Origin of the sequence: Nocardioides sediminis, assembly GCF_003047295.1 — a bacterium.
In the GTDB taxonomy this organism is placed as follows: Bacteria; Actinomycetota; Actinomycetes; order Propionibacteriales; family Nocardioidaceae; genus Nocardioides; species Nocardioides sediminis.
Map to the genome: position 1 here is coordinate 168,333 of NZ_PZYZ01000004.1, position 57,671 is coordinate 226,003.

Here is a 57,671-nt window from a genome sequence, read left to right on the forward strand (position 1 = left end):
CCACCGGCGGCACCCTCGCCGCCGCGATCCGCTTCCTCACCGACCGCGGCGCCGACGACATCACCTGCATCTGCCTGCTCGTGGCCCCCGAGGGCGTCGCCGCGCTCGAGCGCGACCTCGAGGGCCTCGACGTCCCCGTCGCCGTGGTCACCGCGGCGCTGGACGAGCGGCTCAACGAGAAGGGCTACATCGTCCCCGGACTCGGGGACGCGGGCGACCGGTTGTACGGTGTCGCGCACTGACGTGGGCGTCCTGCGGCCCAGCCGCCGCGACCGCCTCGAGCGCGCCGTCAACCGGGCGGCCTCCGCCAGCCCGCGCCGGCTCCAGGCGCTGCTCGCCGGTCGCGGCGTCACCAGCGAGGGACAGCGGCTCAGTCCCCAGTTCGCCCTGGCCCTCCGCGCGCTGGCGCTGTCCGGCAAGACCTCCTACGACCAGCTCCCCGTCGCCGCCGCCCGCGAGCTGCTGGAGAAGGAGTCGTGGACCTTCTCCGGCCCCCGGGTCGAGGTCGGCGCGGTCCACGACCTGACCCTCGACGAGGACGGCGAGGTGCCCGTCGCGGCACGGCTCTACCTCCCGGCGCCCGAGCCGGGCGGCTTCGCCGGTCCGCCGCCGGTGGTCGTCTTCTTCCACGGCGGCGGCTGGGTGCTGGGCAGCGTGGACAGCCACGACGCCGTGACCCGCTTCCTGTGCCGCCACGCCCGCGTGGCGGTGCTCTCCGTCGACTACCGCCTCGCGCCGGAGAACCGCTTCCCGGCCGCAGTGGAGGACGCCGTGCACGCCGTGCGCTGGGCCCGTCGCCACGGCGAGGAATGGGGGTACGACGGCTCGCGCCTCGCCGTTGCCGGCGACTCGGCCGGCGGCAACCTCTCCGCCGTGGTCTGCCAGCAGCTGCGCGGCACGGACGCGATGCCCGACCTCCAGGTGCTGGTCGTGCCGGGCGTCGACCTCGCGGAGCACGCGCCGTCGCGGGCGACGTACGGCGACGGCTTCTTCCTCACCGGCGGCGAGCTGGACTGGTACGAGGACCACTACCTCGGGCCGGACACCGACCGCAGCGACCCGCGGGCCTCGCCGCTGCGGGCCGACGACCTGTCCGGGCTGCCGCCGGCGTACGTCGTGGTGGCCGGCTTCGACCCGCTGCGCGACGAGGGCGAGGCCTACGCCCGGGCCCTGCGCGACGCCGGCGTGCCGGTCACGCTGCGCCGCCACACGGCAATGGTGCACCCCTTCATCAACGGGGTCTCGCTGAGCAGCGAGGCCCGCGACGCCGGCTTCGAGATCGTCGGGGCGCTGCGGCTCGGGCTGCGCGCCTGACCCCTCACGCCTGCTCGTCGGCCACGAGATAGCCGTCCTCGAGGTGCACCGGGATCGGGTCCACGATCTCCATCGCGTCGACGCCCTCCGCCTCGCGGTTGAGGAAGCCGATGAGGCACCACGAGCCGTCGCGGCGCTGCACGAGCGGCGCGGCGAAGAGCGCGGGCGCCGCGGTGAAGGGCCGCGCCCGCTCCACGTGCCACGGTCCCAGCGCCGAGTCCCCGGGGACCGACCAGGTGCAGAACTCGCCGAAGCGTGCCCGCTGCTCGGGCGTCTGCTCGTCGGGGTGGCAGGTGAAGACGAGCACCCACTGGCCGTCGACCTGCCGGACCTGCGGCACCTCGAGCTGGCCGAAGCCGCTGCCCGGCGCGCTCAGCGGGGAGCACACCTCCCACGTCACGAGGTCGCGGCTGCGGGCGTGCCCGATCACCCCGTCGTCGTTGCGGCCGCCGCCGACCGCGCGCGCGGTGACCAGCATGTGCCAGCCGTCTCCGTCGGGGTCGCGGACCAGGAACGGGTCGCGCCAGGTCTCGCTGGCCGCGACGTCCGCCGGGTGCGTCTTGTACCACCGGGGGTCGATCGCGAGCAGGGGCGCGTCGCCCACGCGCTGCCAGGACATCAGGTTGTCGGAGACCGCCACGCCCAGCCGCTGGTCGGTCAGCCCGCCCCGCTCGGAGATCGCCGTGTAGTGCAGCCGCCACACGCCCTCGTCGTCGCGCACCACCGACCCGGTCCAGATCGCCAGGTCGTCCCACCCACCCGGCAGGGGACCCAGCGCGTCCGGGCACTCGTTCCAGGCCACCAGGTCGGTTGAGACCGCGTGGCCCACTCGCGCCCGCGTGTGCCGCGACCCCGGCCCCTCCTCCGAGCGCGGGGCCTTGAGGAAGAACAGGTGGTAGGCCTCTCCGTCGTCGGCGACCCAGCTGTCCCAGACCCAGTGATCGGGCAGCCTCAGCACGGGGCACCCCGTCCGGCGGGGCTCCCGTGGTGCTCCGCCGCCATCAGTCGCGGATCGCCAGCCCGGTCTCGGGGTCGAAGAAGTGCAGGCGCTCCTGGTCGATCGCGATCTCGACCTGGTCGCCGTGGCGGACCCGGGAGCGGGGGCTGAAGGAGGCCACCCAGATGTTGCCGTGGTGGGAGACCGGGGCGTCCCCGGTGTGGGCGTCCTCCTCGAGGGCCTTGGTGTCCTCGGTGACGACACGGGGTGCGTCGACCGGGAAGTGCACCACGATCTCCGAGCCCAGCGCCTCGGTCAGCGCGACCGAGGTGGTGAGCCGGGCCCGCGAGGCGGCGTCGCGCGCCAGGCTCGCGTCCTCCATGTCCTCGCTGCGGATGCCCACGGCGATCTCACGACCGGCGTACGACGCGAGCGCGGGGCGGGCGGCCGTCACGGACGCGGGCACCTGCACCGTCGCCCCGCCGAGGCTGACCGTGATCCCGCCGTCGCTCCGCTCGACGCGGCCGAGCGCCATGTTCATCGGCGGGGACCCGATGAAACCGGCGACGAAGATGTTGTCGGGGTGGTCGTAGAGGTGCTGGGGCGCGCCGAGCTGCTGGAGAACGCCGGCCTTCATCAGCGCGACCCGGTCGCCCATGGTCATGGCCTCGGTCTGGTCGTGCGTGACGTAGATCGTGGTGGTCTCGAGGTCGCGCTGCACCTGGGCGATCTCGGCGCGCATCTGCACCCGCAGCTTGGCGTCGAGGTTGGACAGCGGCTCGTCCATCAGGAAGACCTGCGGCTCGCGCACGATCGCGCGCCCCATCGCGACCCGCTGGCGCTGGCCTCCGGAGAGCTGCTTGGGCTTGCGGTCCAGCAGGGGCCCGAGCTCCAGCATGTCCGCGGCGCGCTTGACCCGCGTCTCGATCTCGGACTTGTCCATCCGGCGGAGCTTGAGGCCGTAGGCGATGTTGTCGGCGACCGACATGTGTGGGTAGAGCGCGTAGGACTGGAAGACCATCGCGATGTCCCGGTCGCGGGACGCCAGCGTGTTGACGACCCGATCGCCGATGGTCAGCGTCCCGCTGGTGATGTCCTCCAGGCCCGCGATCATGCGCAGTGCCGTGGACTTGCCGCAGCCGGACGGCCCGACCAGCACGATGAACTCGCCGTCGGCGATCTCGATGTCGAGGTCCTTGACGGCGTGGAAGCCGTTCTCGTACTGCTTGTTGACCTTGTCGAGGACTACTTCGGCCACGATCCACTCATCCCTTCACGGCGCCGGCGGTCAGTCCGCCGACGATGTAGCGCTGGAGGTACATGAACAGGGCGACGGTCGGCACCGCCAGGATCACCGCGCCCGCCGAGAACTCGCCGAAGTTGGCGTTCTTGGTGAGCGGGTCGGCGATCAGTCCGTAGAGGCCGACGGCCGCGGTCTTGGACTCGTCCTCGCGGAGGAAGATGATGGCGATCAGGAACTCGTTGATCGCCCCGATGAAGCCGAGCAGGCCGGTGATGGCCAGGATCGGCGCCACGAGCGGGAGGATGATCCCGGAGAAGACCTGGAAGTGCGTGGCCCCGTCCATCTTGGCCGACTCGTCGAGGTCCTTGGGGATGGTGTCGAAGAAGCCCTTCATCAGCCAGGTGTTCACCCCGAGTGCGCCGCCGAGGTAGAGCAGGATGAGTCCCGCGGAGGTGTTGAAGCCGACCGCCGGCCACAGCTCGGTGATCTCGGCGAAGATCAGGTAGATCGCCACGATGGCCAGGAACTGGGGAAACATCTGCACCAGCAGCAGGCTCATGAGACCGGTACGGCGTCCGCGGAACCGGAAGCGCGAGAACGAGTACGCCGCGCAGGCGGAGATCAGCATCGAGATCCCCGCGGCCAGCGACGCGATGATGAGGCTGTTGAGGAACCAGCGCGGGAACGACCCGTCGAAGAGTGTCTGGTAGTTGGCCAGGCTCACCTCCCGCGGGAGCAGCGTCGACGAGCTCAGGGTTCCGACCGGGTTGAGCGAGGCCGAGACCACGAAGAGGATCGGGAAGATCGAGAAGGCCAGGGCCAGGATGCCGACGAGGTGGCTGAAGCCGGTGCGCCGGAACCAGCCACCCTTGGCCGACCCGTGCCGGACCAGTTCGGGGGGTTGCGAGCCCGTGGCTGCCTGCACGGCACTCTCCGATGTCGTGTGTGCCATCAGTTGATCTCCTCCAGGACCTGGGTGCGACGGAAGCTCACGATCGAGACGGTGGCCACGATCAGGAAGATGAGCACGGACACGGCGGCGGCAAAGCCGTAGTCGGCACCGGAGCCGCCGAACGCGATCCGGTAGGTGTAGGTGATGAGGATGTCGGTGCCGCCGGCGTCGGGGTTGTCCGGCGGGAAGGGTCCGCCGCGGCTGGTCAGGAAGATGGCCGCGAAGTTGTTGAAGTTGAAGGCGAACGACGTGATCAGCAGCGGGGCGAGCGCCACCAGCAGCAGCGGGAAGGTGATGGTGCGGAAGGCGTAGAACGGCTTGGCGCCGTCCACGCCGGCGGCCTCGACGAGGTCGGAGGGGATCGACTGCAGGGCGCCGGTGATCACCAGGAACATGTAGTTGTAGCCGAGCCAGAGCTGGATGAGCAGGATCGCGAACATCGAGCTGGGGGTGGTGCCGAACCAGTTGATGTCGGTCCCCAGGATCCGGTTGACCAGGCCGAAGTCCTGGTTGAACATCTCGCGCCAGACGAGGTACATCGCGACGGCCGGCATGGCGTAGGGAAGGATGATGAAGGACCGGTAGAGGGTGCGACCGCGCATCAGCGGGTTGTTGAGCGCGATCGCCACCAGCAGGCCGAGCGCGAAGGTGATGACCACCGTGAGGATCGCGAAGGCGAAGTTCCACGCCACGATGCGCAGCAACGAGTCGCGGATGGTGTCGTCGGTGAAGATCCGGGTGAAGTTGTCGAACCCGACGTTGACCTTCCAGCCCTGCGCGAGGTTGCGCTGCGAGCCGTCCTCGCTGACGAACGAGCCCTCCTCGTCGTCGGCGACCCACACGTTGCCGGTCGTCGCGTCGGTGACGCAGTCGCACTCCTCGTCGTAGGACTGCTGCGGCGCACCCTCGAACGCCGCGGAGAGGCCCTGGCTCTTGATCGCCCCGTCGTCGGTGGGGACGCTGAAGGCGGTGATGTCGTCCTGGCGCGCGTTGACCTCCTCCACCGTGAGCACCGTGTAGTCGTCGGCGGCGGTGATCTTGCCGCCGGGGGTAGCGGCCTCGAAGCTGCCCTCCTCGAGCGGCTCGAGCCCGTCCGCGGTGCCGACGTAGCTGTCGCCCGTCGACGGCTCCCCGAGCAGGAAGACGATGTCTCCCGTGGCGGCGTCGCCGTCGGTGGCCAGGGTCAGGGTGTAGATCTCCGAGTCGGGCACCTGCTTGACCGAGGCGCCCTCGATGGCCGTGATGGCCTGCTCCTTGGTGCCGCGGTGGCCGTCACCGAAGTTCGTGAACGCGGTCGAGACCGTGTAGACGACCGGGACGACCTGGAAGGCGATGAGGAAGAGCGTGCCCGGCAGCAAGTACTTCATCGGCACCGTGCGCGGGGAGAGGTAGACGTAGAACGCCAGGGCGGTCACGCCCACGAGGATGGCCAGTCCCCACCAGTTGTCCGTGCGGATGAGCGGGAGAGCCGCCCAGACGGCGACGGCCGCCACGAGCGAGAGGCCGACGATCTTGACCATCAGCATCAGGGGGCTGCTGGTCCCGTCGGCGCCGAGGCCGAACCGGGGCGTCTTGCGGCCCGGGGGTGATGTGGTGCTGCCTGCCACGTGACTCTCCTCGCCGGGGTCGTGTGCGGTCGACCGGTTCCGGGGCGGGCCGATCGCCCGCCCCGGAACCCAGGAGGACTACTCCTGGATGGCCTTCTCGATCGTCTGGCCGGCCTTCTTGATCGTCGACGCCGGGTCGGCGCCACCGATGACGGCCGCCTCGGCCTTGCCCAGCGGGTCCCAGACCGCCGCCATCTCCGGGATGCTCGGCATGATCTGGCCGTTCTCGGCGCCCGCCGCCGCCACTGCGGCCACGGCCGGGTTGTCGGCCTCGATCTGGCTGAGCGTGTCGACGTTGGCCGGCACGTTCTTGGTGGCCTCGAACAGCGTCGCGCCGACGTCGGCACGCGACCAGTAGTTGGTGACGAACTCCTGCGCGATGGTCTTGTTCTCGCTGCCGCTGGCGACGTACGCGGCGTCGACGGTGATGAACGGGGACGCCGGGTCCATGCCCTCGAAGCCGGGGACGGCAGAGACCTCGTAGTTGACCTTGCTGTCGTCGATCGTGGTCAGCTGCCACGGGCCCTCGATGAGGAACGGCGTCTCGCCCGCGGTGAAGAGGGCGATCGCGTTGTCGGTGTTGACCGAGCGCTTGAGGATGCCCTCGCCCTTCTCGCCCAGCGCGCCGATCTTCTCGTAGGCCTCGATCGAGCCGGGCTTGCCGACGCCGAGGTCGCTCGGGTCGAAGCTGCCGTCGTCGGTCTGGCCGAACATGTAGCCGCCGCCGGAGGTGTAGAGCGGGTTGATGAAGTAGGGGTTGCCCGTGTCGCTGACCGGCCAGGCCAGTGGCTGCTTGGCGTCGCCCGACTGCACCGCCTTCTTCCCGGCCGCGACCATCTCCTCCACCGTCGCGGGCGCTTCGGGGGCGAGGTCGGTGTTCCGGATGAGCACGATGTTGTTCATCGTGTAGGGCATGCCGTAGGTCTGTCCGTCGAAGGTGACCGCGTCGATGGCCAGCGGCTGGAGCGTGGAGGAGACCGACTCGGGGATCTGGATCGGGTCGATGGTGCCGTTCTGCACCAGGTTGCCGATCCAGTCGTGGGCGCCCATGACGACGTCCGGCGCGTCGCCGGCCTGGGCGGCGGTCACGAAGTTGGCCTGCAGCTGGTCCCCAGGGAGGACCTCGACGGTGACGTCGACGCCGTTCTCCTCACCGAATGCCTCGCCGAGGTCGGTGATCGGCTGCTCGCCGGGGCCGGTGCCGATCCAGATCAGCAGCTCGCCGCCGCTCGCCGCCGGCGAGTCGCCGCCGCTGTCCTCGGACTCACCCTCGCTGTCGGACCCGCCTCCGCAGGCACTGAGGACGAGACCGGCGGCCAGCAGGCCCGCCGCGGCCCTGATCGTGCGGACTCTTGTGTGCATGGGTGGAGCTCCTTCGCGCATGTCGCGGATGAGGGGTGGAATCGCCTTGCGCCAGGGCCTCGGACCCTGCTAAAACGATTTGGCAGGAGTTAACCGTGTGACCTACATCACGTCAAGAGGGACGAGGTGTCAACTCGGACACGACGCGGAGAGGACGGTCGATGAGGGGAGCCGGGAGGCAGCGTGTGCGACTGCGCGACGTCGCCGACAAGGCCGGCGTCTCCCCCACCACGGCCTCCTTCGTGCTCAGCGGCAGGGACATGCGGGTCTCGGAGGAGACCCGCCAGCGCGTGCTGCGCACGGCCCGCGAGCTGGACTACCGCCCCAACCTCGCGGCCCGCAGCCTGCGCACCCGCGACAGCCGCACCATCGGGCTGGTCGCCGACACCATCGCCACCGGCCACTACGGCGGGGAGCTCATCCGCGGCAGCCTGAGGGCGGCCCTGCGGAGCGGGCACCGGCTGCTGGTCTGCGAGTCCGAGGGCGACCCTGGCCTGCAGACCGCCCTGATCGAGGACCTCGTCGCGCGCCAGGTCGCGGGCCTGGTCGTCGCGACCAGCTCCCACGACCGGGTGGCGACCCCACGGGGCGTCGGGGGGCAGCCCGTCGTGCTGCTCAACTGCCGCAGCGACGCGTCGTACCCCTCGATCGTGCCCGACGAGGTGGCCGGCGGCCGTGCGGCAGCCGGGCTGATCGTCGCGGCGGAGCACCGGGAGGGGATCTGGCTGGTGGGGGAGACCCCCACCCGGTCGCTGCCGGGCACCGCACGCCTGGCCGGCATCGAGGCCACGCTCGCCGACGCCGGCCTCGTGATCGAGGAGCAGCTGTCGTGCCCCTGGTGGCCCGAGGGCGCGTACGACGTGATGGCCGATGCCCTTGCCCGCGGGGGCCGCCCGCGCGCCGTCCTGTGCCTCAACGACCGGATCGCCTTCGGCGTCTACCAGGCCCTCGGCGAGGCCGGGCTGGAGGTGCCCCGTGACGTCTCGGTGGTGTCCTTCGACGACTCCGAGCTCGCCAGCTGGCTGCGGCCGCGCCTGACGAGCATCGCCCTGCCGGAGTTCGAGATGGGTCGGCTCGCCGTGGAGTCGCTGCTCGGCACCGAGCCACCCCCCGCCGAGCAGCTCGTCCCCATGCCGGTGCGCGTCCGGGACTCGGTCGCTCCACCGGTGGCGTGACACCTCGGGGCGGGACGGTGTGACCCAGACCACGTGAGACTCCGGTGCCGGAGGGTGCTCCGCGTGTACGTTGACGCCGTCGACCCGACAGGAGGCATCACGTGCGCATCGGCATTCCCCGGGAGTCCCGCGAGGGCGAGACGTTGGTCGCCGCCACGCCGACCACGGCCGGACAGCTGCAGGCCCTCGGTTACGAGGTGGTGGTCGAGCGTGGCGCCGGCACCGCGGCGGACCAGCCCGACGCCGCGTTCGAGGCCGCCGGGATCCGGGTCACCGACGCCGACGAGGTCTGGTCGAGCGACGTCGTGGTCAAGGTCAACGCCCCGAACCCCGACGAGATCTGGCGCCTGCGCGCGGGTACCACCGTCGTCTCCCTGATGGCTCCGGCGCGCAGCCCCAAGCTCATCGAGCAGCTCCAGGCCCAGAAGGTCACCGGGTTGGCGATGGACGCCGTCCCCCGCATCTCGCGCGCCCAGGCGATGGACGTGCTGTCCTCGATGGCCAACGTGGCCGGCTACCGCGCGGTGATCGAGGCCGCGCACGCGTTCGGCCGCCAGTTCACCGGCCAGGTGACCGCCGCCGGCAAGGTGCCGCCCGCCCGGGTCTTCGTGGTCGGCGCCGGCGTCGCCGGCCTGGCCGCGATCGGGGCCGCCGGGTCGATGGGCGCGGTCGTCCGTGCCTTCGACGTCCGTCCCGAGGTGGCCGAGCAGGTCGAGTCGATGGGCGCCGAGTTCGTCACCGTCGACATGGAGCAGGAGGTCTCCTCCGACGGCTACGCCAAGGAGATGACCGCCGAGCAGGAGGCGGCCACCGCCGCGATGTACGACGAGGAGGCGCGCAACGCCGACATCGTCATCACCACCGCCCTCATCCCCGGCCGCCCCGCGCCTCGGCTGATCACCGCGGAGACCGTGGCCGGGATGCGCACCGGCTCGGTGATCGTCGACATGGCCGCGGCCAACGGCGGCAACGTCGAGCTCACCCGGGCCGACGAGGAGGTCGTCACCGACAACCTCGTCACGATCCTGGGCTACACCGACCTCGCCGGCCGGCTCGCCGCGCAGACCAGCCAGCTCTACGGCACCAACGTCGTCAACCTCTTCAAGCTCCTCACCCCCGGCAAGGACGGCGAGCTCGTCCTCGACCTCGATGACGTCGTGGTCCGCGGCATCACCGTCGCCCGGGACGGCGAGTCGATGTGGCCGCCTCCGCCGGTGCAGGTCAGCGCCGCGCCAGCGGCCCCTGCCGTCGCGCCACCTGCCCCGGTCGACGGGAAGGAGGTGGTGGCCAAGCCGCCGCCCGACCCGCGCCGCAAGTGGTACGCCGCCGGCCTCGCGGCCGTGCTGTTCGCCCTCGTCGCGGCGTACTCACCGCCCGACTTCCTCGGCCACTTCACGGTCTTCGCGCTGGCGGTGTTCGTGGGCTACTACGTCATCTCCAACGTGGCCCACGCGCTGCACACGCCACTCATGAGCGAGACCAACGCCATCTCCGGGATCATCATCGTCGGCGGCATCCTGCAGGTCGGCAGCGACAACCTCGCCGTCACCGTGCTGGCCCTGGTGGCCGTGCTCGTGGCCAGCATCAACATCTTCGGTGGCTTCCTGGTGACGCTGCGCATGCTCGAGATGTTCAGGAAGGACTGACCGTGACCGACCTCCTGACCTCCGACCGGCTGCCCGGCCTCATCCAGGCGGCGTACATCATCGCCGGCATCTGCTTCATCGGCGCGCTGGCCGGGCTGTCCAAGCACGAGACGGCCAAGCGCGGCAACCTGCTCGGCATGGCCGGCATGGGCCTGGCCCTGCTCGCCACCCTCGTCCTGGCGGCGCGCAACAGCCAGTACGGCGACCAGCGCCCCCTCGGCGTGACGCTCGGCCTGATCCTGGTGGCGATGGCCGTCGGCGGGGCCATCGGCGCGTGGCGGGCCCGGACCGTCGAGATGACCGGCATGCCCGAGCTGGTCGCGATGCTGCACAGCTTCGTGGGCGTCGCCGCCGTGCTCGTCGGCTACAACTCCTGGATCGAGCTGCACACCGACGGCGGGTCCGACGCCGTCCACGACGTCGAGGTCTTCGTGGGCGTCTTCATCGGCGCGGTGACCTTCACCGGCTCGATCGTGGCATGGGCCAAGCTGAGCGCGCGGATGAGCTCGAGCCCGCTCATGCTGCCGGGCCGCCACCTGCTCAACCTGGCGATCCTCGTCGTCTCCACCGCGCTGGCGGTGTGGTTCGTGGTCGACGACGGCGACACGGCGCTGGTGCCGCTGCTCGTGATGACCGTGCTCGCGCTGGTGCTGGGCTTCCACCTCGTCGCCGCCATCGGCGGGGGCGACATGCCGGTGGTGGTGTCGATGCTCAACTCCTACTCGGGGTGGGCCGCGGCCGCGGCCGGCTTCATGCTGAGCAACGACCTGCTGATCATCACCGGCTCCCTGGTGGGCTCCTCCGGTGCCATCCTCAGCTACATCATGTGCAAGGCCATGAACCGCTCGTTCGTCAGCGTCATCGCGGGAGGTTTCGGCTCCGACGGCGGCGTCAGCGGCGAGGAGCGCGACTACGGGGAGCACCGCGAGATCACCGCCGAGGAGACCGCCGAGCTGCTGTCCTCCGCGCGGTCGGTGGTCATCACGCCGGGATACGGCATGGCCGTGGCCCAGGCGCAGTACCCGGTGGCGGAGATGACCAAGCGGCTCCGGGAGAAGGGCGTGGACGTCCGCTTCGGCATCCACCCGGTGGCGGGCCGGCTTCCCGGCCACATGAACGTGCTGCTCGCGGAGGCGCGGGTGCCCTACGACATCGTGCTCGAGATGGACGAGATCAACGGCGACTTCCCCGAGACCGACGTGGTCCTCGTGATCGGCGCCAACGACACCGTCAACCCGGCCGCCGAGGAGCCCGGCTCGCCCATCGCGGGCATGCCCGTCCTGGAGGTCTGGAACGCCAAGGACGTCGTGGTCTTCAAGCGGTCGATGGCCACCGGCTACGCCGGCGTGCAGAACCCGCTGTTCTTCCGGGACAACTCGCGGATGCTCTTCGGCGACGCCAAGGAGCGGGTCGACGACATCGTGCGGGCGCTCGACCGCGTCTCCTCGCACGCCTGAGGGTGCCGGGCACTCCGACGACGCGGGCGACCGGTGAGTCGACGTTTGCGCGCCGCCACCTCAGGGGACCATCGCGCCATGACGTCGATCCCCTCCGACCCCCGGGCCGGTCATGACGCCGGAGAACAGCGCGAGCCGGCAGGCCCTGCGCCGACCGAGCGCGTGACCCGGCCGATCCCCCCGCCCCCCTCGCCGCTGGACCAGCCCAGCCGCCATCGCGCCCTCCTCGAGGAGATCACCGAGACCGTCCGCCGCCGCCTCGAGGAGGCGGCAGGCGCCGACGCGTCGGCCCGTGCCGACCTGGCTGCCCGAGCGCCGGGAGCCACCGGCGAGAGCGGCGACGGCGCGGTGCGTGTGACGGTCGACCGCAAGGGGCTCATCGAGCGGGTCGACTACGCGTCGGCGGCGTCCGGCATGACCCCCGACGAGCTGCGCGGAGCCACGTTCGAGGCCCTCGACGAGGCCAAGGCACGCCTCGGAGGTCGCCGGGTCTCGGCCGGCGCCGTCGCTGCGCTCCACGACCGCACCGTTCCCCAGACCATCCTCCACGTCGCCCAGGGAGGCACCCCGTGAACCAGATGAGCGTCCAGTCCAGCGAGCTCTCCACCTGCGCGTCCTCCGTGCAGGACGTGATCGGCACGGTCAGCGCGCTGCAGGCCAACGCCTCGCAGCTGACGGCCATGTCGCCGACCGCGTTCGGCCTGCTGTGCTCCTTCTTCACCCCGCCCAGCGTCATGGTCGGCACGGTCTGCCAGTCGTCGATGCAGCAGGTCGCCGCCGCGCTGGCCCACCACGTCGCCGGCCTCCAGGAGACCGCCAAGGACTTCGAGGAGTCCGACGCCCGGGTCGCCGAGCGGCACAACTCGCTCAAGGGACGCCTCGCATGACCGACGTGGACGTGCCCACCGCCGGCGACGTGCTGGTGCCGACGACCTATCGCAAGGTGGCCGAGGAGGACTACTCCGGCCTCTTCCAGTGGAACCCCGGCTTCGACGAAGGGGTCAAGGCCGGCCAGCAGTTCGCCGCCGGCGACTGGGCCGCCGGGATCATCTCGCTGGCCGGTTCCGGGGCCGAGCTCGCCTCGCTCGCGCTCGACCCGTTCGGGACGCTCGCCTCCAGCGTCGCCGGCTTCCTCCTCGACTACATGCCGCCCCTGCCGTCCATGCTCGACGCGCTGGCCGGCAACCCCCACCTGGTGGAGTCCATCGGGACCGCCTGGAAGCAGGTGGCCGACGAGATGGAGGACGCCGCCGCGGACCTCAACGCGGCTGTCGAGCGGGTCCTCCAGTCGTGGACCGGCAAGGCGGCCGAGGCCTACCGGGTCGTCGCCACGGGCATGGTCGACCTGATGTACAAGGCGGCCTACGTCTACCGGTGCACCGGCGACGGCATGTACCTCGCGAGCGGTGTCGTCGAGGCCGTGCGAGGACTGACCAAGGAGATCATCGCCGACCTGGTCGGTCGTCTGATCGTGTACGCCGCCGAGGTCACCGGAACGCTGGGGCTGGCCGCGCCGGCGGTCATCCCGCAGGCGTGCGGAGCCATCGCCGACGTGGTGACCGATGCGTCCAAGCTGGCGCGCGTCCTGAAGGAGGCGATGACGCTCGGCGTAGGGTCCATCGACGAGATCGTGGACGCGGTCAACAAGCTGTTGGTGCTGCTCGGGCAGGTCGCCGAGGGCATCATCCAGGGTCGCGACGCAGGGAAGGACTGATCACGGTGGAGCAGCCCCTCATCACCCACGTCACCGCCGACAACCTCGATGAGGTCATCGCACAGAACGAACGGCGCGCCGCCGAGTCCAAGGCCGCCGCAAGGGCGGTGCTGGACATCCGGGCCGTGGGTCGTTCGGACCGAGGGCTCGTGACGGTCGTGGTCGACGGATCTGCGCTGGTCGTCGACCTCGAGTTCGCGCAAGGAGCCGGCGCTGTTCCCTCGGCACTCGGTGGCGCGGTCAAGCAGGCTCATGACCGGGCCGTGCTCGAGTGGCGCCGCCAGGTGCACCAGGTGGCCCACGACCACCTGCCGCACCAGGCGGACATCGCCGCCGACATGGCGCGGGCCGCCGACGCCGAGGTGCCCGGCCGCGTCGAGCACGACGAGGACGACACTCGCTGATGGCAGCAACCCCCCTCAACGTCATCGCCTTCGTGGTGGCCCTGGTGCTCGTCGTCGCCGGTGGTGTCTGGTTCCTGCGCCGGACCGACGACAGCGATTCCGACCGGCAGGTCGCACGGTCGGGGGCTGAGGTCGAAGCGGCTCGCGACGACGTCGAGACGGCGGCCGGTGCCCGCGGGTGGACCGCCACCCGCCACCCGTCGTCCGAACCGTTGCCGCAGGACAGGGCGCCGCGTCGGGCCGAGCCCCAGGAGTGCGAGTTCCTCGTGGTGGGCTCGCGCCCGCGACCCTTCCGGGCCGCCACCTGGCGCATGGCGCACCGCAACGCCGGCGCGGTCGCCACGTCACCGTTCCTGCAGCACCGGGTGAGCGTCGACCTGGCTCGGGACCTTCCCGACTTCGCCGTCTCAGGCGTGGAGAACTGGCGGCTGATGCTCGCCAGCATCCCCGACTCGTTGGTCGGGCACCCGCGGGTCGTCGCCGGACTGGACGTCTATGGCGACGACCGAGGAGCGGCCGCTGCGCTGGCCACGTTGGCCGAGGAGGTCCGGGCGGCGCAGGTGTGGATCGTGGTGTCCGGTCACACCCTCGTCCTCGTGCGCGAGGGGGAGCTGGACGCGACCGGACTGGCGGCGCGCCTCGAGCTGGCCGATCGCGCCGCCAGCCTCCTGGAGGGCTGAGGTCCGGACTCAGTCGGTCGGCAGCGCGTCGCCGGTCTCGACGTCGAACGCGTGCAGGCGACCGGGCTCGATGCTGAACCAGACCTTGGTGCCCTTGGCCGGGACCGAGCGCGGCGCGACGCGCGCGACGACGTGGTCGGCACGCAGGTCGTCACCGATGAGGTTGCCGTAGAGGAAGGCGTCCGAGCCGAGCTCCTCGATGACGAGGGCCTCGACCGGGAAGGACGCGGCGTCCTCGGCGGACGAGGGCACGAGCGCCTCGGGGCGGAAGCCGAGCTGCACCCGGTCGGTGGTGAGCGCGCCCACCGTGGAGCGGGGGAGGGGCACCCGGGCCTCGCCGATGAGGGCCTGCCCGTCCTCGACGCGGAACGTGCCCAGGTTCATCGCCGGCGAGCCGATGAAGCCAGCGACGAACGCGTTCTTCGGCTTGTCGTAGAGGCCCAGCGGGGTGTCGACCTGCTGCAGCAGGCCGTCCTTGAGGACGGCGACCCGGTCTCCCATGGTCATCGCCTCGACCTGGTCGTGGGTGACGTAGACGGTGGTGATGTCGAGCCGGCGCTGCAGCGAGGCGATCTGCGTGCGGGTGGAGACCCGCAGCTTGGCGTCGAGGTTGGACAGCGGCTCGTCCATGCAGAAGACCTGCGGCTGCCGGACGATTGCGCGACCCATGGCGACCCGCTGGCGCTGGCCACCGGAGAGCGCCTTGGGCTTGCGCCCGAGGTAGGGCTCGAGGTCGAGGATCCTGGCGGCCTCCAGCACGCGGGCGTCGATGTCGGACTTGCTGACGCCCGCGATCTTGAGTGCGAACCCCATGTTCTCCGCGACGCTCATGTGCGGGTAGAGCGCGTAGTTCTGGAACACCATCGCGATGTCGCGGTCCTTGGGACGCAGGTGCGTGATGTCGCGGTCGCCGATGAGGATGCGGCCGCTGGTGACGTCCTCGAGGCCCGCGAGCATGCGCAGGCTCGTGGACTTGCCGCAACCCGAGGGGCCGACGAGGACGAGGAACTCGCCCTCGGCGATCTCGAGCTCGAGGGCGTCCACGGCGGGGGAGTCGCTGCCGGGGTAGATGCGGGTGGCCCGGTCGAAGGTGACGCTGGTCGACATGCTGGTTCCTTATCCCTTGGTACCACCGGCGGTCAGGCCGGCGACGAGGTGCTTCTGCGCGAAGAAGAAGACGATGGCGGCCGGGATCAGGATGAGCACCGATCCGGCGGTGAGCAGGTGCCACTGGGGGTTGAACTGCGGGACGAACTGCTGCAGGCCCGCGCCCAGGGTGAGGTTGTCCCGGGTCTGCATGAAGGCGATCGCGTAGGCGACCTCCCCCCAGGCGGTGAGGAAGGTGTAGAAGGCGGTCACGGCCAGCCCCGGTCGGGCGAGGGGCAGGATCACCCGGTAGAAGGTGCCGAACGGACCCAGTCCGTCCAGTGCCGCCGCCTCGTCGAGCTCCTGGGGGATGGTGTCGAAGTAGCCGCGCAGCATCCAGGCGCAGAAGGGCACTGCGACCGTGCAGTAGGCGATGATCAGCGAGGCCTTGGTGTTGATGAGGCCGGCGTTGGCCATGATCGTGTAGATCGGCACGATGAGGATCGCCACCGGAAACATCTGGGTGATGAGGAAGACCCACATCAGCCCCCGCTTGCCGGCGAAGTTGAAGCGGCTCAGCGCGTAGCCGGCCGTCGCCGACATCGTGATGCCGATGACCATCGTGAAGGCCGCGACGACGACCGAGTTGAGGAACCACGTCGGGAACGGGGTGTCGAAGAGCACGGCGCGGTAGTTGTCCAGCGTCGGGCTGTCGATCAGCGTGATCTCGCTGGTCTGGATGCGGTTGGCCGGCTTGAACGAGCTGAGCAGGATCCACAGCACCGGGAACAGCGCGACGAGCGTGGCGAGCACCAGCGTGCCGTGCAGCGCGATGCTGGCGAGCCGGGACCGGTCCTCGCGTCCGCGGACCCTGCCGGGACGGACGTCGGAGGCGGTGGCGCCGGTGGTGTCGGCGGGGTCGAGGGCCCCTGCGGGAAGCAGCCGGGTCATCAGAACACCTCTCCCTGGGCCTTGAGCGTGCGCCGGTAGACGGAGGCGAAGACCATCAGCAGCGACAGGATGAGGACGCCGTACGTCGCGGCGAGGGAGTAGTTGCGGACCCCCTCGAACGCAGCGCGGTAGGCGCCGGTCACCAGGATCTCGCTCTGGCCCGCGGGCTCGCCGCCGGTGACGAAGTAGATGATCGGGAACATGTTGAAGGTCCAGATGGTGCCGAGCAGGATCACCGTCGAGCTGACCGGGCGCAGCCCCGGGAGGGTGACGTTGCGGAAGCGCTGCCAGGGGGTGGCGCCGTCCATCTCGGCCGCCTCGTGGAGGTCGGCGGGGATCGACTGCAGCCCGCCGAGGATGGCGACCATCATGAAGGGCACGCCCAGCCACACGTTGGTGCAGATGGCCGCGAACAGCGCGGTCCAGCGGTGGTTGAACCACTCGACGGGATCGACACCCAGGTTGACGAGGGCTTGGTTGATGAGGCCGAAGCGGGGGTTGAAGAGGAACTTCCACCCGAAGGCGGCCACGAAGGCCGGCACGGCCCACGGCACGATGAGCAGGACGCGGTAGAGGCTCCGACCGCGCATCTTGCGGTTGAGCATCACCGCGAGACCGAGCCCGAGGCCGTAGTGCAGCGAGACGCACGCCAGCGTCCAGGCCAGCGTGTTGGTGAACTGGAGCCAGAAGCTGCCCCGTGCGCCGGTGAGCAGGTCGACGTAGTTGTCCAGCCCGACGAACTCGGCGCTGTCGGGGTTGTCCCTGCACTCCTCACCGCCGCCGAGGGTCTTGGTGCAGATGACGTCCTGGGCGTTGGACTCGGTGAGGTCGGTGAAGGACTGGAAGATGCCCTGGACGAGCGGGTACATCACCAGCACGCCCAGCACGAGGACGGTCGGCAGGACCATCGCCCACGCGTACCAGTTGCGGTCGAAGGACCGCCGCAGCCGTCCGTCCTGCTTGCCGGGCGGTTGTTCCACGGGCGCCTCGGCCACGGCCAACGCTTGGCTCATCTCGCGAGCTCCTGATCTCTGGGTCCTGCTGGTACGTGCTGCCGGGGCGGGCGCCGGGCGACTGCCCGGCGCCCACCCCGGCGTATCTCACTGCGCGGCGTAGTCGGGGACGACGTCGCTCTTGAACTTGGCCGCGGCCTCGTCCATCGACTTCTGCACGTCGGCGCCCTGGATGAGCACCTTCGTCGCCATCTCGTCGAGCGGCGCGAAGAACAGGCCACCCTCGGGGATCCACGGACGCGCCTTGCTCACGTCGAGCGCGGGCTTCCAGGCGGCCACCCGCTCGTTGTCGCCGAGCTGGTCGTAGGCGTCGGCGTTGGCCGGGAGGACACCGAGCTCCTCGGCGGCGAAGGCCTGGGACTCGGCCGAGGCCATGAAGTTGACGAACGCGATGGCCGCGTCGGCCTTGGCCTCGTCCATGCCGCTGTAGATCACGTAGTTGTGACCGCCGACCGGAGCGCCGGCGCCGTCGGAGCCGGCCGGGACCGGGGCGACGCCGAGGTTCTCGAAGCCACCGAAGTTGGGGTCGTCGGAGATGGCAGCGGTCTCCCACGGGCCGTTGACGATCATGCCGACCTTGCCCTCCTTGAAGAGGGTCATCATCGTGCCGTAGGAGTCGTTGGCGTCCGGCTTGACCGCGGCACCCGACTTCACCAGGTCCTGGGCGGTCTTGATGCCCGCGACGGACTCGGGGGAGCCGACCTCGATGGTCTCGGCCTCGGTGTCGAGCAGGTCACCGCCCTCGCCGTAGATGAAGGGCAGCAGGAAGTAGCCGCCGTTGTTGATGTACAGACCGTCGACGTCGGCCTTGGTCTTGAGCGCCTCGGCCGCCTCGCCGACCTCTTCCCAGGTGGTCGGCGCCTCGTCGATGCCGGCCTTCTCGAAGAGCTCCTTGTTGTACATCAGGCCCAGCGTGTCGGTGACCTGCGGGACGCCGTAGGTCTTGCCGTCGTACACGTTGGAGGACAGCGGGGTCTCGAGGAAGTTGTTGTCCTCGAGCAGGGCCGTGCCGTCCAGGGCGTAGAGGTGGCCAGCCGCCGCGAACTCCGGCACCCAGGCGACCTCGGCGCGCATGATGTCGGGTGCGCCGGAGCCGGCCTCGGCCGCGGTCTTGAACTTGTTCTGCGCGTCGCCGAAGGGGACCGACTCGTAGTTGATCGTGACGTTCGGGTACTCCTCGTTGAACTTCTCGATGAGTGCCTCGTAGGTCGGGCCTTCGTTGGTGGGGTCGGAGGTGTCCCACCAGGTCAGCTCGGCCTCGAGCGACGATGCGTCGGTCTCGCCGGAGGTGGTCGAGTCGGTGGTGCTGTCGCTCTCCGAGCCGCCGCCACAGGCGGCGAGGACGAGAGCGAGCGCGGCGGTGCCGGCGAGGCCGGGCAGCGTGCGGCGCATGTGTGCTCCTTGCGGTCATGTCACGAAGATTTCAGCTTCTGTGACGAGGGTCACCGGAAGATAGCAAGAAACTTGCAAATCGTGAAAGCAGTTGCAGAAGTGTTGCAAACCGGCATGATGTGACCATGCCCACCCTCGCCGAGATCGCTGCGGAGGCCGGTGTCAGCGAGGCGACGGTCTCTCGCGTGCTCAACTCCAAGCCCGGGGTGAGCGACTCCGCCCGCCAGTCCGTTGTGGTCGCGCTCGACGTCCTCGGCTACGAGCGGCCCCAGCAGCTGCGCCAGCGCAGCGCGGGGCTGGTCGGCCTGGTCGTGCCCGAGCTGGAGAACCCGATCTTCCCGGCCTTCGCCCAGGTCATCGGCGACGGCCTGGCGCGGCGCCGCTTCACGCCGGTCCTGTGCACGCAGTCCCCCGGCGGCATCTCCGAGGACGAGTACGTCGAGGGGCTCCTGGACCACGGTGTGGCGGGCATCGTCTTCGTCTCGGGCAAGCACGCCGACCGGGGCGCCGACCACGACCGCTACCGCTCCCTGATCGAGCGCGGCATGCCGGTCGTCTTCCTCAACGGGTACGTCGAGGGGCTGGCCGCCCCGTTCTTCTCCACCGACGACCGGGCCGCCATCCGGATCGCGGTGTCCCACCTGGTCCAGCTCGGCCACCGCACCATCGGCCTGGCCATCGGCCCCGCGCGCTTCGTGCCGTCGCACAACAAGCGCGAGGGTTTCGTCCAGGCGCTGGGCGACGAGCTCGGGCTGGCCGACGCCGACGCGCGCGGCTGGATCGCCGAGGGGCTCTTCACCGTCGAGGGCGGGGCCGCCGCCGCCCGCGCGCTGATCGACCGGGGCGCGACGGCGATCGTGTGCGGCTCCGACATGATGGCGATGGGCGCCGTGCGGGCCGCGCGGGACGCCGGCCTCTCGGTGCCCGGCGACGTGTCCGTGGTCGGCTTCGACGACTCCCGCCTGCTGCCGTTCCTCGACCCGCCGCTGACGACCCTGCGGCAGCCGGTGGCCGAGATGGCCATGCAGGCGGTCGACACGCTGTGCTCGGCGATCGCCGGGCAGCCCCTGCCCAGCCACGACTACCTCTTCAAGCCGGAGCTGGTGCTTCGTGCCTCCACCGGGCCGGCACCTGCCTGAGACCCCGGCCGATCAGTTGATCTGGGTGTCGAAGAGCCCCCCGATGAGGTAGGTGATCGCCATGGCCAGGATCCCGCCGAGCACGAGCCGGGTCACGGCACGAGCCGGCGAGCTGCCCCCGAGGCGCGCGCTGACGTAGCCGGTGAGCGCCAACGCCGCCACCACGGCGCCACCCATCACCCAGACACGGATGTCGCCGGGAGCGAGCACGATGGTCAGCAGCGGCAGCAGGGCGCCCAGGGAGAAGGCGACCATCGAGGCCCAGGCGGCGTGCCACGGGTTGGTGAACTCGTCGTGCTTGATCCCCAGCTCGGCCTCGGCGTGTGCGGCGAGCGCGTCGTGGGCGGTCAGCTCGACTGCGACCTTGAGGGCGAGGTCCTCGCTGAGACCCTTCTGCCGGTAGAGGTCGGCGAGCTCGGCCAGCTCCTCCTCCGGCTCCTCCGCCAGCTCGCGGGTCTCCTTGGCGATGAGCGCCTTCTCGGAGTCGCGCTGGGTGCTGACCGAGACGTACTCACCGGCCGCCATGCTGATCGCGCCGGCGACCAGGCCTGCCACGCCGGCCACCAGGATCGCGCCGGAGTCGTCGGTGGCACCTGCGACACCCGCGACCAGGCCGGCCGTGGAGACGATCCCGTCGTTGGCGCCCAGCACCCCGGCCCGCAGCCAGTTGAGGCGGGTGGCGAAGCTCCCGGCGTGGGGCTCGTCGTCGTGGGGTCCGATCTCGAGGTCGCTGGCGTCGGGGCGCATGCGCCCATCGTCCGCGCTCGGCTGCCCGCGCCGCAACGAAGGTGAGGCTGCATTGCCTAGCCGAGCGGGAAGGTCGCGACCACCTCGTGCCGCGGTCGGCGTCGCGGGCCCTCGCCGAGGTACGACGCCACGAGCGCGACCTCGTCCACGGTCCAGGTCGGTCCGACGTAGGCGTCCAGGAGCCGGACCCAGCGGCTGACGTTGGCCGGCCGGCCGAGGCGGGCGAGGGTGAGGTGCGCCCGGAAGCGCTGGCCGTCGACCACGGCCCCCGCGGTGCTCGCTGCCGCCCGCGCGCCCCGGGACAGGGCGTCGAAGTCCCCCTCCAGCCCTGCCCACAGCACCTTGGCCCGGTCCGGGTGCGGGAAGGCGCCGCCGCCGACGACCCGGCTGGTGAAGGCCCGCTGCCGTCCGGCGGTCGCCTCGAGCCGCTCGGCCAGCTCGTCGAGCGACCGGTCGGGCACGTCCTCCAGGAAGGCCAGCGTCACGTGCCACTGGTCGGCGGACGCCCACCGGAAGGGAGCGGCCTCACGGCGTACGGACAGGAAGTCGTCGAGGTCCTCCACCGCGGCCGGTGGAGGGACCACCGCGACGAACATCCGGGTCATCTCAGAAGCCGAGGTCGCGCCCGATCAGCATCTTCATGATCTCGTTGGAGCCGGCCCAGATCTTGCTGACGCGTGCGTCGCGCCAGGCGCGGGCGACGCGGTACTCGTTCATGTAGCCGTAGCCGCCGTGCAGCTGGACGCAGTGGTCGAGGACCTCGTTCTGCACCTGGGAGGTCCACCACTTGGCCTTCGCCGCGTCGACGGCGGTCAGCTCGCCGCGGGTGTGCTTGAGCACGCACTGGTCGACGTACGCCTGCGTCACCTCGACCTGGGTGACCAGCTCGGCCATCAGGAACGCGTTGTGCTGGAAGCTGCCGATCGGCTGGCCGAACGCCTGGCGGTCCTTGGCGTACTGGATGGTCTCCTCGAGGATCTGCGCCGCGTGGGCGAGGTTGGTGACCGCCGAGCCGAGCCGCTCCTGCGGGAGGAACTGCATCATCGAGATGAAGCCGGTGTCCAGGGGGCCGATGAGGTCGTCGTTGCTGACCCGGACGTTCTCGAAGGCGAGCTCGGCGGTGTCGGACTCGTCCTGGCCGACCTTGTCGAGCACCCGGCCGACGGAGAAGCCCTCGAGCGAGGTGTCGACGCCGAACAGGCTGATGCCCTTGGCCTTCTTCTCCGGGCTGGTGCGGGCCGCCACCACGACCAGGTCGGCGCTGCCGCCGTTGGTGATGAAGGTCTTGGACCCGTTGATGATCCAGTCGTCGCCGTCCCGGACCGCGGTGGTCTTGAGGTTGGCGAGGTCGGAGCCGCCACCGGGCTCGGTCATGCCGATGGCGGTGAGCAGCTCACCGGAGCAGAACCTCGGCAGCCAGCGCTCCTTCTGCTCCTCGGTGGTGAGGTGCACGAGGTACGGCGCCACGATGTCGGCGTGGATGCCCACGCACGAGGGCAGGGTCATGTTGACCTTGGCGAGCTCCTCGGTGAGGACGGCGTTGAAGCGGTAGTCGCCCGCCTCGGAGCCGCCGTACTGCTCGGGGATCTCGAGGCCGAGGAAGCCCTGCTTGCCGGCGGCCAGCCAGAACTCGCGGCTCAGGCCGTGGCCCTCGGCGTACTCGTCGAGGTGGGGCACCACCTCGCGGTCCAGGAACTCCTTGACCGAGGCGCGGAAGGCCTCGTGGTCCTCGTCGTAGATGTCGCGCGTCATGACCACATGTTACCCGCGGGTCACTACGCCCGGATGGGGACGAAGGTCACAGCCGGTCGAGGTCGACGACCTGGTCGCGCGGGGGAGCGGTGAGCGTGACGTCCTCGTCGTGGTCGGACATCCGGAAGCTGCCCGGCGCCTCCCCGCCGGCCGACTCGACGCGCAGCACCACGTGCGGGGACTCCAGGGCCACCCACGTCACGGTGGTCTCCTGGCGCTTCTTCGTGATCACCTCGACGGCGTCGACGCCCTCGACCTCGCCGACCTCCCCCACGGTCGTGACCTCCTTGTCCGCACCGGTCGCACGGCGGTCGCTGCGGAACTCGCGCATGAAGTCGTCGATGTCGCACAACGTGCCGAACCCCGGGGCGGACCGGGGGAGCACCGCCCACTTGTCGCCGATGGTGGAGACGACCTGCTGGGCCGCCTGCGCCGACCCGGCGTTGTCCTGCCAGAACGCGCGGTCACCCCGGACGTACGTCGTGCCGTCGACCGTGCGGTAGCTGAACGTGGCCCGGCTCATCGTGATCTCGCCCGAGCAGTCGCCGCGCGACGTCAGGATCAGGTCCATCGAGAGCTTGTCCCTGCCGCGGGTGGACGCGCCGGTGAGGCGGACGGACTCCAGCGCCTTCATGTCGCGCACGACGACGCGCTCCATCTCGCGCTCGCCCAGGTCGGCGAAACCGTCGCCGGGCTCGGAGCAGCCCGCCACGAGGACGACAGGCATCGTGACGAGTGCCGCGACCACGGCGCGGCGTGTGCGTGCTACCACTGGAGATCCCCCTGATCGGACGCGGCGGCCAGCATCAGACCATGCACCCGCAGGGGTGCGCAGGAGAACGGGCAGAACGGCCGCCGGGCCACAATGACACCGCGGACCCTCGGAGCGGCTACGCTTTGAACGATCCAACTACCTCAGGAGCACCGTGCAGATCTGGCCAGGAACGCCCTACCCGCTCGGTGCCACCTTCGACGGCAGCGGCACCAACTTCGCCCTCTTCAGCGAGGCCGCCGAGCGCGTCGAGCTCTGCCTCTTCGAGGTGGGCCCCCGCGGCAAGGTGACCGAGACCCGTGTCGAGGTCACCGAGGTGGACGCCTACGTGTGGCACTGCTACCTCCCGACCGTGCAGCCGGGACAGCGCTACGGCTACCGCGTCCACGGTCCGTGGGACCCGGCCAACGGTCTGCGCTGCAACCCCAACAAGCTGCTCCTCGACCCCTACGCCAAGGCGACCAGCGGCGAGATCGACTGGGACCAGTCGCTGTTCGGCTACGACTTCGGCGACCCCGACTCGCGCAACGACGACGACTCCGCCGCGCACATGACGCACGGCGTCGTCATCAACCCGTTCTTCGACTGGGAGGGCGACCGCCGCCTCAACATCCCCTACAACGAGTCCTTCATCTACGAGGCGCACGTCAAGGGGCTCACCCAGCTGCACCCCGACGTGCCCGAGGACCAGCGCGGCACCTACGCCGGCCTCGCCCACCCGGCGATCACCGACCACCTCACCAAGCTCGGCGTGACCGCCATCGAGCTCATGCCGGTGCACCAGTTCGTCCAGGACTCCACGCTGCTCGACCAGGGCCTGCGCAACTACTGGGGCTACAACACCCTCGGCTTCTTCGCGCCGCACGCCGACTACGCCTCGAGCGTGGAGGGCCAGCAGGTCCAGGAGTTCAAGTCGATGGTCAAGGCGATGCACGCCGCGGGCATCGAGGTCATCCTCGACGTGGTCTACAACCACACCGCCGAGGGCAACCACCTCGGCCCGACGCTCAGCTTCAAGGGCATCGACAACCCGGCCTACTACCGGCTCGTCGAGGACGACCAGCGCTACTACATGGACTACACGGGCACCGGCAACAGCCTCAACGTGCGCCACCCGCACTCGGTCCAGCTGATCATGGACTCGCTGCGCTACTGGGTCACCGAGATGCACGTCGACGGGTTCCGGTTCGACCTCGCAGCCACCCTGGCCCGCGAGTTCTACGACGTGGACAAGCTCTCCACCTTCTTCGAGATGGTGCAGCAGGACCCGGTGGTGAGCCAGGTCAAGCTGATCGCCGAGCCCTGGGACATCGGGCCCGGTGGCTACCAGGTCGGTGGCTTCCCGCCCCAGTGGACCGAGTGGAACGGCGCCTATCGCGACACCGTGCGGGACTTCTGGCGCGGCGAGCCGTCGCTGGGCGAGTTCGCCTCGCGGCTCTCCGGCTCGTCCGACCTCTACGAGCACTCGGGTCGGCGTCCCTTCGCCAGCATCAACTTCGTCACCGCCCACGACGGCTTCACCCTGCGCGACCTCGTCTCCTACAACGAGAAGCACAACGAGGCCAACGGCGAGGACAACAACGACGGCGAGAGCCACAACCGGTCGTGGAACCACGGCGTCGAGGGCCCGACCGACGACCCGGAGATCCTCGAGGCCCGCGCCCGCGAGCAGCGCAACTTCATCGCCACGCTGCTGCTCAGCCAGGGCGTGCCGATGCTGCTCCACGGCGACGAGCTCAGCCGCACCCAGGACGGCAACAACAACACCTACGCCCAGGACAGCGAGATCAGCTGGGTCCACTGGGACCGCGCCGACAAGCCGCTGATCGAGTTCACCGCAGCCGTCGCCAAGCTGCGCGCCAGCCACCCGACGTTCCGGCGCAAGCGGTTCTTCACCGGCAACACCGTGCGCACTGGTGACGGCCAGCGCCTCAACGACATCGTCTGGCTCTCCCTGGACGGCAGCCCGATGGAGGACGACGGCTGGGAGGGCGGCGCGCAGGCCATCGGCATGTACCTCAACGGCGACGGCATCGCCGGCAAGGACGCCCGCGGCGGCACGATCACCGACGACCACTTCCTGCTCTACTTCAACGCCGACGGGCCGGCCGACGTGACGCTCCCGTCGGACGAGTACGCCGGCGCGTGGGACGTGGTCATCGACACCGGCGGCACGGCCGACACCTCGAAGCCGTTGTTCGCGGGATCGACCTTCCACCTCGAGACCCACAGCCTCGTGGTGCTGCGCGAGCACGCCGAGGTCGAGGCGGAGCCGGACCACTCGGTCGCCGCGTCGCTGGCCTCGCTGGTCGAGGCGAGCAGCGTGGAGAGCACGCCCGCCGCCGACCAGCGGCACCAGCACGACCAGGACTGACCAGCAGCCACCGAGGGGGACCATGCGCACGCCCGTCAGCACCTACCGGCTCCAGATCACCGAGGACTTCGACCTCCACGAGGCGGCGCACGTGCTGCCCTACCTGCACGAGCTGGGCGTGGACTGGGTCTACCTCTCGCCGCTGCTGGCCGCCGAGGCGCACAGCAACCACGGGTACGACGTCTCCGACCACGGCCGCATCGACGCGGCCCGTGGCGGGGTGGCCGGGCTCTCGGCGGTGTCGGCCGAGGCCCACCGGCTGGGGATGGGCGTGCTGGTCGACATCGTGCCCAACCACGTGGGCGTCGCGAGCGCGAGCGACAACGCGTGGTGGTGGTCGGTGCTGACCCACGGGCAGGCCTCCGACTACGCCGAGGCGTTCGACATCGACTGGGCGGCCGGCGGCGGCCGGCTGCGCATCCCGGTCGTCGGCGACGACGACCTGCGCGAGGACCCTTCGACGGGCTCAGGACAGCGCGTGACCATCGACCACCTCGTGGTGGAGGCCGGCCAGCTGCGCTACCACGACCACGCGTTCCCGCTGGCCCCCGGCAGCGCGGACGACATGGAGGAGCTCGGACTCACCGCGCAGGACGTCCACGCCCGCCAGCACTACGAGCTCGTGTCCTGGCGGACGGCCGACGCCGGACTCAACTACCGCCGCTTCTTCGCCGTCAACAGCCTGGCCGCGATCCGCGTCGAGGACCGCGAGTGGTTCGACCGCTCGCACGACGAGATCGCCCGCTGGTTCAGCGAGGGCCTCGTGGACGGCCTGCGCGTCGACCACCCCGACGGCCTGCGCGACCCCGAGGGCTACCTCCGCGACCTCGCCGAGCTCACCGGCGACGCCTACGTCCTGGTCGAGAAGATCCTCGAGCCCGGCGAGGTGCTGCCCACCGAGTGGCCCACCGCCGGCACGACGGGGTACGACGCGATGGCCCTGGTCGACCGGGTGCTCACCGACCCGGTGGCGGCCGAGGCCCTCGGCGCGCTCGACGAGCGGCTGCGCGGCGGACCCGTCGACTGGGCGCAGATGGTGCACGACAACAAGCGGGCCGTCGCCGACGGGATCCTGCGGTCCGAGGTGCTGCGCATCGGCCGCGAGCTGCGGGTGGCCCTGAGCCGTTCCGTGACCGACGTGCCGGTCGACGTCGACGACGCCGTCGCCGAGCTGCTGGCGTGCTTCCCGGTCTACCGCTCCTACCTGCCCGGGGGGCGCGAGCACCTCGACGAGGCGTTCGCCCTCGCGCGCACGCACCGCCCCGACCTCGCAGCCACCCTGGACCTGCTGCTCCCGGTGCTGTCCGACCCGGCCCAGCCGCCGGCGCTGCGCTTCCAGCAGACCTCCGGGATGGTGATGGCCAAGGGGGTCGAGGACTGCTCCTTCTACCGCTGGTCGCGGCTCACCTCGCTCAACGAGGTCGGCGCCGACCCGTCGGTCTTCTCGATCACCGCCGACCAGTGGCACGAGGCGATGGCCGCCCGCCAGCGCGAGTGGCCGCACGCCATGACCTCGCTCTCCACCCACGACACCAAGCGGGGCGAGGACGTGCGCGCCCGCATCACCGCGCTCGCCGAGGTCCCCGAGCTCTGGGAGCGCGCGCTGGACCGCCTGCTCGAGCTCGTCCCGCTGCCCGACCCGGGGTTCGGCAACCTGCTGTGGCAGGCCGTCGTCGGCGCGTGGCCGGCGCGCGGGCTCGACGCCGACTGGCGCGAGCGCCTGCACGGGTACGCCGAGAAGGCGATGCGCGAGGCCGGCGACCGCACGCAGTGGACCGCGCCCGACGAGGCCTACGAGGCCGCCGTGCACGCGGCGGTCGACGCGGCCTTCGACCGGCCCGAGGTCCGGGCCGTGGTCGACGAGGTGCTCGCCGCGGTCGCGGACGCCGGCTGGGGCAACGCGCTGGCCGCCAAGCTCGTCGCCCTCACCATGCCGGGCGTCCCGGACGTCTACCAGGGCAGCGAGCTGTGGGAGCAGTCCCTCGTCGACCCCGACAACCGGCGACCCGTCGACTACGACGTACGCCGCGAGCTCCTCGACGCGGTGCAGCACGGCGACCGCCCGTCCCTGACCGGGGGCGTGGACGACCCCGGCGCGGCCAAGCTGCTGGTCACCCGGGCCGGCCTGCTGGCCCGGCGCGACCAGTCAGGCCTCTTCGACTCCTACGCGCCGCTGGCCGCGGAGGGGGAGGCCGCCGGGCACGTCCTCGCCTTCGACCGGGGCGGGGCGATCACGGTGGTGACCCGGCTCCCGCTCGGCCTCGCCGCCCGCGGCGGCTGGGGCGCGACGACGCTCGCGCTCCCCGCCGGCGAGTGGACCGACGCGATCTCCGGCCACGTCTTCACCGGCGACGTGCCGCTCGCCGACCTGCTCGGCGACCTCCCGGTCGCCCTGCTCACCCGCAGCGTCGCGCCGCTCGACCCCGTCCACGGCCGCTTCGACGTCTGGGCCCCCCGGGCGAGGTCGCTGACCCTCCAGGTCGGGGACGACCGCGTGCCGATGACCCGGCGCACCGACGACTGGTGGACCCCCGCGGGTCCCGTGCCGAGCGGCGAGGTCGACTACGGCTACCTCGTCGACGGCTCCGACACGGCCCTGCCCGACCCGCGCTCGCGCCGCCAGCCCCACGGCGTGCACGGGCTCTCGCGGACCTTCGACCCGGACGCCCACCAGTGGGGCGACGAGGCGTGGACCGGCCGCCAGCTCGCCGGCTCGGTGATCTACGAGATGCACGTCGGCACGTTCACGCCCGAGGGCACCTTCGACGCCGCGCTGGGCCGGCTCCACCACCTGCGCTCCATCGGCGTCGACCTCGTCGAGCTGCTGCCGGTCAACGCCTTCAACGGCACCCACAACTGGGGCTACGACGGGGTGCTGTGGTCGGCCGTCCACGAGCAGTACGGCGGCCCCGCGGCCTACCAGCGCTTCGTCGACGGCTGCCACGCCGCCGGCATCGGCGTGATCCAGGACGTCGTGCACAACCACCTCGGACCGTCGGGCAACTACCTGCCCGTGTTCGGCCCCTACCTCAAGGCGGGCGTCAACACCTGGGGCGACCTGGTCAACCTGGACGGCGAGGGCAGCCACGAGGTCCGTCGCTACATCCTCGACAGCGTGCGGATGTGGTTCGCCGACATGCACGTCGACGGGCTGCGGCTGGACGCCGTGCACGCACTGTCCGACGACTCGCCCACCCACCTGCTCGAGGAGATGGCGGTCGAGGTGGCGGCGCTGTCGGCCCACCTGCGGCGCCCGCTGACACTCATCGCCGAGTCCGACCTCAACGACCCGCACCTCGTCACGCCGCGGGAGGCCGGGGGTCACGGCCTCGACGCCCAGTGGAGCGACGACTTCCACCACGCGGTGCACGTGGCGCTGACCGGCGAGACCGACGGCTACTACGCCGACTTCGAGCCGCTGTCCGCGCTCGCCAAGGTGCTCACGCGCGGCTTCTTCCACGACGGCACGTTCAGCTCGTTCCGGAACCGCCCCCACGGGGTTCCGTTCGACGTCGAGCGGATGCCCGCGTGGCGTCTCGTGGTGGCCAGCCAGAACCACGACCAGATCGGCAACCGCGCCCGCGGCGACCGGATCACCGAGGCGCTCGACGACGACCAGCTCGCCTGCGCCGCGCTGCTCACGCTGGCCTCGCCGTTCACCCCGATGCTCTTCCAGGGGGAGGAGTGGGCGGCCTCCACGCCGTTCGCCTTCTTCACCTCCCACCCCGAGCCGGAGCTGGGGCTCGCCACCGCCCAGGGGCGGCTCGCGGAGTTCGAGCGGATGGGCTGGGACCCCGCGGTCGTGCCCGACCCGCAGGACCCGGCGACCTTCGAGAGGTCGCGGCTGGACTGGGACGAGGTCGGGACCGGCCGGCACGCGGTGCTCCTCGACGTCTACCGCCGGCTCGGTGCGCTCCGGCGCGAGCTGCCCGAGCTCACCGACCCGGACCTGCGCCGCGTGGACGTGGACGTCGACGAGGACGCCCGCGCCCTGGTGATGCGGCGCGGCGCCGTGACCGTCGCCGTCAACCTCGGTGAGGGCACCGCGACGCTGGAGCTCCCGGGCGAGCACGAGGTGCTCTTCACGACGCCTGCCGGCGCCTCGCTGGTCGCGGGCGGGGTGGACCTCCCGGGACACGCGGGCGTGCTGCTGCGTCGTACGCGCTGAGGGGGCGCTGCGGCGTGGGCGTCGAGCAGGCACACCCCTTCGGGCGTGTCTGGTTAGGCCACGACCGGCCCGATCGGTAGACAGGCCCGCATGACGACCACGGAACCCACCGCCGCCACCGGAGCGTCGTCGGAGGTGGTCACCTTCGAGGGGACGTGGGAGGGGCCGGTCGTGGCCACGTCCGTGCACGCGGGCCACGAGCTGCGGCCCGAGCTCGCGGAGGCCATGGTGCTCGACAGGGCCGAGCGGTTCCGCGAGGAGGACCCCTGGACCGACCGGATCGCCTCGGTCGTGCCCGACCGCGTGCTGACCTCGCGCTCGCGCTTCGAGGCCGACCTCAACCGTCCCCGACGCGAGGCGGTCTACCGCAGGCCCGAGGACTGCTGGGGCCTGGAGGTGTGGCGCGACGGCACCCTCTCGGACGAGCTCTTCGAGGGCAGCCTCGCGACGTACGACGCGTTCTACGACGCGCTGGCGCCGCGCCTGGACGCGCTGGCCGAGCGCGGACCCTTCGTCCTGCTCGACGTGCACTCCTACAACCACCGGCGTGAGGGTCCCGACGCCCCGGCGGCGCCGCCCGCGGAGAACCCGGAGGTCAACGTCGGCACGGGCAGCCTCGACGACGAGCTGTTCGGCCCGCTGGTGGAGCGGTTCGTCGCCGACCTGCGCGACCACTCGCTGGGCTGCGGTGCGCTGGACGCCCGCGAGAACGTCGCCTTCGAGGGCCGCAACCTGGCCTGGTGGGTCCACGACCGCTACCCCCGCGTGGGCTGCGTCCTGGCCCTGGAGTTCAAGAAGACGTTCATGGACGAGTGGAGCGGCGAGCTCGACGAGCGCCGGCTCCGCGAGGCGCAGGAGGCCCTCGCGGCCACCCTGCCCGGACTGCGCGAAGAGCTCGGGCGACTCTCGTGACGGACCCGGGCGACGACCCGGGGCTGAGCCCTGCCGACCTGGCGGTGGACCACCAGCTGGCCCTGCTCTCGCAGAGCTTCCGCTTCCTGCTCGACATCACCCCGATCGACGCCGACGACCTCCGCGACGACTTCCTCGAGGGTCGCGACCCGGAGCCCGACTTCACCTACCGCGAGCTCGAGGTCGACCCCGAGGTCGTGCGCCAGGAGCTCGCCTCGGTCGAGCTCGGCGACGTCGAGGACCCCGTCCTCGGCCAGCTGCTGCGGGCCAAGCACCGCGAGATGGAGCTCCAGCTCGACATGCTGGAGGCCCGCGGCACCGAGGACTTCCTGCACCTGAGCGTGGAGCTGTACGGCGGCGTGTCCCCGACCCTGCGCCGGCAGGCCGAGGGACTGCTGGCGAGCATCACCAGCGTCGAGCCCCGCGGCGACGCGCTCGACGCGCAGGAGTTCCTCGCCCTGGCCGAGGAGGAGATCGGCCACTACCGCTCCCAGGACCCCGACCTCGACATGCACGCGGAGGTCCGTCCCGACGTCAACGGCGTCATGGTGTCGGGCGACGTGCTGCTGATCGGGACCGAGACCAAGGTGCAGCGAGCCAGGGCCGAGGCCCTCCTGCACCACGAGGTCGGCACCCACCTGGTCACGCAGGCCAACGGCAGCCACCAGCCCGTGAAGGTGCTCGGCGTCGGTCTCGCCGGCTACGACGAGACCCAGGAGGGGCTCGCCGTGCTGGCCGAGATCGCGTGCGGCGGCCTCACCGCGTTCCGGCTGCGCCAGCTCGCCAGCCGCGTCATCACGGTCCACCGGATGCTCGACGGCGACTCGTTCGCCCAGGCCCACGAGGCCCTGCTCGACGAGGGCTTCCCGGCTGCCAGCGCCTACACGACCGTCATGCGGGTCTACCGCTCGGGAGGCATGACCAAGGACGTGATCTACCTGCGCGGCCTCGTCGAGCTGCTCGAGCACCTGGGGTCGGAGGGGTCGCTCGACCGGCTCTGGCTCGGGAAGTTCTCCCTGCGCGACCTGCCACTCATCGGGGACCTCGACGAGCGCGGCGTGCTGCGCCCGCCGCGGGTCCTGCCTCGCTACCTGCACGACCCGGCGGCCGCGGCCAACCTCGCGAGGGCCGCCGGGACCGAAGATCTCAGCACACTCCTGGAGGGACGCACATGAAGATCGGCTTCGTCGTCAACGACATCGCCACCGAGCAGGCGCAGTACACCACCAACCGGCTCGCCCTGGCCGCCAAGGACATGGGCCACGAGGCGTGGTTCATGGGCATCGGCGACTTCGCCTACGAGCCGGACGGGTCGCTGAGCACCAAGGCCCGCGCCGGCAAGGCCAAGACCTACCGGTCGCTGGAGCGGCACCTCTCGGACGTGCAGAAGCCCGACGTCGAGGAGCTCATCGGGCTCGACGAGTTCGACGTGGTCATGCTGCGCAACGACCCGGCCGACGACGCCGACACCGACCCGTGGCGCAACAACGCCGGCGTGGCCTTCGGCCAGCTCATCGCCTCCACCGGCGTGCTGGTCGTCAACGACCCGACCAGCCTGGCCAACGCGCTCTCCAAGGCCTACTTCCAGCACTTCCCCGAGGTCGTGCGGCCGCGCACGCTGATCTCGCGCGACGAGGACATGATCGAGGAGTTCATCACCGACCTCGGCGGCAAGGCGGTCCTCAAGCCGCTGCAGGGGTCCGGCGGCGCCGGGGTGTTCCTCGTCGACCGCAAGGAGGCTCCCAACCTCTCCCAGATCATCGAGGCGATCTCCCGCGACGGCTACGTCGTGGCCCAGGAGTACCTCCCCGAGGCGGTCAACGGCGACATCCGGCTCTTCGTGATGAACGGCCGGCCGCTGGAGCACCAGGGCGAGTACGCCGCGTTCCGGCGTACCAATAAGACCAAGGACATCCGCTCCAACATGTCGGCCGGCGGCACGGCCGAGAAGGTCACCGTCACCGACGACATGCTGGAGATGGTCGAGATCGTCCGTCCCAAGCTGGTCGCCGACGGGATGTTCCTCGTCGGGCTCGACATCGTGGGCGACAAGCTGATGGAGATCAACGTCTTCAGCCCCGGCGGCCTCGGCAGCGCGCACAGCCTCTACGACGTCAACTTCGCGCCGGCGATCATCGGCGAGCTCGAGCGCAAGGTCAACATCCGCCGGCACTACCCGGAGATCGACAACAGGAGCCTCGCCACCAGCTGATCCCGCGGGCGCAGTAGGTGAAACGCCCTCCACGATGGCCGACCTCGTGTCATGGTGGACGGCGGAGGTGAGGGGCATGACCAGCAGCGAGCGCGTCGCCGCGCCCGAACGCCCCCACCAGGGAGGGTGGGGCGAGCCGGCCTCCCGTGCCCAGCTGTGGCGCATCGCCGACGACCTGCGACGCCGCGCGGGGTTCGGGATCTGTGCCATCGAGGTGCGACGCAGCGACGACATGATGGAGTTCGTCGCGATCGCCACCGACGACCCCGCCGCCCGTGAGCTCGAGGGCCAGAGCTCGCCGCTGGACGCGATGTACCCCGCGGTGGAGCTCGGCGACCAGGTCGGTCTCTTCACCTTCGTCCCGTGGGAGTCGATGACCCAGGAGGCCTGGGACCGCATCGAGCCCTACGTCGTGGTGCCCGAGGCGCGACCGTCGTCGGCCCCCGACGCGTGGAACGCCCAGGACATGCTCGTGGCCCGGCTCGTCGACGCCTCCGGCCGCCTGCGCGCCTTCGTCTACCTCGACGTGCCCCACTCGCGGCGCCGCCCCTCCCACGACGACCTGGTCGCGATGGACCGCGACCTCGCCGTCGGGCTCGAGTCCGTCATCACCGCGATCGAGCGGGAGGAGTACGCCGCGGGCATCCGGCTCGCGACCGGCGCCCGGGCCGTGATCCGCTCGGCCGCCACCCGCAACGGGCTCGAGGAGCTGCTGCGGGTCGCGGGGGAGGAGCTGCACCGGGCCTCGCGGGCGGCGATCCTCGCCGTCGACGTCTTCGGGGAGACGCTGGTCCTGCACCCGCCGGACGCCCTCGTGCCCTCACACCCCGACATGCTCGCCGCGGTGGAGGAGTCGGCCCGCCGGTGCTGGTCGCGGCAGCGGGTGCTGATCGTGGGCCGGGACCAGGTCTGGGGCGACGAGGAGATCGGCGAGGAGCTCCGCGGCCCGATGGCCGAGCGCCTGGCCGCGCACGGCCTGGGTGAGGTGGTCGTCGTACCCGTCGGGGCCGGTGACGAGGCGCTCGGCATGGTGGTCGTGGGGCTGGCCGTGGGCAGCGCTCCCTGGACGGACGACGAGAGCTCGGCCGCCCTCGACGTCGGCCACGACCTGGGCCGGGCCATCCTCAACGCCCGGGCCTCCCAGCGGGAGCACGAGGCGGCCGAGGAGCTGCGCCGGGTCGACGACTACCGCGCCGGGCTGATCTCCACCCTCGCCCACGAGCTCAAGAACCCCATCGGGGTCGTCGCCGGCCACGCCGAGATGCTGGGGTCGCTGGCCGACGTCGACGGCCTGCCGCCGGCGGCGCTGGTCTCCCTCGACGCCATCACCCGCGGGACCGACCGGCTGGCCACCCTGGTCGACGACCTGATGACGCTGAGCCGGGTCGGCGACCCCCAGCGACCCCTCGACGCGGTCCCCGTGGACCTCGGCCGCATCGTCGGCGCGGTGGTGGAGCAGGCCTCGCTCGCCGCCGACCAGCGCGACGTCAAGCTGCTGTGCGAGGTCCCGCCGGAGCCCGTGGCCGTCCTGGGCGACGAGAGCTCGCTGACCAGCGTCGTCACCAACCTGGTCACCAACGCGATCGGCTACTCCGACGCCGGTGGCTGCGTGCACCTCTCGCTCGGGCGGCGCGACGGCGAGGCCGTGCTCGAGTGCGCCGACGAGGGTCTGGGCATCTCGGCCGAGGACCGCGAGCAGCTCTTCACCGAGTTCTTCCGCAGCACCAACCGGGCGGCCCTCGAGCGGCCGGGCACCGGCCTCGGGCTCACCATCACCCGACGCGTCGTGGAGCGCCACGGCGGACGGATCGAGGTCGAGTCCGAGCTCGGGGTGGGCTCGACCTTCCGCGTCCTGCTCCCGGCCCCCGACCTCTCCGACCCCCTCGTCGTCAGCTGGTGACGCCGGCGCCGCTGAGCAGCTCGTCGACCCACGCGGGGACGAGCTCGGTGGCGGGACCCCGCCGGGACTCGTGGACGTCGCCGCTGGTCCCGCTGGCGTCCAGGTTGAGCTCGAGGGTCCGCTTGCCGTTGCCCACGGCGTAGTGCACGAAGGCCGCCGCGGGATAGACCAGCCCCGACGTGCCGATGGAGACGAAGAGGTCGCACTCCCACAGCTCACGCTCGATGTCGTCCATGCCGTGAGGCACCTCGCCGAACCACACCACGTCCGGGCGCAGCGTCGGCCGCTCGCAGGCCGGGCAGGGCGGACGGTCGCGCAGGGGGCCGTGCCAGGACGCCCGGTGGTCGCAGGTCGTGCACCAGGCGGCGCGCAGGCGGCCGTGCATGTGGTGCACCCGCCGGGAGCCGCCCCGCTCGTGGAGGTCGTCGATGTTCTGGGTGACCAGGTAGAGGTCGTCGCCCAGCGCCTCCTCCAGCCGCGCCAGCGCCACGTGCGCCGCGTTGGGCCGGACCCGGCCGAGGGCGGCGCGACGCTCGTCGTAGAACCGGTGCACCAGGTCCGGGTCGTCGTCGTACGCCTCCGGGGTCGCGACCGTCATCGGGTCGTGGCCCTCCCACAGCCCGTCGGCGTCGCGGAAGGTGGGCAGCCCGCTCTCCGCCGAGATGCCGGCTCCGGTCAGGACGACGATGCGCACGCTTGGCTCAGGCTCAGAAGTACCAGGGGTACGGCGACCAGTCGGGGTCGCGCTTCTCCAGGAACTGGTCGCGGCCCTCCTGCGCCTCGTCGGTCATGTAGGCCAGCCGGGTCGTCTCGCCGGCGAAGAGCTGCTGGCCGACCAGCCCGTCGTCGAGGAGGTTGAAGGAGTACTTGAGCATCCGCTGGGCCGTGGGGGACTTGCCGTTGATGAGCCGGCCCCACTCCAAGGCGGTGGCCTCGAGGTCGGCGTGGTCGACCACCCGGTTGACCGCACCCATCCGGTGCATGGTCTCCGCGTCGTACTCCTCGGCGAGGAAGAAGATCTCGCGGGCGAACTTCTGGCCGACCTGCCGGGCGAGGTACGCCGAGCCGTAGCCGCCGTCGAAGGACCCGACGTCGGCGTCGGTCTGCTTGAAGCGCGCGTGCTCGCGGCTGGCCAGGGTCAGGTCGCTGACCACGTGCAGGCTGTGGCCGCCGCCGGCCGCCCACCCGGGGACGACGCTGATGACGACCTTGGGCATGAAGCGGATCAGCCGCTGGCACTCCAGGATGTGGAGCCGCGCCAGCTTGGCCTTGTCGATCGGGTTGGGCGGGGCGCCGGCGTCGTCGTGCCCGTCGGTCTCGTACTGGTAGCCGGCCTTGCCGCGGATGCGCTGGTCGCCGCCGCTGCAGAACGACCACTTGCCGTGCTTGGGGCCCGGGCCGTTGCCGGTCAGCAGCACGCAGCCCACGTCGGCGCTGGTGCGCGCGTGCTCGAGCACCCGCAGCAGCTCGTCGACGGTGTGCGGGCGGAAGGCGTTGAGCACGTCGGGACGGTCGAACGCGATCCGCACGGTGCCGTGCGCCTTCGCCCGGTGGTAGGTGAGGTCGGTCAGGTCCTCGAAGCCGGGCACGTCGTCCCACTGGGACGCGTCGAAGATCTCGGACACTCCGTCGATCGCACTCATGCCCGCAACCTAGCCCGCGGCGTCCGTCGTACGGCGACCCGGTCCGGTGGAATCGGCGTCGCCGGCGTGGTGTTGTGGCAGGCATGACTCTGACAGGCGAGTACGTGCCGAGCGCGGCGAAGTGGGTCCGGGACAACGTCGAGGAGTTCGAGGCGTCCGACGGCGAGAAGGGCGGCACGCTGCCCGGCACGCGCTACCCCGTCGTGGTGATCACCTCGGTCGGCGCGCGGTCCGGCAAGCTGCGCAAGAACCCCGTCATGCGTGTCGAGCGCGACGGCGCCTACCTCGCGGTGGCCTCCAAGGGCGGCGCGGAGGACGACCCGGCGTGGGCCGACAACTTCCGCGAGCACCCCGAGGTCGACCTCCAGGACAAGGCCGAGAAGCACACCTACCGGGTGCGCGAGCTGTCCGGCGAGGAGCGCGCGGACTGGTGGCAGCACGCGGTCGCGACGTGGCCGACCTACGCGTCGTACCAGGAGAAGACCGACCGGGAGATCCCGCTCTTCCTCCTCGAGCGCGCCTGAAAACACGCCTCGTCGGTGCGATCCGGCGCCATGATGTGCCGGTGACCACCCCCGCGGCCGTGCGCTCGGCCTTCGACGAGCCCACGGTCGTGCCGCCGGCGCGGTGGACCCTGTCGCTGGTCCTGCTCAACCTCGGCGTGATGGCCGCGTGGTTCGGGCCAATCCAGGTGCTGCTCGCCCAGCAGGCCGAGGAGATGGCCGCGCGCGACGCGGGCGGGCCCAGCAAGGAGGTGCTGCTGGCCGTCGTGCTGCTCACCGGCGCGAGCGTCTCGCTGGTGTGCAACCCGGTCTGGGGAGCGCTGTCGGACCGCACGACGTCCCGCTTCGGGCGCCGGGTGCCCTGGGTCGTCGGCGGGACCGTGGTGGGCGCCGCCGCCCTGCTGCTCCTCGCCGGGGCGAGCGGGCCGGTCTGGCTCGTGCTCGGCTGGTGCCTCGTGCAGCTGGCCCTCAACGCCGCCTGGGCCGGCGGCACGGCCGCCGTGCCCGACCAGGTGCCCGTCGGGCGCCGGGGCGTGGTCGGCGGCCTCGTCGCGGTGGCCGGCACCGTGGGCGTGCTGCTCGGCATCAAGATCGCGGAGCTCACCGGCTCGATCGCGCAGGGCTACGTCGTGACCGCCGTGGTCCTGCTGGTCCTCGCGCTGCCGTGGGTCGTGGGCTCCCGCGACGTGCCGCTGCCCCGTGACCACGTGGTCCCGCCGTTCGACGCGCGCGCGATGCTGCGCTCGTTCTGGGTCTCGCCGCGCGAGCACCCGGACTTCGCCTGGGCGTGGATCACCCGGCTGCTGGTCAACCTCGGCAACTGGATCGCCCTCAACTACCTCTACTACTTCCTCACCGACGGTCTCGGGTTCGCCGCCGACGACGCCACCGGGCGGCTCGGGCTCCTCGTCCTTCTCTACGGCGCCACCACCGTGCTCACGACCGTGGTCGTCGGCTGGTGGAGCGACCGCATCGGGCGCCGCAAGGTCTTCGTCATCTGGTCCGGCATCCTGATCGGCGCCAGCTCGCTGGTCCTCGGTGTCGCCCAGACCTGGCCCGCCGCCGTCGTCGCCGCCGTGGTGCTGGGCGCCGGGTTCGGCGTCTACCAGGCGGTGGACTTCGCCCTCATCACCCAGGTGCTGCCCGCGGCGGCCGAGCGCGCCAAGGACCTCGGCGTCATCAACATCGCCTCGGCGCTCCCGCAGGTGCTGGCGCCGGCCATCGCCGGGCTGGTGCTCGAGGTCGTCCGCCGCTCCGGCGGCTCGGTCATCACCGACGGGGAGTCCTGGTCGCTGGGCTACGGGATCGTGTACGCCGTCGGCTTCGCGCTCTGCCTCGTCGGCTCCGTGCTCGTCACCCGGATCCGCTCGGTCGCCTGAGGGTCCGGCTCCGGGCCGGTCCGAGCCGGGCCGATGGCCGGGCGCTCCGGTCCCTCAGGCGCGGCTGATGGTCTGCGCGAGCCCGAGGAGGTGGCCGAGCCGGGCGAGCTCGGAGTCGAGGAAGTCCGGCCCGCCGCGGCGGCCGAGCACGATGACGTCCCCGTCGAGGGGCGCGGCGCAGAGCAGGGTGACGTCGTCGACGCCCTCGAGGCGGCTCGGGCGCTGGAGGCCGATCCAGCCGAGCCCGCCGGGCGCCGCGTCGGTGGCGCGCACGACCGCGCCGTCGGGGGCGATGCGGCAGGCCCAGTCCACGCGGAAGGTCACCGGCAGCAGGTCGAGCACCCGGTCGACCGCCTGCTCGGGGCTGGCCGTGAGCTCTTCGACCACCTCGAGGTCGAGGAAGAGGTTGCCGCCGGCGGCGTACCGGTTGATCCAGAGCACCTCGACCCCGTCGAGGGCGTTGCACGCCGAGACGACCGAGTCGGGCATGGCGCCGGGGCTGATCTCGAGGAGCACGTCGTCGACCGCGCGGCCGTCGACGCCCTTGTCGACGATCTCGATCGCCTCGATGTCGCCGCCGGCCTCACCGATCGCGCTCGCGACGCGACCCAGCGACCCGGGGACGTCGGGCAGCGAGACACGGAGCAGGAACGGCATGGCTCGAGGCTATCCGGGACGTGTTGCCGGGGTGTTGCCCGTACCGTTGCGTGGGCAGCCCGCACCCCGGTGCCTGGTCCTGTGCTCTCAGGCTCCCGCGAGCCGGACCCGGAGGCCGCTCGCGCGCTGGGCGCGACGCTCGATCGCCGCGCGGACGGCGGGCTCGGGGCCGATGACGCGGACGCGCTCCTTGGCCCGGGTGACCGCGGTGTAGAAGAGCTCGCGGGTCAGCAGGCGCGACTCGACGTCGGGCAGCAGGACGCTGACCACGTCGGCCTGGCTGCCCTGGCTCTTGTGGATCGTCAGGGCGTGCATGGTCTCCACGTCGCCGAGCCGCGACGGCGCGAAGTCGAGGGGGACGGGTCCCGCTCCGGCGATGGCCACCCGCCGACCGCCTCCCGGTACGGCCACGACCACGCCGGTGTCGCCGTTGTAGACGTGCAGCGCGTGGTCGTTGGCCGTCACGAGCAGCGGGCGACCGAGGTAGTCGCGCTCGTGGAGCGGGTCACCGGTCTCCGCGGCCAGCCACTGCTCGATCCGTCGGTTCCAGTGGCGTACGCCGTAGGGCCCGTCGCGGTGGGCGCACAGCAGGCGGTGCCGCTCGAGCGCGGACAGCGCGCGCGTCATGTCCCCCGAGACGGCGGCGTCGCGCACCGCCAGCGCGGCGGGCAGGGCGGTGGCCCGGACCTGCGAGGACGGGTCGGCGTCGGTGACCCACTCGACGGCCTCGTGCCCAGCGGCCAGCACCTCGAGGGCCGCGTCGGCGTCGCCGGCGCGCAGCGCCTCGGCCAGCGCGCTGATCTCGGCTCCGTAGCGGTGGGTGGTGCGCAGTGCGGCGACGGGTGAGTCGGACCGCCCCTCGTAGCCGCGGACCAGGTCGGTCAGCACCGCGCCGGCGTCGACCGAGGACAGCTGGTCGGGGTCGCCGACCAGGACCAGCCGCGCGTCCGGGCGGAGCGCCTCGAGCAGGCGGGCCATCATCGTGAGCGAGACCATCGACGACTCGTCGACGACCACGACGTCGTGCGGCAGCCGGTTGCCGCGGTGGTGGCGGAAGCGCGTGCTGTTGCCGGGCATGGGACGCAGCAGCCGGTGCAGGGTCATCGCCGACAGGTCCTGCAGGCGCGCCCGGTCGGCCTCGGCGAAACCCGCCGCCGAGCCGTGCACCGCCTCCTCGAGCCGGGCGGCGGCCTTGCCCGTCGGCGCCGCCAGGGCGACCCGCAGCCGCTCGCCGCGCCCCTGGGCCTCGTCGTGGAGCGCGACGAGGAGGCCGGCCACCGCGGTCGTCTTGCCCGTGCCGGGCCCGCCGGTGAGCACCGTGGTCCACCGGGAGGCGGCGGCCCGGCAGGCCGCGCGCTGCTCGTCGTACCCGGCGCCGAAGACCCGGCCGAGCGCCGCCTCGACCACGGAGGCGTCGTGCGGCGGCGCGGAGGCGGCGCGGCCCTCCAGGTCGTCGAGGACCTGGGTCTCCTGCTCGTGGTAGCGGTCGAGGTAGAGCAGGCCGTGCTCCCAGTGCAGCACGCCGAGGGACACCAGCGGGCTGGCGGCGACCGCGCCGGCCCAGGCGTCCGGGTCCGGCCACGGCAGCGGCTGGTCGAGCAGGAGGTCCGGCACGGCGGCGAGGTCGAGGCACACCGACCCGGCGCGCACGGCGCGCGAGGTGAGCGCGACCGCGAGCAGCACGCCCTCGTCGGCCTCGCCGCCGAGCCGGCCCAGGTTGGTGGCCACGTGGACATCGGCGGAGCTGACGACGCCGGCCGCGTTGAAGGCGGCGAGCAGCCCCGTCGCCCCCAGCGCGAGCCGCGCGTCGCCGGGGTCGAGGACCTCGAAGACCTCACTCATGCGACACCCCGTCGAGCAGGTCGGACAGCTCCTCGACCAGCGCCACCGGCGGTTGCCAGGAGAAGACGCCGCACGGGGCGTCCCCGACGCGAGGCGTGTCCGGACCGCACATCCCGCGGAGGTAGAGGTAGAGCACCCCGCCGAGGTGGACCGCCGGGTCGTAGCCGGGCAGCCGCCAGCGGAGGTAGCGGTGCAGCACGACGACGTAGAGCAGGGCCTGCAGCGGGTAGTCGGAGTGGCCCATCGCCTCGTCCAGCACGGCGGGCCGGTAGTCGTGGGCCGTCAGGGGCGCCGCCAGGTCGCCGAGCCAGTTGGTCTTGTAGTCGGCCGTCAGGTAGCGGGTGCGGCCACCCACGCCGACGCGCAGGACCAGGTCGATCGAGCCGGTCAGGTAGCCGGTCAGCAGCTGGTCCGACAGCCCGCGGTCGCCGTCCAGCACGTCGGCGTAGCTGCGGACCGGGTCGCCGTCGGGCAGGTGCCGCCGCAGCAGCGGGGCGAGGTGGCCGAGCCGGACGTCCCGAGCCGGGTACGAGGCGTCGTCACCGCCGGCGAGCGGCAGCTCGAAGTCGAGCTCGGTCAACCGGTCGGCGGCGGCGACGTCGAGCAACGTGACGTCGCTGGCCAGCGGACCGAGCGGGCTCGAGCACACCGCCACCAGCGCGTCGGCGAGCTCCTCGGCGTCGAGGTCCACGGGCCACCACACCCGTTGCTCGGCGATGTGCGCCAGGAGCTCGGCGCGGAAGTCGGCGGCAGCGGGGTCGGCGTGCTCGAGCACGGCGTGGACCAGCGAGCCGAAGGTGGCACCGACGGGCAGGCCGGCCATCGGGGAGGGCACGGCGGCGAGCGCGAGGTCGGTGGGGTCGTCCGCCACGGCCTCGAGGTCGGCCGGCCCGAGGTCGTCCTCGTCCTCCAGCTCGGACAGCTCCTCGGGCTCCGACAGGGACCGGTCGGACCCGTGCGGGGCGGCTGCCGCCGCGGAGAGCGAGGAGTAGGAGGTGCGCCGCCAGTCGGTGTCGACCCGGCGGGTGAACACCCGTGCGGCGAGCTCGTCGCGGGACCGCTCGATGGGGGAGGGGTCCGGTGCGGGGCAGTCCGCGAGCTCGGGCTGCGGACCGCCGGCCGTCCGCCAGTGGCCGAGGATCTCCACGACCCGGTCGTCGGTGACCACGGCCTGCTCGTCGGGGACGTCCGCCATGCCGGGGCGACGTCCGAAGAGCAGCCGGTGCAGCGGGGAGGCGGGGGCGTTGAGTGCGGCGGGGGCGTACCAGGCGACCACCTGCGACTGGGCGCGGGTGAGGGCGACGTAGAGCAGCCGCAGGGACTCGCCCGCGTCCTCGCGACGGTGTCGGGACACGTGCGCCTGTCGCCAGGGGCTGCTGCCGCCGACGTCCCGCGCGCGCCGGCCCTCGTCGTCGTGGAAGAGCGGCACGTCGGGGTCGTTGCCGGTGTAGCGGTTCCACAGGGTGGGCGCGTAGACGACGGGGTACTGCAGGCCCTTGCTGCCGTGGATGGTGACCAGCTGGACCGCCTCGGCGTCGGAGTCGAGGCGCCTCGTCCGCTCGGAGGCCACCTCGACCTGCTCGTCGGCCACCTGCTCGCGGAGCCAGCCCAGCAGGCCGACGATGCCGAGCCGCTCGTCGACCGTCGTCTTGTGCAGGGCCTCGCCGATGTGCCGCAGGTCGGTCAGCGTGCGCTCGCCGCCGACCCGCGCCAGCACCCGGGCGGTGAGGCCGTCGACGACCGTGGCCTCGAGGACGGCGGCGACGCCCCGGGCCGCGAAGACCTCCGCCAGGGTGCGCACGCGGTCGGCGAGCTGGTCGGTCAGGTCGTCGCCACCCGCGTCGAGGTCGGCGGCCGAGATCCCGACGAAGGACGTCAGCGCCGCGGCTCGCACCCGGTCGGTGCGGTGCGGCTGCTCGATGGCCTCGAGGAGGGTGAGCCACTCCGTCGCGGCCGGGGTGTGGAAGACGGTGCCGCCGGAGCTGATCACCGCGGGCACCCCCAGCGACGCCAGCGCCTCCTGGACGGCCTGGAGCTCGGAGCGCCGGGCGGCCAGCACGGCCACGTCCCCGGGGCGGACGGGTCGCCCGTCGAAGGTGGCGTCGCTGGTCAGCAGGCGCTTGACCTCTCGCGCGAGGTCCTGGGTGACGTGGTCGCGCCAGCGTCCGACGGCGACCTTGGCGTGGGGCCCGGCGCCGAGCTCGGTGCGGCGTACGACGCGCAGCCGGAACGGCTCGCCGGCGCCCTCCAGCCTCGAGCCCTGGTGCGACGCCTCGACCGGGTGCACCACGATGCGGGGGTCGCCGAGCTCGGCGGCCCGGAGCAGCACCTGGAGCCGGTCGAGCAGCGCCTCGTCGGAGCGGTAGTTGACGCCCAGCGTCTGGATGGTCCCCGCGCTGGCGGCCGCCTGGAGGTAGGTCACGATGTCGCCGCCGCGGAAGGCGTAGATGGCCTGCTTGGGGTCACCGATGAGGACCATGGTCGCCGCGCCGGTGAAGGCCCGGTCGAAGACCTGCCACTGCACCGGGTCGGTGTCCTGGAACTCGTCGATCAGCACGACCTTCCAGCGGTGGCGCATGCGGGCGCGGGCGGGCGCGTCGTCGTCGGCGAGCGCGTCCGCGAGCTGCACCAGCAGGTCGTCGTAGCTCAGCACGCCGAGCCGGCGCTTGCGGACCTCGACCTCGGCCAGCACGTCGAGGGCGAACCGCACCCGGGCCGCGGCCTCGGAGTCGGGCGCCTCGTCCAGTGCCTGGCTCGGCTCGACGACGGCCCGGGGGTCGCCCACGACCTCACGGGCGATGCGCAGGGCCACGTCCCGCGACCAGGGCGGGGCCTGCTGGTCGGCGAAGCGGGCGAGGTAGAGGTCGTCGACCACCTCGGTGGTCAGCTCGTCGAGGTCCTCGACCAGCGTGGCCGAGGCGTCGGTGTCGCCGGCGACGCCGAGGCTGCGCAGCACCAGCTGGCAGAACTGGTGGATGGTCGCGATGGTCGCCGCGTCGAAGGAGACCAGCGCGTCGGTGAGCCGTCGCGCGCGGCACCGCCGTTCGTCCGCGTCGGCGTCGAGCAGCCAGGTGTGGAGGTCGCTGGGGACGCGTTCGGCGGCGGGGTCGGCCAGCACCTCGGCCGCGTCGACCAGCTGGGCGCGCACCCGCTCGCGCAGCTCCTGGCTCGCCGCCCGGGTGAAGGTCACCACGAGCATCTCGTCGAGGGTCGCCGCGCCCGACGCGACGTACTTGGTCACGAGCGCCGCGATCGTCCACGTCTTGCCCGTCCCGGCGCTGGCCTCCAGCAGGGTGGTGCCGGTGGGCAGCGGGTCGAGGATGGAGAAGGTCCTCACAGCGACCTCACCAGCTCGCGGCCGTCGCTGAGCAGCGGTCCCCAGGTCAGCCAGGCGTAGTGCGCCAGGCGGTGGGGGGCCGGCCCGGTCTCGTCGCCGCGCAGGGGCGCGGTGAGCACGGAGTACGGCGGGTCCTCGCCGAAGGCGCGCACGTGCCAGGCGTCCTGGTCCTCCCGCGGGAAGCCGGACTCGTTGAAGCGCGGCGTCGTCCACTCGCGGTCGGCCTTCGCGTCGGGGTCGGCGTCGCGCCCGGCCAGGGCGTAGCGGTAGTCCTCGGCGTAGGCCAGGGAGGTCTTGACGGGCAGCGGCAGCGGCTCGCACAGGCCGCGGTCGTGGACGTCGACGAGCTGGCGGAGCCAGTCCCGCGCCTCGTGCTCGGCCAGCGGCCGGACCATCGCGACCTGGCCGCCGGTGCGGTGCTTGCCGATCGTGTGCGCCGTCCAGTTCTCGTCGGGGTGGCCGGCGGCGAGGGCGAGGGCGTCGATCCAGGCGGCGAGGCGGTGCTTGGCGCCGAGGCTTGAGTAGCTGACGGAGACCAGGTTGTTGCCCCAGACGTTGCCGACGGTGCCGGTGAGGCGCCGGTCGCCGAGGTCGATGTCGACGTCGAGGGAACGGGCGGGACCCGTGCGCAGCGACAGCCCGTGGGTGACCAGCGGTCGCACCTTCTGCACCACCGAGGTGAGCACCCCGACGCCCAGCTGGCCGGGAGGCAGCAGGCCTCGCAGCTGCTCGGCCAGCATCCCCGTCTGCGGGTCGGCGCCGGCGAGCACGTCACCGACCAGGCGGTCACCGACCGCCCACTGCTCCAGCCCGTCCAGCACGATCGGCACGGCGTCCTTGGCCTCGTCGGCGCCGTAGGGCGTGGAAACCCGCAGCCGGCCTCGGAAGAACCCGCGCACGGGGTGCTTGAAGAAGTCCTGCAGGTCGGCCAGCGCGACGTCGCCCGCCGTGTCGGGGCGCGGCAGGGGCTCGGGGACCAGCTCGCGGACCTCGATCCGGGGGCGTCGGGCCGCCAGCGCGCCGGCCAGCGCGGTCTGGTCGAAGGTGAAGGGCTGCGGGCCGCCGAGGCGCCCCGGCACCAGGTTGTCCTCGTCGAAGGGCTGGAGCGGGTGGTGCACCAGGACCCGGTCGCGGACCGGCCCGGCAGCGGTCCGGTCGAGCGCGTCGAGCAGCTCGCCGAGGGGTACGGCGGGCGGCCGGGCAGCGCCGTTGTGCTCGCCGTGCCCGGTGTAGGTGACGACCAGGGTCTCGGTCGCGGCGCCGATCGCGTCGAGCAGCAGCTGGCGGTCCTCGGACCGGAGGTCGCGCTCACCGGTGAGCGGGCGCCTCGCCAGCACGTCGTCGCCGTCCACCGAGGCGATCCGCGGGAACACGCCGTCGTCGAGCCCGACCAGGCAGACGACCCGGTGCGGCACCGACCGCATCGGGACCATCGTGCAGACGGTCAGCGTGCCGGTGCGGAAGTTGGACCGCGTCGGCCGACCCCGCAGGCGGTGCTGGAGGAGGGCGCGGACGTCGGCGTGCCGGAGCGTCGTGGCGGTCCCGCTGACGCTGGCGCTGATGCGGCCGATCTCGCGGTCGAACTGGGCGACCTGCCAGACGTCGGCCGTCGCCGTCGTGGTCAGCCGGTGCACGCCCGCGGAGATGGCCGTCGTCCACTCCTCGACCGTCTGGGCCGTGCGCGCCCGCTCGGTGAAGTCGTGCAGCCGGTCGACCAGCTCGGCGAACCTGCCGGCCAGCTCGAGGTCCCCGTCGCCCACGTCGTCGATGGGCAGCGTGCCGCCCACGAAGCGGTGCCCCTGCCCGGACATCGCGGCCCCCAGCAGCACCCGACGCATCCCGAAGCGCCACGTGTTGGCGTCGACCGGCACGCCGAACGCCTGGCGGTGGGCCGCGTCGTACCCCCAGCGGATGCCCGCCTCGGCCACCCAGTGGGTGATCCGCTCGAGGTCGTCGTCGCCCCAGCCGAAGCGGGCCCGCACCGGGTCGGCGCCGGCCAGGTCGAGCACCTGGGTCGCGGTGAGCCGGCCGGCGGCCAGCTCGACCAGCGCGGCGGCCACCCCGAGGAGCGGGTTGGTGGCGCCGAGCGCGCGGTCAGCGAGCCGCACACGCAGCTGGTGGGCGGGGTGGCCCGCCCCGTCGGCCGTGACGTCGGCCAGTCCGAACCCGGCGGAGATGAGAGGCGCGTAGGACTCGATGTCCGGGCACATGACGAGGATGTCGCGCGGCTCGAGCGTGGGGTCGTCCTGGAGCAGCCCCACGAGGACCTCGCGCAGCACGTCGACCTGCCGCGCCGCACCGTGGCAGGCGTGCACCTGCACCGACCGGTCGACGGCTGTGCGGCGTGACCGCAGGTCGGGGTCGGGGGTGGAGTTGGCGCGCAGGTCGTGCTGGAGCCACCCCAGCAGCGTCTCGGGGGTGGCCGGCGGCTCGGCGACCGTCACCGTGGCCTCGCCGAGGCCGCGTCGCAGCTCGCGGGCGTCGCGGCCCAGCGAGGCCAGCAACGGGTGGTCCACCCGGTCGGCCGAGGTGTCGGCGGTCCGCGGGACCGGCCCCTGGGCCGCGGTGCCCGACAGTGCGCGCCACAGGGCCACGGACGGCTGCGGCAGCCAGAGGTGGACGTCGCGCAGCTCGCCCAGCGCCCGGAGCAGGTCGACCTCGGTCGTCGGCAACCGGGTGTGCCCGAAGAGCGACAGGCGAGGCGGCAGGTCGAGGTCGCCGCCGCCCTCGCGCAGCCGCGTGACGGTGTGCGCGTGGCGGACGTCGGGAGGCCGCGCCCCCACGTGGGCGACCAACCGACGCCACAGCTCGGCCTGCCAGCGCAGGTCGGCGTCGAGCGTGCCGCCGGCACCGTCGGTATCGCGCTCCTCCCGCCAGTCGGTGACGAGCGCGGGCCGCTGAAGGGAGTACGACGCGAACAGCCCGGCCAGCCGCCGGGCCACGGCGTAGCGACGGGCCTTGCGCTCGGCCCCGGGGTCGAGGTGGCCGAGGTGCCGGCTGAGCGCCTCGAAGCCGCTCTCACCCAGGCAGCCGTCGATCACCTCCAGCAGCGGCCACGCGAGGCGGTCGGGCTCCCACGGGTCGTCGGCGTCCTGGCCCTGCAGCATCGCGACCAGCGAGTGCGGGGTCACGAAGTCGACCCCCGCGCACACGCCGTCGCCCGTGCGGGCGCCGACCCCGAGCCGGTGCGACAACCGCTGGGTCACCCACCGCTCCACCCCGCGGGCAGGCACCACCACGACCTCCCGCGCGAACGGGTCGTCGAGCGGCGTCGCCAGCAGGGCGGCGAGCCCGTCGGCCAGCGCGTCGGTGCGCTCGGCGACGTGGAGGTGCAGGGCCATGGCGTCACCCTGCCATCCGGCACCGACAGCGCCCGTCAGGGACACTGCCGGGACCATCGGACTACCGTCGTGGCATGGACTCCCCGGTCGCGCTCCTGGACATCGACGGCACCCTCGTGGACTCGACGTACCACCACGCGATCGCGTGGCACCGCGCCTTCGCGGCACACGACGTCGACGTCCCGCTGTGGCGGGTGCACCGCTCGATCGGGATGGGCGGCGACAAGCTCGTCACCGAGGTCGCGGGTGCCCGGGTCGAGGCCGCGCACGGGGACGCCCTGCGAGAGCGGTGGCACGAGGAGTACGCCGCGCTGCTCGACGACGTCGCGCCGCTCGCCGGGGCGTCGGACCTCGTCGCGGACCTGCACGGCCGCGGGTTCCACGTCGTGCTCGCGTCCTCGGGGGCGGCCCGCTTCAGCGAGCATGCCGTCGACCTGCTGGGCGTCGGCGACGAGGTCGCGGCGGTGACGTCGTCGGACGACGCCGAGGAGTCCAAGCCCGAGGCCGACATCCTCGCCGTCGCGCTCGACCGGGTCGACGGCCAGCGTGCTGTCGTCGTCGGCGACACGCCGTACGACGTCGAGGCCGCGTCACGCCTCGGGCTCGCGTGCGTGGGACTGCTGACCGGCGGCTACTCGCGCGCGGAGCTCGAGGAGTCCGGTGCCGCCCGCGTCGTGGAGTCCCCGGCCGACCTCGTCGGCCTCGACTGGGAGGCCCTGGTCCGGCCGGCCCGCCGCTAGGGGACCCGGACATGGGACGAGGGACACCGACCCCCATCGATGTCCCTCGCTGACCGCCCGTACGGCGATCCGTCCCCGCGGGGTCAGTGCTTGAAGGCGTCCTTGACCTTCTCGCCGGCCTGCTTGACGTCGGCCTTGGCCTGGTCGCCCTTGCCCTCGGCCTCGAGGCGCTCGTTGTCGGTCGCCCTGCCGGTGGCCTCCTTGCCCTTGCCGGTGGCGTCCTCGGCAGCGTTCTTGATCTTGTCGTCAAGACCCATGACTCACACCTCGTCCTCGTCAGTGCTTCCCGGACGGACCGGGCTCGTCTCCGAACCTGCCACCCGCTCGGTCGTGATCCAACACCCCTCCGGGTGGTGCACCGACGGCCGCCGCCTCGTGGTCGCGACGGCCGTCGGGCCCCGGGGGGCGGGGTCAGCGTCTGGTCAGCGCCGGGTCAGCGCACCGCCTGCGCGGCGGCCACGACGTCGACGAGGCCGTAGCCCTTGTCGTAGGACGTCGTCCCCAGCGGCGCCGGCTCGTAGGCCGCGCCGTCGCTGTACTTGTAGGCCGTTGACTTCATCGCGTCCTCGACCTGGGCCGGCGTGGCCGACGGGTTGGCCTGGAAGAGCTGGGCCGCGATGCCGGCGATGTGCGGTGCTGCCATCGACGTACCGCTGATCGTGTTGAACGTGCCCACGTCGAGGAGGCCAGGACCGTTCTCCGGCGCGAGCCCGGTCGAGCAGATCGGCAGGTAGAGGCGGCACGAGGAGGTGATGTTCTCGCCGGGCGCCGAGATGTCGGGGTACGTCGACTGGTCGCCGTCCTTGCCGCGCGAGCTGAACTCGGAGACCACGCCGTCCCGGGTGCCGGTGTCCTGGTCGTAGTAGGACGCCACGGAGATGATCCCGCCGGTCGGGTCCATGCCGGGCGGGTTGGACAGGCTCTCCGAGCCGTCCCCGCCGTCGTTGCCGTTGGCCCACACCGTCACGACGCCGTCGGCAGCGAGCGCGCGCTGCAGCTTGACGGTGGCCGACTCGGGGTCGAACTCGCCGCCGCCGCTGGGCCCGTAGGAGTTGTTGGTGACCTTGATGGGCGGGCACTCCGCGGCCGGCACGTCGGCGCCACAGGGCGCCTCGTGATTCTCCAGCACCCAGTTGAGCGCCGCGTCGGCGCCGATGATGAAGAGGCCGGCGCCGGTGGAGAGGGACACGAGCTTGGCGCCCGGGGCGGCGCCCTGGAGCTCCTTGCCGTCGCTGAGCGTGACGGGGTTACCCGCGACGATGCCGTTGACGTGGGTGCCGTGGCCGCCGACGGAGAGGGTGTCGGTGTCGACGCTGTTCGGCACCTCCTGCACCGAGCAGAACGCCTCGAGCGGGTCGCACAGCGTCTTGAGGTTGGCGACCACGGCGCTGCTGCCGTCGGCCTCCGTGAAGTAGGGGTGGGTGGGGTCGACGCCGGAGTCGATGACCGCGACGCTGACGCCGTTGCCGGTGAGCCTCTCGCCGTCCGCGCCGGTGAGGGTCTGGGTGGCCTCGTAGCCACGCGTGGCGATGTTGCTGGTGTCCTGGAAGAGGTCGATCGGCTGGTTGCCCTCGACGTAGGTCACGCCCGGCTCCGCGCGCACCGCCTGCACCTGGCTGCCGGTGCCGGTGGCGACCACGACGCCGATGCGGTCGAAGGACGTCACGGCCGTCATGCCGGTCGCGGCGACCGCGTCGCGGGCCTGCTGGAGCGTGGCGCCGTGCACCATCACCGAGGTCGGTACACCGGCGCCCAGGCTGGTCAGCTCGTCGGCGAGGTGGGCCGAGACGTTGGCCCGGTCACCCTGTACGGCGTCCTGTCCGGCGGCGGTGGCCGTCGGGGCCGCGAGGCCCGCCGAGGCGACGAGCGCGGCGGCGCCCACGGCCAGGCCCGCCACCCGAGTGGTCTTGGTCAGCACGATCCGGTCCCTCCTCGCCCCGCCGCGTGGCTGCGGTGCGACCCGGGTCGGCCGGGTCACGGGGCGATGCCGGGCACAACGAGCCGGAGCGCTTCGGGTCACGCGGGGTAGCCACGGGTGGCTAGTCCTCAGGCGGGCAGACGTAGTCCGGTCGTGTCGCCACCGTGTCCCCGTCGTGTCCTTTCCCGGGCTAGAGTGCGCCCACCCAGTGACGTGGGTCACGTTCCGCGCCCGTCCGGCGTGGAGGTGCACCGCGACCGATGAGTGAGGTGTTGACCAGATGAGAAGAGTCCGCAAGTTGGCCTCCGCGGCAGCCGTGGGGGCGCTCGCGCTGACCATGGTGTCGTGCGCCGAGTCCGAGCGTGGCGAGGGTGGCGGCGGTGAGGGCGGGGGCGGCGAGTCGACCTTCACCTTCGGTGCCGCGGGGGCGCCGGAGATGTTCGACCCGCTCTACGCCACCGACGGCGAGACGTTCCGCGTCACCCGCCAGATGTTCCAGGGGCTGCTGGGCATCGAGCCGGGCAGCGCCGAGGTGATTCCGGAGCTGGCGACCGAGTGGACCTCCAACGAGGAGGGCACCGAGTGGACGTTCACGCTCCGCGACGACGTGACCTTCCACGACGGCGAGCCCTTCAACGCCGAAGCCGTCTGTGCCAACTTCGAGCGGATGTACGACCAGAACGAGGCCGGCCGCGTGGCGGCGGAGTACTGGGGCTACGTCATGGGCTCGTTCTCCGACGATCCCGACGGCTCGCTCTACCAGGGCTGCGAGGCCGCGGACGAGTTCGAGGCGGTCGTGACCATCAGCCGGTCCACGTCCGGCTTCCCGACGATGCTGACGCTGGCCTCGCTGGTGATGCAGTCCCCGGCGGCGATGGAGGCCGGTGACGCCAACGGCATCGAGGCCCAGGGTGAGGGCTTCGCCTTCCCGGAGTACGCGCAGAACCCGGTCGGCACGGGTCCGTTCAAGTTCGTCGAGTACGACCAGGCCGACGGCACCGTCAGTCTCGAGGCCTTCGACGACTACTGGGGCGACGCGCCGGCCTCCTCGGAGCTCGTCTTCCGCGTGATCCCCGACGAGAGCACCCGTCGTCAGGAGCTCGAGGCCGGCAGCATCGACGGCTACGACTTCCCCAACCCCGCTGACTGGTCCGGCCTGGAGGAGAGCGGCAACTCCGTCGAGGTCCGCGACCCGTTCAACATCTTCTACCTCGGCCTCAACCCGGAGGCCAACCCGCAGCTCAAGGACCTCAAGGTCCGCCAGGCGCTCTACCACGCGCTCAACCGCGAGCAGCTCGTCCAGACGCAGCTGCCCGAGGGTGCAGAGGTCGCCACGCAGTTCATGCCGTCCACGGTCAGTGGCTACAACACCGAGCTCGCTGCCTACGAGCACGACCCCCAGCGTGCCCGGCAGCTCCTCCAGGAGGCCGGTGCCGAGGGAATGACGCTGACCTTCGCCTACCCGACCGAGGTCAGCCGGCCCTACATGCCGGACCCGCAGCAGCTCTACGAAGCCCTGCGCACCAACCTCGAGGAGGTCGGCATCAACGTCGACGTCAAGACGGCCTCCTGGAACGGCGGCTACCTCGACAACGTGACCGCCGGCAAGTACGACGCCTACCTGCTCGGCTGGACCGGTGACTACGACTCCGCGTTCAACTTCGTCGGCACGTTCTTCGGCAACCTCAAGGAGAACGACTTCGGCACCGAGGTCATGCCGTGGGGCAAGCAGCTCGCCGACGACCTCCAGGCGGCCGACGCGGTCGTGGACGAGGACGAGCGGGCCGCAGCCTTCGAGGAGATCAACCGGCAGATCATGGAGGAGTACCTCCCCGGCCTGCCGATCAGCCACTCGCCGCCCGCGCTCGTCGTGGGACCCGACGTGGAGGGTTTGATCCCGAGCCCGCTGACGGCCGAGGAGTTCAGCACGGTCAGCGTCGGTGGTCAGTGAGAGCCGCCTGACGCCGACGACATGAGGTCGAGGGGGGTCACCACTACGGTGGCTCCCCTCGACCCCGTCCGACACATCACCTCTGGGAGCTCGTAGTGGTCCGTTTCATCGTGCGCCGCATCCTGCAGATGGCCGGTGTGCTGGTGGCCCTGTCCATGCTCTTGTTCGTGTGGCTCAAGGCGCTGCCGGGTGGCCCGGTGTCGGCCATCCTGGGCGAGCGCGCCACACCCGCGCGGCGCGAGGCCCTCGAGGCGGCCCTGGGGCTCGACCAGCCGGTCTACGTCCAGTACATCCGCTTCGTGCAACGAGCACTGCGAGGCGATTTCGGCGCCTCGACCGCCGTGATTCCCGGGGAGGACGCCTTCCAGGTGTTCCTCATCCGACTCCCAGCGACCATCGAGCTGGCCATCTGCGCCATGGTGCTCGCCGTCGCGCTCGGCATCCCACTCGGGTACCTTGCGGCGCGCCGCAAGGGATCTCCCCTCGACTCGAGCCTGGTGGTGTTCTCCCTCATCGGCGTGGCCGTCCCCGTCTTCTTCACTGCCTTCCTCCTGAAGTACTTCGTCGCGGTCGAGTGGAACCTGCTGCCCGTCTCGGGCAAGCAGGACGCCAGCCTGGACGCGACCCGCGTCACCGGTCTGCTCATCCTCGACGGGCTGCTCACCCGCGAGTGGGACGCGGCCTGGGACGCGGTCCGCCACCTCATCCTCCCGGCGGTGGCGCTGGCGACGATCCCCTTCGCCATCATCTTCCGCATCACGCGTGCCTCCGTGCTCGACACCATGGACGCCGACTTCGTCCGCACGGCCGAGGCCAAGGGTCTCGAGGCCAAGGTGATCCGGAGCCGGCACGTGCTCCGCAACGCGATGCTGCCGGTGGTCACGGTCATCGGGCTCTCTCTCGGAGGGCTGCTCGCGGGCGCCATCCTGACCGAGACCGTGTTCTCCTACCCCGGCATCGGGGACGCGATCTACCAGAGCCAGCGCGACAAGGACTACGCCGTGCTCACCGTGCTCATCCTGGCCGCGGCGGCCATCTTCGTGATCATCAACCTGCTCGTGGACATCGCCTACGCGGTCCTCGACCCCCGGATCAGGACGAGGTGACCCGATGACCTCCTACGGAGACCGCCGCAGGGAGCGGATCGACGACCTGGCCGCCGCGGCGTCGGTCGACGAGACCCCGGGAGTCTCGCTGATCGCCAGCGCGTGGCGGCGGCTCCGCCGCGACCCGATCTTCCTCGTCGGCCTCGCCATCACGGTGGCCTTCATCATCCTCGCCGTCATCTCGCCGTGGATCGCGCCGCACGACCCGGCCTCTGCGCCGCTCCTGGACAAGGTCCGCCCGCAGACCAACCCCGTGCCGGGCCCCGAGCCGGGCTTCCCGCTGGGCGGCGACGACCGTGGTCGGGACCTCCTCTCGCGGTTGCTGGTGGGCAGCCGCCAGACCCTGGTCGTCGGAGTGTTCGCCACCATCTTCGGCCTCCTCGGCGGGATGGCCCTCGGCATCCTCGCCGGCTCGTTCGGCGGAGCGGTCGACTCGATCGTGATGCGCATCGTCGACGTGATGCTCTCCGTGCCCTCGTTGCTGCTGGCCTTCACGATCGCCGCGCTGGCCGCCCGGCCGGGCCAGACGACGCTGATCATCGCCATCGCGATCATCCAGGTGCCGATCTTCGCCCGGCTGCTCCGCGGCTCGATGCTCGGGCAACGCGCCAGCGACCACGTGCTGGCCGCCCGCGCGCTCGGCGTCAAGCGGCGCGCCATCGTCTTCCGGCACATGCTCCCCAACTCCATGGGCCCGGTGATCGTGCAGGCGACGCTGGTGCTCGCGATCGCCATCATCGACGCGGCGGCGCTTTCGTTCCTCGGCCTCGGCAGCCCCGACGACCGCCAGCCCGAGTGGGGCCAGATGCTGGGCCGCTCGCAGGAGTTCATCTACGACCACCCGCACCTGGCCGTCTACCCCGCGCTGTGCATCATCGTCGTCGCCCTCGGCTTCACGCTGATGGGCGAGTCGATGCGCGAGGCCCTCGACCCCAAGACCAGGAGGTGACGCGGTGAGCGCCACGATGAGCCTGAAGGACGACGCCACGCCGTCGACCGGCCCGCTGCTGTCCGTCGAGGACCTCCGGGTCACCTTCCAGCGACACGGGGAGAAGCCGTTCACGGCCGTCGACGGCGTGTCCTTCGACGTGCACCCCGGCCAGACCGTCGGCCTCGTGGGCGAGTCCGGCTGCGGCAAGTCCGTCACCTCGCTGGCCCTCATGGGCCTGCTGCCCAAACGTGGCAACCGGGTCGAGGGGAGGGCGACGTACGAGGGCACGGACCTGCTCTCCCTCTCCGACAAGGAGATGCGCGACCGGCGGGGCCGCGACATCGCGATGATCTTCCAGGACCCCCTGTCCTCGCTCAACCCGGTGGTCTCGATCGGCATCCAGGTCACCGAGGTCATGGAGCGGCACCAGGGGATGAGCCGCAAGGACGCCATGCCCCGCGCGCGCGACCTGCTCGAGCGGGTGGGCATCCCCGACCCGAACGCCCGGCTCAAGAACTACCCCCACCAGCTCAGCGGCGGCATGCGTCAGCGCGCACTGATCGCGATGGCGCTGGCCTGCGAGCCGCGGCTGCTGATCGCCGACGAGCCGACCACGGCACTGGACGTCACCATCCAGGCCCAGATCCTGGCGCTGCTCAAGGAGCTCGTGCAGGACACCGGCACGGCCCTCATCATGATCACCCACGACCTCGGCGTCGTCGCCGGCCTCTGCGACGAGGTCAACGTGCTCTACGCGGGGCGCATCGTCGAGCGCGGTGACCGGCACCGGCTCTTCGCGCGGCCCCGTCACCCCTACACGCACGGTCTGCTGTCCTCGATCCCGCGGCTGGACTCGCCCCGTGGCGAGAAGCTCACCCCGATCACCGGCTCGGTCTCCGACAACCTGCCCTGGACGTCCGCGTGCGCCTTCGCCCCGCGGTGCTCCCACGCCCTGGACGTCTGTCGACAGGAGTCGCCGCCGTGGGAGTGGGAGAGCGACGGCCGAGGGCTGCGATGCTTCAACCCCGTCGACCCCGAGGAGGTCCGCCGTGGCTGACCCCCGGACATCCCGGACGAAGGCACAGGCCGGTGACGTGCTCGTCGACGTCCGCGGCCTCAAGGTGCACTTCCCGATCAAGCGGGGCGTGATCTTCGACCGCACCGTCGGTCACGTGTACGCCGTGGACGGCGTCGACCTGCAGCTCCGACGCGGCGAGACCTACGGACTGGTGGGCGAGTCGGGCTGCGGCAAGTCGACGCTGGGCCGTGCCATCCTCAACCTCGAGACGCCCACCGAGGGCACCGTCCTGTTCGACGGCGAGGACATCGCGAGCCTCAAGGGCGAGACGCTGCGCCGCAAGCGGCAGCACATGCAGATGGTCTTCCAGGACCCGATGTCCAGCCTCGACCCGCGACAGTCCGTCGAGTCACTGCTCGTGGAGGGCATGCGGGCGCACGGTCTCGACACCGACAAGGCCGCGACCCACGCCCGGCTGCGCGAGCTCCTCCAGGCGGTCGGCCTGCCCCCCGCCGCGCTGCAGAAGTACCCGCACGAGTTCTCCGGTGGCCAGCGCCAGCGCATCGGCATCGCCCGCGCGCTCTCGGTCGACCCGGAGCTGATCGTGGCCGACGAGCCGGTCAGCGCGCTGGACGTGTCGGTGCAGGCCCAGGTCCTCAACCTCCTCGAGGAGCTCCAGGACGAGTTCGGGCTGACCTTCCTCGTCGTCGCGCACGACCTGGCAGTGGTGCGGCACATCAGCGACCGGATCGGCGTGATGTACCTCGGCGGCCTCGTCGAGGAGTCAGAGGCGGGCGAGCTCTACGACCTGCCCCTGCACCCCTACACGCGCGCGCTGATGTCGGCCGTCCCGGTTCCCGACCCGGTGCTGGAGGACACCCGCGAGCAGATCCTGCTCACCGGTGACCTGCCGTCGCCCTCGCGCCCGCCGAGCGGCTGCCGGTTCCACACCCGGTGCCCGTGGCGCCAGCCCACGCGGTGCGACGACGAGCGTCCCCAGCTGCGCGTGGTCGACGTCCCGGGCGCGAGCGAGGGACATCGGGTCGCGTGCCATTGGGTCGAGGCCATCGCCTCGGGCGACGTCGACCGGCACGAGGTCGCGGCGGAGTACGTCGGGTCGGGTGACGCGACCACGCCCGCCGACGACGGCTCGCCGTTCGGCCCCGCCTCCGTCCAGGAGATCGGCTGAGCGGTCCTCAGTGGTTGCGCAGCGCGTCGATCAGCTCCGACTTGCTCATCGACGAGCGGCCCTCGATGTCGAGCTCGGCCGCCCGCTTGCGCAGCTCCTCGACGGTGCGGTCCTCGTAGTCGCCCGCCTCGCCGCCGCGCTCGCCGACCTTGGACCGGCCCTGCGCGGCCGACGCGTTGGCGATCCGGGCGGCCTTCTCCTTGCTGGCGCCGTCGTCGCGCAGCGCCTCGTAGACCTCCGGGTCCTTGACGCTCGGTCCGGGGTCCTTCTTCTTGTCCTGGGCCATCGTTTCTCCTCGGTTCAGGTGGCGCTCTTGCTGCGCAGGGCGGGCAGCACGTGCTCGCCGTACGCCGCGATCATGTCGGCGTAGTGCGGCCCCATGTTGGCGACGTACACCTCCTCGAAGCCGGCCTCCACGGCCGGCAGGAGGGCTTCGACGTGTGCGTCGACGTCGGGTCCGCAGGTGACGTTGTCGGCGGTCATCTCCGTCGTGACGAGCTCGGAGGCCTGCTCGAAGTGCTGCGGAGACGGCAGGACCTGGGCCAGCTCGCCGGGCAGCCCGCTGTTGGACCAGAGCCGGTGGGCGATCTCGACGCCCTCGTTGTGCGTCGGCGCCCAGCACGCCTTCAGCCCGATCTGCGCCGGCTTCCCGCCGGACTGCTCACGGAACTGCTCCAGCAGCTCGGTGTCGGGACTGGTGGTGATGTAGCCGTCGCCGATCCGGGCCGCCAGCGCGGTGGCAGCGGGGCCGAAGCCCGAGACGTAGATGGGCGGCGGCTCGTCGGGCAGGGTGTAGATCCGCGCGGAGTCGACGGTGTAGAAGCGCCCGTCGTGGCGCACCACCTCGCCGGTCCACAGCGCGCGGATGACCTCGACGGCCTCCTCGAGCATGTCGAGCCGCTTGGGCGCGGTCGGCCACGGATCGCCGAGGATGTGCTCGTTGAGGGCCTCGCCCGACCCGACGCCGAGCGTGAACTTGCCCCCCAGCATGACCGCGCTGGTCGCCGCCGCCTGCGCGATCACCGCCGGGTGCGTCCGGACGGTCGGGCAGGTCACGGCGGTGGTCACCGGCAGGTCCGTGGCCTCCGAGATCGCGCCGATGACCGACCAGACGAACGGGCTCTGGCCCTGCGCGTCGTTCCACGGGTGGAAATGGTCGCTGATCCACAGCGCCTCGAAGCCGGCCTCCTCGGCCAGCCGGGCCTGC

General features: G+C 71.8%; 48 protein-coding genes (2 of these 48 cut by a window edge). 25 read left to right on the top strand and 23 right to left on the bottom strand.

The window, feature by feature from the left end:
* Both upp and DAI17_RS11530 read left to right on the top strand, forming a co-directional pair.
* Positions 1-242 carry the end of a uracil phosphoribosyltransferase gene (gene upp, locus DAI17_RS11525; RefSeq protein ID WP_107773068.1) on the top strand. The gene continues 400 nt to the left of window position 1, outside the view, so only the last 242 of its 642 coding nucleotides appear in the window; its start codon lies off the left edge, out of view; it ends in the stop codon at positions 240-242.
* Complete coding sequence (locus DAI17_RS11530) at positions 229-1,314, top strand: alpha/beta hydrolase (protein ID WP_199905079.1); 1,086 nt, start codon at positions 229-231, stop codon at positions 1,312-1,314. Before upp ends, DAI17_RS11530 begins: the two co-directional genes overlap by 14 nt.
* 4 nt (positions 1,315-1,318) lie before the next feature.
* On the opposite strand, the gene DAI17_RS11535 is transcribed toward DAI17_RS11530, so the two are convergent.
* The 5 genes from DAI17_RS11535 to DAI17_RS11555 form a co-directional block, all read right to left on the bottom strand.
* Positions 1,319-2,272: a glycoside hydrolase family protein gene (locus DAI17_RS11535; RefSeq protein ID WP_107773070.1), complete on the bottom strand. Its 954-nt coding sequence runs from the start codon at positions 2,270-2,272 to the stop codon at positions 1,319-1,321.
* 43 nt (positions 2,273-2,315) lie between these two features.
* Entirely contained in the window at positions 2,316-3,509 is a 1,194-nt protein-coding gene (locus DAI17_RS11540; RefSeq protein ID WP_107773071.1) for an ABC transporter ATP-binding protein, read from the bottom strand.
* Between the two features lie 7 nt (positions 3,510-3,516).
* The gene (locus tag DAI17_RS11545; RefSeq protein WP_107773072.1) at positions 3,517-4,446 is read right to left on the bottom strand and encodes a sugar ABC transporter permease; all 930 of its coding nucleotides are present in this window, start codon (positions 4,444-4,446) and stop codon (positions 3,517-3,519) included.
* Entirely contained in the window at positions 4,446-6,053 is a 1,608-nt protein-coding gene (locus DAI17_RS11550) for an ABC transporter permease subunit (RefSeq protein WP_199905080.1), read from the bottom strand. The genes DAI17_RS11545 and DAI17_RS11550 overlap by 1 nt, the downstream gene beginning before the upstream one ends.
* Before the next feature lie 78 nt (positions 6,054-6,131).
* A complete protein-coding gene (locus DAI17_RS11555; protein ID WP_107773073.1) occupies positions 6,132-7,415 on the bottom strand; it encodes a sugar ABC transporter substrate-binding protein in 1,284 nt (427 codons plus the stop codon).
* Positions 7,416-7,576: 161 nt separating this feature from the next.
* Here DAI17_RS11555 and DAI17_RS11560 point away from each other — a divergent pair, with 161 nt between their 5' ends.
* From DAI17_RS11560 to DAI17_RS11595, 8 genes are all read left to right on the top strand, one after another.
* Positions 7,577-8,590 carry a LacI family DNA-binding transcriptional regulator gene (locus DAI17_RS11560; protein ID WP_107773074.1) on the top strand — a complete coding sequence of 338 codons (1,014 nt, stop codon included), beginning with the start codon at positions 7,577-7,579 and terminating at the stop codon, positions 8,588-8,590.
* A gap of 101 nt (positions 8,591-8,691) precedes the next feature.
* The gene (locus tag DAI17_RS11565) at positions 8,692-10,236 is read left to right on the top strand and encodes a Re/Si-specific NAD(P)(+) transhydrogenase subunit alpha (RefSeq protein ID WP_107773075.1); all 1,545 of its coding nucleotides are present in this window, start codon (positions 8,692-8,694) and stop codon (positions 10,234-10,236) included.
* A complete protein-coding gene (pntB, locus tag DAI17_RS11570; protein ID WP_199905098.1) occupies positions 10,233-11,693 on the top strand; it encodes a Re/Si-specific NAD(P)(+) transhydrogenase subunit beta in 1,461 nt (486 codons plus the stop codon). Before DAI17_RS11565 ends, pntB begins: the two co-directional genes overlap by 4 nt.
* A 78-nt stretch (positions 11,694-11,771) precedes the next feature.
* Positions 11,772-12,266 (top strand): hypothetical protein, encoded by a 495-nt coding sequence (locus tag DAI17_RS11575; protein ID WP_159081493.1) that lies wholly within the window; start codon positions 11,772-11,774, stop codon positions 12,264-12,266.
* On the top strand, positions 12,263-12,580 hold the full coding sequence (locus DAI17_RS11580) for a type VII secretion target (protein WP_107773077.1): 318 nt from the start codon (positions 12,263-12,265) through the stop codon (positions 12,578-12,580). The genes DAI17_RS11575 and DAI17_RS11580 overlap by 4 nt, the downstream gene beginning before the upstream one ends.
* Complete coding sequence (locus DAI17_RS11585; RefSeq protein WP_107773078.1) at positions 12,577-13,407, top strand: WXG100 family type VII secretion target; 831 nt, start codon at positions 12,577-12,579, stop codon at positions 13,405-13,407. The genes DAI17_RS11580 and DAI17_RS11585 overlap by 4 nt, the downstream gene beginning before the upstream one ends.
* Before the next feature lie 5 nt (positions 13,408-13,412).
* Entirely contained in the window at positions 13,413-13,811 is a 399-nt protein-coding gene (locus tag DAI17_RS11590) for a hypothetical protein (protein WP_107773079.1), read from the top strand.
* Positions 13,811-14,491 (top strand): hypothetical protein, encoded by a 681-nt coding sequence (locus DAI17_RS11595; protein ID WP_107773080.1) that lies wholly within the window; start codon positions 13,811-13,813, stop codon positions 14,489-14,491. Before DAI17_RS11590 ends, DAI17_RS11595 begins: the two co-directional genes overlap by 1 nt.
* Before the next feature lie 9 nt (positions 14,492-14,500).
* Here the strand turns inward: DAI17_RS11595 and DAI17_RS11600 are convergent, their stop codons facing one another.
* The 4 genes from DAI17_RS11600 to DAI17_RS11615 all read right to left on the bottom strand — a co-directional run bounded on the left by DAI17_RS11600 (position 14,501) and on the right by DAI17_RS11615 (position 18,933).
* A complete protein-coding gene (locus tag DAI17_RS11600; RefSeq protein WP_107773081.1) occupies positions 14,501-15,598 on the bottom strand; it encodes an ABC transporter ATP-binding protein in 1,098 nt (365 codons plus the stop codon).
* 9 nt (positions 15,599-15,607) lie between these two features.
* Entirely contained in the window at positions 15,608-16,528 is a 921-nt protein-coding gene (locus DAI17_RS11605) for a sugar ABC transporter permease (RefSeq protein ID WP_107773082.1), read from the bottom strand.
* On the bottom strand, positions 16,528-17,541 hold the full coding sequence (locus tag DAI17_RS11610; RefSeq protein ID WP_199905081.1) for a carbohydrate ABC transporter permease: 1,014 nt from the start codon (positions 17,539-17,541) through the stop codon (positions 16,528-16,530). The genes DAI17_RS11605 and DAI17_RS11610 overlap by 1 nt, the downstream gene beginning before the upstream one ends.
* An 87-nt stretch (positions 17,542-17,628) precedes the next feature.
* Positions 17,629-18,933, bottom strand: coding sequence for an extracellular solute-binding protein (locus DAI17_RS11615; protein WP_107773083.1), 1,305 nt, complete (start codon positions 18,931-18,933; stop codon positions 17,629-17,631).
* Between the two features lie 119 nt (positions 18,934-19,052).
* On the opposite strand from DAI17_RS11615, the gene DAI17_RS11620 reads away from it, so the two are divergent.
* Entirely contained in the window at positions 19,053-20,072 is a 1,020-nt protein-coding gene (locus DAI17_RS11620; protein WP_407669726.1) for a LacI family DNA-binding transcriptional regulator, read from the top strand.
* Positions 20,073-20,084: 12 nt separating this feature from the next.
* Here the strand turns inward: DAI17_RS11620 and DAI17_RS11625 are convergent, their stop codons facing one another.
* The 4 genes from DAI17_RS11625 to DAI17_RS11640 are packed head-to-tail and all read right to left on the bottom strand — an operon-like array spanning position 20,085 to position 23,298.
* The gene (locus tag DAI17_RS11625) at positions 20,085-20,819 is read right to left on the bottom strand and encodes a VIT1/CCC1 transporter family protein (protein WP_107773085.1); all 735 of its coding nucleotides are present in this window, start codon (positions 20,817-20,819) and stop codon (positions 20,085-20,087) included.
* A 56-nt stretch (positions 20,820-20,875) separates the two neighbouring features.
* Positions 20,876-21,424 (bottom strand): RNA 2',3'-cyclic phosphodiesterase, encoded by a 549-nt coding sequence (gene thpR / locus DAI17_RS11630; protein WP_107773086.1) that lies wholly within the window; start codon positions 21,422-21,424, stop codon positions 20,876-20,878.
* A 1-nt stretch (position 21,425) separates the two neighbouring features.
* Positions 21,426-22,571: an acyl-CoA dehydrogenase family protein gene (locus DAI17_RS11635; protein WP_107773339.1), complete on the bottom strand. Its 1,146-nt coding sequence runs from the start codon at positions 22,569-22,571 to the stop codon at positions 21,426-21,428.
* Positions 22,572-22,617: 46 nt separating this feature from the next.
* Positions 22,618-23,298 (bottom strand): hypothetical protein, encoded by a 681-nt coding sequence (locus DAI17_RS11640; protein WP_159081494.1) that lies wholly within the window; start codon positions 23,296-23,298, stop codon positions 22,618-22,620.
* A gap of 199 nt (positions 23,299-23,497) precedes the next feature.
* On the opposite strand from DAI17_RS11640, the gene glgX reads away from it, so the two are divergent.
* From glgX to DAI17_RS11670, 6 genes are all read left to right on the top strand, one after another.
* A complete protein-coding gene (gene glgX, locus DAI17_RS11645) occupies positions 23,498-25,717 on the top strand; it encodes a glycogen debranching protein GlgX (RefSeq protein WP_107773088.1) in 2,220 nt (739 codons plus the stop codon).
* Between the two features lie 22 nt (positions 25,718-25,739).
* Positions 25,740-29,885, top strand: coding sequence for a malto-oligosyltrehalose synthase (gene treY / locus DAI17_RS21545; protein ID WP_234412459.1), 4,146 nt, complete (start codon positions 25,740-25,742; stop codon positions 29,883-29,885).
* A gap of 90 nt (positions 29,886-29,975) precedes the next feature.
* The gene (locus tag DAI17_RS11655; RefSeq protein ID WP_107773089.1) at positions 29,976-30,797 is read left to right on the top strand and encodes an N-formylglutamate amidohydrolase; all 822 of its coding nucleotides are present in this window, start codon (positions 29,976-29,978) and stop codon (positions 30,795-30,797) included.
* A complete protein-coding gene (locus tag DAI17_RS11660; RefSeq protein WP_107773090.1) occupies positions 30,794-31,972 on the top strand; it encodes a flavohemoglobin expression-modulating QEGLA motif protein in 1,179 nt (392 codons plus the stop codon). The genes DAI17_RS11655 and DAI17_RS11660 overlap by 4 nt, the downstream gene beginning before the upstream one ends.
* Positions 31,969-33,009 carry a glutathione synthetase gene (locus DAI17_RS11665; RefSeq protein WP_107773091.1) on the top strand — a complete coding sequence of 347 codons (1,041 nt, stop codon included), beginning with the start codon at positions 31,969-31,971 and terminating at the stop codon, positions 33,007-33,009. Before DAI17_RS11660 ends, DAI17_RS11665 begins: the two co-directional genes overlap by 4 nt.
* Before the next feature lie 76 nt (positions 33,010-33,085).
* Complete coding sequence (locus tag DAI17_RS11670; protein ID WP_107773092.1) at positions 33,086-34,909, top strand: GAF domain-containing sensor histidine kinase; 1,824 nt, start codon at positions 33,086-33,088, stop codon at positions 34,907-34,909.
* Here the strand turns inward: DAI17_RS11670 and DAI17_RS11675 are convergent.
* Complete coding sequence (locus DAI17_RS11675; protein ID WP_107773093.1) at positions 34,899-35,603, bottom strand: NAD-dependent deacylase; 705 nt, start codon at positions 35,601-35,603, stop codon at positions 34,899-34,901. The genes DAI17_RS11670 and DAI17_RS11675 overlap by 11 nt on opposite strands.
* A gap of 13 nt (positions 35,604-35,616) precedes the next feature.
* On the bottom strand, positions 35,617-36,552 hold the full coding sequence (locus tag DAI17_RS11680) for a 1,4-dihydroxy-2-naphthoyl-CoA synthase (protein ID WP_107773094.1): 936 nt from the start codon (positions 36,550-36,552) through the stop codon (positions 35,617-35,619).
* Positions 36,553-36,635: 83 nt separating this feature from the next.
* Here DAI17_RS11680 and DAI17_RS11685 point away from each other — a divergent pair, with 83 nt between their 5' ends.
* Both DAI17_RS11685 and DAI17_RS11690 read left to right on the top strand, forming a co-directional pair.
* Complete coding sequence (locus tag DAI17_RS11685) at positions 36,636-37,076, top strand: nitroreductase family deazaflavin-dependent oxidoreductase (protein ID WP_107773095.1); 441 nt, start codon at positions 36,636-36,638, stop codon at positions 37,074-37,076.
* Between the two features lie 41 nt (positions 37,077-37,117).
* On the top strand, positions 37,118-38,434 hold the full coding sequence (locus tag DAI17_RS11690) for an MFS transporter (protein WP_234412460.1): 1,317 nt from the start codon (positions 37,118-37,120) through the stop codon (positions 38,432-38,434).
* Positions 38,435-38,488: 54 nt separating this feature from the next.
* On the opposite strand, the gene DAI17_RS11695 is transcribed toward DAI17_RS11690, so the two are convergent.
* The 4 genes from DAI17_RS11695 to recC form a co-directional block, all read right to left on the bottom strand.
* Positions 38,489-39,091, bottom strand: a complete 603-nt coding sequence (locus DAI17_RS11695) for an ACT domain-containing protein (protein ID WP_107773096.1) — start codon at positions 39,089-39,091, stop codon at positions 38,489-38,491.
* A gap of 87 nt (positions 39,092-39,178) precedes the next feature.
* Positions 39,179-40,933, bottom strand: coding sequence for an exodeoxyribonuclease V subunit alpha (gene recD, locus DAI17_RS11700; RefSeq protein WP_107773097.1), 1,755 nt, complete (start codon positions 40,931-40,933; stop codon positions 39,179-39,181).
* Positions 40,926-44,270 (bottom strand): UvrD-helicase domain-containing protein, encoded by a 3,345-nt coding sequence (locus tag DAI17_RS11705; RefSeq protein WP_107773098.1) that lies wholly within the window; start codon positions 44,268-44,270, stop codon positions 40,926-40,928. Before DAI17_RS11705 ends, recD begins: the two co-directional genes overlap by 8 nt.
* Positions 44,267-47,611: an exodeoxyribonuclease V subunit gamma gene (gene recC / locus DAI17_RS11710; RefSeq protein ID WP_107773343.1), complete on the bottom strand. Its 3,345-nt coding sequence runs from the start codon at positions 47,609-47,611 to the stop codon at positions 44,267-44,269. The genes DAI17_RS11705 and recC overlap by 4 nt, the downstream gene beginning before the upstream one ends.
* 74 nt (positions 47,612-47,685) lie before the next feature.
* Between recC and DAI17_RS11715 the strand changes: the two genes are divergently transcribed.
* On the top strand, positions 47,686-48,351 hold the full coding sequence (locus tag DAI17_RS11715) for an HAD family hydrolase (RefSeq protein ID WP_107773099.1): 666 nt from the start codon (positions 47,686-47,688) through the stop codon (positions 48,349-48,351).
* Between the two features lie 83 nt (positions 48,352-48,434).
* Here DAI17_RS11715 and DAI17_RS11720 read toward each other — a convergent pair whose 3' ends face one another.
* A complete protein-coding gene (locus DAI17_RS11720) occupies positions 48,435-48,608 on the bottom strand; it encodes a CsbD family protein (RefSeq protein WP_107773100.1) in 174 nt (57 codons plus the stop codon).
* 176 nt (positions 48,609-48,784) lie between these two features.
* Positions 48,785-50,269 carry a S8 family serine peptidase gene (locus tag DAI17_RS11725; protein WP_234412461.1) on the bottom strand — a complete coding sequence of 495 codons (1,485 nt, stop codon included), beginning with the start codon at positions 50,267-50,269 and terminating at the stop codon, positions 48,785-48,787.
* Positions 50,270-50,567: 298 nt separating this feature from the next.
* Between DAI17_RS11725 and DAI17_RS11730 the strand changes: the two genes are divergently transcribed.
* From DAI17_RS11730 to DAI17_RS11750, 5 genes are all read left to right on the top strand, one after another.
* Positions 50,568-52,220, top strand: coding sequence for an ABC transporter substrate-binding protein (locus tag DAI17_RS11730; RefSeq protein WP_199905082.1), 1,653 nt, complete (start codon positions 50,568-50,570; stop codon positions 52,218-52,220).
* A gap of 95 nt (positions 52,221-52,315) precedes the next feature.
* Positions 52,316-53,326: an ABC transporter permease gene (locus DAI17_RS11735; protein ID WP_107773105.1), complete on the top strand. Its 1,011-nt coding sequence runs from the start codon at positions 52,316-52,318 to the stop codon at positions 53,324-53,326.
* 4 nt (positions 53,327-53,330) lie between these two features.
* Positions 53,331-54,275, top strand: coding sequence for an ABC transporter permease (locus DAI17_RS11740; protein ID WP_107773106.1), 945 nt, complete (start codon positions 53,331-53,333; stop codon positions 54,273-54,275).
* A 16-nt stretch (positions 54,276-54,291) separates the two neighbouring features.
* Entirely contained in the window at positions 54,292-55,314 is a 1,023-nt protein-coding gene (locus DAI17_RS11745) for an ABC transporter ATP-binding protein (protein ID WP_107773345.1), read from the top strand.
* On the top strand, positions 55,307-56,464 hold the full coding sequence (locus tag DAI17_RS11750; RefSeq protein ID WP_107773108.1) for an ABC transporter ATP-binding protein: 1,158 nt from the start codon (positions 55,307-55,309) through the stop codon (positions 56,462-56,464). Before DAI17_RS11745 ends, DAI17_RS11750 begins: the two co-directional genes overlap by 8 nt.
* Before the next feature lie 7 nt (positions 56,465-56,471).
* Here the strand turns inward: DAI17_RS11750 and DAI17_RS11755 are convergent, their stop codons facing one another.
* Together DAI17_RS11755 and DAI17_RS11760 are read right to left on the bottom strand one after the other, a co-directional pair.
* Positions 56,472-56,750 (bottom strand): DUF7218 family protein, encoded by a 279-nt coding sequence (locus DAI17_RS11755; protein ID WP_107773110.1) that lies wholly within the window; start codon positions 56,748-56,750, stop codon positions 56,472-56,474.
* Between the two features lie 14 nt (positions 56,751-56,764).
* Positions 56,765-57,671, bottom strand: partial view of a TIGR03557 family F420-dependent LLM class oxidoreductase gene (locus tag DAI17_RS11760; RefSeq protein WP_107773112.1) — the 3' portion only. It continues 56 nt past the right edge of the window; 907 of the gene's 963 nt are visible here — the last part of the coding sequence; its start codon lies beyond the right edge, outside the window; its stop codon occupies positions 56,765-56,767.

What these genes read in the sequence shown, in the direction of transcription:
- DAI17_RS11545 (WP_107773072.1), bottom strand. Translation starts at nt 4,446, where the DNA reads ATGGCACACACGACATCGGAGAGTGCCGTGCAGGCAGCCACGGGCTCG.
- DAI17_RS11555 (WP_107773073.1), bottom strand. Translation starts at nt 7,415, where the DNA reads ATGCACACAAGAGTCCGCACGATCAGGGCCGCGGCGGGCCTGCTGGCC.
- DAI17_RS11560 (WP_107773074.1), top strand. Translation starts at nt 7,577, where the DNA reads ATGAGGGGAGCCGGGAGGCAGCGTGTGCGACTGCGCGACGTCGCCGAC.
- DAI17_RS11575 (WP_159081493.1), top strand. Translation starts at nt 11,772, where the DNA reads ATGACGTCGATCCCCTCCGACCCCCGGGCCGGTCATGACGCCGGAGAA.
- DAI17_RS11585 (WP_107773078.1), top strand. Translation starts at nt 12,577, where the DNA reads ATGACCGACGTGGACGTGCCCACCGCCGGCGACGTGCTGGTGCCGACG.
- DAI17_RS11595 (WP_107773080.1), top strand. Translation starts at nt 13,811, where the DNA reads ATGGCAGCAACCCCCCTCAACGTCATCGCCTTCGTGGTGGCCCTGGTG.
- DAI17_RS11600 (WP_107773081.1), bottom strand. Translation starts at nt 15,598, where the DNA reads ATGTCGACCAGCGTCACCTTCGACCGGGCCACCCGCATCTACCCCGGC.
- DAI17_RS11605 (WP_107773082.1), bottom strand. Translation starts at nt 16,528, where the DNA reads ATGACCCGGCTGCTTCCCGCAGGGGCCCTCGACCCCGCCGACACCACC.
- DAI17_RS11610 (WP_199905081.1), bottom strand. Translation starts at nt 17,541, where the DNA reads ATGAGCCAAGCGTTGGCCGTGGCCGAGGCGCCCGTGGAACAACCGCCC.
- DAI17_RS11615 (WP_107773083.1), bottom strand. Translation starts at nt 18,933, where the DNA reads ATGCGCCGCACGCTGCCCGGCCTCGCCGGCACCGCCGCGCTCGCTCTC.
- DAI17_RS11625 (WP_107773085.1), bottom strand. Translation starts at nt 20,819, where the DNA reads ATGCGCCCCGACGCCAGCGACCTCGAGATCGGACCCCACGACGACGAG.
- thpR (WP_107773086.1), bottom strand. Translation starts at nt 21,424, where the DNA reads ATGACCCGGATGTTCGTCGCGGTGGTCCCTCCACCGGCCGCGGTGGAG.
- DAI17_RS11635 (WP_107773339.1), bottom strand. Translation starts at nt 22,571, where the DNA reads ATGACGCGCGACATCTACGACGAGGACCACGAGGCCTTCCGCGCCTCG.
- DAI17_RS11640 (WP_159081494.1), bottom strand. Translation starts at nt 23,298, where the DNA reads ATGCCTGTCGTCCTCGTGGCGGGCTGCTCCGAGCCCGGCGACGGTTTC.
- treY (WP_234412459.1), top strand. Translation starts at nt 25,740, where the DNA reads ATGCGCACGCCCGTCAGCACCTACCGGCTCCAGATCACCGAGGACTTC.
- DAI17_RS11655 (WP_107773089.1), top strand. Translation starts at nt 29,976, where the DNA reads ATGACGACCACGGAACCCACCGCCGCCACCGGAGCGTCGTCGGAGGTG.
- DAI17_RS11665 (WP_107773091.1), top strand. Translation starts at nt 31,969, where the DNA reads ATGAAGATCGGCTTCGTCGTCAACGACATCGCCACCGAGCAGGCGCAG.
- DAI17_RS11670 (WP_107773092.1), top strand. Translation starts at nt 33,086, where the DNA reads ATGACCAGCAGCGAGCGCGTCGCCGCGCCCGAACGCCCCCACCAGGGA.
- DAI17_RS11680 (WP_107773094.1), bottom strand. Translation starts at nt 36,552, where the DNA reads ATGAGTGCGATCGACGGAGTGTCCGAGATCTTCGACGCGTCCCAGTGG.
- DAI17_RS11685 (WP_107773095.1), top strand. Translation starts at nt 36,636, where the DNA reads ATGACTCTGACAGGCGAGTACGTGCCGAGCGCGGCGAAGTGGGTCCGG.
- DAI17_RS11695 (WP_107773096.1), bottom strand. Translation starts at nt 39,091, where the DNA reads ATGCCGTTCCTGCTCCGTGTCTCGCTGCCCGACGTCCCCGGGTCGCTG.
- recD (WP_107773097.1), bottom strand. Translation starts at nt 40,933, where the DNA reads ATGAGTGAGGTCTTCGAGGTCCTCGACCCCGGCGACGCGCGGCTCGCG.
- recC (WP_107773343.1), bottom strand. Translation starts at nt 47,611, where the DNA reads ATGGCCCTGCACCTCCACGTCGCCGAGCGCACCGACGCGCTGGCCGAC.
- DAI17_RS11715 (WP_107773099.1), top strand. Translation starts at nt 47,686, where the DNA reads ATGGACTCCCCGGTCGCGCTCCTGGACATCGACGGCACCCTCGTGGAC.
- DAI17_RS11720 (WP_107773100.1), bottom strand. Translation starts at nt 48,608, where the DNA reads ATGGGTCTTGACGACAAGATCAAGAACGCTGCCGAGGACGCCACCGGC.
- DAI17_RS11740 (WP_107773106.1), top strand. Translation starts at nt 53,331, where the DNA reads ATGACCTCCTACGGAGACCGCCGCAGGGAGCGGATCGACGACCTGGCC.
- DAI17_RS11745 (WP_107773345.1), top strand. Translation starts at nt 54,292, where the DNA reads ATGAGCCTGAAGGACGACGCCACGCCGTCGACCGGCCCGCTGCTGTCC.
- DAI17_RS11755 (WP_107773110.1), bottom strand. Translation starts at nt 56,750, where the DNA reads ATGGCCCAGGACAAGAAGAAGGACCCCGGACCGAGCGTCAAGGACCCG.